Here is a 56,228-nt window from a genome sequence, read left to right as displayed (position 1 = left end):
ACCTGCCACTGCTGCAGAGCCGACATCCTCGTCGGCGACAGACCACCCACCCACCAAGGCAAACACTGGACCCCAGGAGACACACCATGAGCACCACCGAGAATGACCATCGACTCATAGCCGCAGGGAACGCGTTCTACGGCTCCACGGATGGCCTCGCCATTGAGCGCGTGCGCAAGGCACTTGCTGCCGCCGACGCAGCGGACGCCGAGCACGGCATCCAGCGGGTGCGGATTGATGAACCCGTGCTCCTCGCTCGCACCCTTTGCGACCTCAACGACGAGCGCTGGAAACACCTCAGCGAAGGCGTACAGGCCGACTACGTCGAGGACGCACTCGTCGTCATCGAGACCCTCATGGAAGCCACCCGATGAGCGCAAACACTGCACCCTCCCGTAGGGCGACCGGCTCCCCCGATTACCGACCTTCGCGGGTTGGGGTTGCGCAGTCGAGGTTCGAGGAGGCGAAGGCGATCACGGACGCCCTGGTGATCCGCCTGTCGCGGGAGCGTTCGGAGCTGGCTGGGACCCGGGATGAGGACCGGGTGCGGGTGTTGCGGCGGGTGGAGGTGACGCGGATTGCTCTGGTGGATGCGCGGGCGTATGAGGCTCGGGTGTTTCGTGCGTGGGAGTATGAGCGTTCGTTGTTGGTTGGGCGGCCTGTGGCGGGGGTCAGGAGCGACGAAAGTAGGCCGCACGGGTATTTGGGTGTCTCGCCTATTTCTGGGCCCTCTGAGCGCCGTACAAACCCATCACGGGTGGGCATAAAGTCCACTAACAGGAGAATCGCGTGAGCGCCCCGACGCCGAACCTCGCCCGGATGTACGCGGCGATCACCGAGAAGCAGCTGCAGCGCCAGGTCGAGGGCGTCCTCACCGCGTACCGGTGGCGGTGGTACCACGCCCCCGACAACCGCCCCGTGAAGGGCAGGGTCCAGCGGATCAAGCCGGGCTTCCCCGACATCCTCGCCGTCCGCGGCCCCCGCCTGGTCGCGATCGAGTTGAAGACCGAGGCCGACCGGGTTGCACCCGAGCAGCGAGAGTGGCACAAGGACCTCGCGGCCGCCGGCGCCGAGGTGTACCTGTGGCGGCCCAGCGACATCAACACCATCCGCGCCACACTCGCCTAAAACACCCACTACCAAGTGATGCTTTACCCATCATCAGCCGATAGACTGGGCGGACACGCAAAAGCCCCGCACTGCGCGAACAGCCGGGGCACGACCGGAGGTTAGATTCGATATGCCAAGCATAGACACACAGGTCCCCGCCATCGAAGCCTGGGAGACCGAGGACGGCAACATCGTCGTGTGGGGCACCCACGACCCCAAGATCGCCGAAGCCACTTCGTCCGCCTTCTGGGAGCAGAGTGGCCACCCCGCATGGGCGCACCCCTCACTCAGGACCGAGGAGGAGTGGAGCAAGGACCTCCGCGGGACCAGCGAGCAGCCCGGGTGGACCCCCTACCTGGTGTTCTGGGCATGAGCGCCCACCGTCACGTCTGGCACGAGCGGCTCACCCGCCGCCTCCGGACCCTGTACGCCTGCCAGTGCGGCGTGACCCTGATGAGCCGGCCATGAGCGCGCAGCTGCGATTCCACTACCGGCGAGCCGTCGCCGATCGCGAGGGCTACTACGTCACCCGATGGGACCGCGCCGTGCCAGTGAGTGTCGTCGCCGCGACCGAGAAGGAAGCAGACCAGAAGGTGTGGGACATGTCCGGCGAGCCACCCCGTGGCCGCTACTGGACCGCGAAGCTCGACAAGGTCGAAGAGCTCGCGCCCTGCCAGCTTCACGCTGAGGTGCCGGCATGAGCGGCCCGTCGTTCGTGGATGCCTTCGACGCGTACGCCCACGCCATCGCGTGCGGGGCGCCGAGCATCGTCCAGGCGGACCGGCTTGCTGACCTGACCGCCGCCCACCGGACCCGCATGAACGAGCTCGCCACCCTCGAAGGGTTCATCGCCGACGAGGAGGGGCAGCAGCTCGTCGCCGCAATACACGCCAGGAAGGCCACACCAGCATGAGCAAACCAACCATCCAGCAGATCTTCGAAGAACTGCTCATCGCTGAGGAAGTCGCCTGCGAGTACGGGTACCGCATTGATGGCGACAGGATCCTCATGGAGACCTATACGGAGGACGGCAACGTGGACGCCGTCTACCCGCTCACCATCACCGTCGACGACCCTCTGTGAGCGAAAAGACCGTGCCGGCGTTCCGTGGTGGGGGTAGCGGCACCCCCGGGTTCATCACCATCGTCGGCAACGGCACGCCCACCCTGGTCACACCCGCTGCGGAAAAAGTCCTCTTGGACATGGGACGGGCCGCACCGACGCAACTGAGTGCTAGAGACTCGGCTGAAGCAATAAGCTCATCGGATGGGGTACACGACAACCGACTTCTCAACCCGCAGCGTCAGAGCCGAAGCGAAGGCGCAAGCAGGTGAGACGCAACCGATCGGTCTGCCCTACATCTTCTTCTGGGGGTTCATGTTCTCCCTTGCGGTCGTGCTCGTTCTTGTGTGGCTGGCAGCTTCGTACGAAACACAGGAGTTCATCTTTTGGCGAGCAGAGCCACGCATGAACCCCGATACTTTTTTCGGAGTGATTCGAAATGGAGTGACTGCAGCAGCGGCCCTCGGTGTAGGTGTCACCCTGTTCTTTTCCTACCGCCGGCAGCAGACAGCAGAACGCACGCTACTGATCAGCGCAGAGGCTCAAAGGACTGCTGTTGAGACACAAAAGACCGGGGTGCAAGTCCAGAAGACCGCCGCAGCCGCGCAGGCGCTTGCGAATAAGAATTTCAAATTGGTTGCACGGAAGCACGATCTGGAAGTTGTCGCAGCCCTTCGAGCCCGCTATGCCGAAGCCGCCTCGCAGATAGCTTCCGATAAAGTCGCGGTGCGTCTTGCAGGCCTACATGCCCTAGGGTCCCTCGCAGATGAATGGAAAGATCGTTCTGACCGCGATGAGCAGCAGCTTTGCATTGATCTTTTCTGTTCAGTAGTGCGCACGGAACCAGTCGAACCTTTAGAGGGTGAAAAAAATTTCACGAGTTCCCCGTTTCTAGAAGCGGGCTGGCAGATTCTTACAACGAGAATGAGCAGCACTGTCGACGAACGAAAGTCCTGGAAGGATATGACCATAGATCTCCGACGATCAGTCATTCCCGATTTGGAAGAGTGGATCCTCGAGAACGGCGAGCTGCAAATGCCAGGAGTGCTCGCGAGCCCGTACGTCTTCTCGAAGCTCAAGTTGCGCGGAGGCATCTTGGATCTTGATGGCATCCGAAATGCGCAGGGGAAGAACGTCGTCGCATTTTTCAGTTGCCAGTTCACTGGAGGTAATCTGTTCCTAAACAATCTGCATCCTTCAGTAGAGCGGGTTTACTTTCTACGTTGCATCTTCGACGGCGGCCATCTCCTGATGCTGAATGCATTCACTGATCTAAAAATGGATTTTGAAGATTGCACTTTCATAAGAGGACGTGCGCAGGTTATTCAGGGAATAGGACAGCAGGAAGGGTTAACTATGCGCTTCGAGCACTGCACATTCGAAGCACCTGTCATCCAAATCCCTTGCCAAGACACCGATAAAGTTATCTTATCGTTCGATGACCGGTGCACATTCTCGGGCGATGCGGCTGCTATGACACAAGACCCGCGCAGCGCCATGATCACAGCAGCGTCTCATGACTGAGTGTGGTGCGAGAAAACGTGGCGGTGCTGAGTGCGCGGCGCTTGGGCTGACCCATGCACAACTCCGGGCCGACTTCCACGAAACGACGCATAGACGCTACCGCAACCTCTTCCGTTTGCTGGCGACGATCGCACCCAGAAGGAATCGTGCCATGGGTAAGCTGACGAAGTGACCGACGAGAATGAGGACAAGCCTCAGCCCAAGAAAGGCATGCTCTACCGCCGCTATAAAGAGATTGCAGAACTGAAAGATAAAGGGGATCTCAGTTCCGTTTCCCCTGAGGAGCTCGCCGAATTCGAAGCTTTCGACGTTCGCATGCGGGCCACGCTAAATGAGCTAGCAAATGGGATTAGCGCGCAAATTCGAGCAGCCAGTGTGATACCCAAGTTCAACTTCGACTTACCGAAGCTGCAATGGGACTTTCCAACGCTCACCACCCCCCCAAGGGGTCAGGCAGCACCGGCTCCCTCAGACCCACAACCGGAACCAGAGCCAGCCGAGACGACGGGAGAAGGAGAAAAGCCTGGCCGGGAAGAGCTGACTACTCAACCGGCAACAACCCTAGAGCTCGAAAAGATTCCTGACCCCAACGTCGTCATCGCAGCTACCCTGCAGGACTTGGTTGGCCTTCTGACCCAGGCCAACCTGCAGCATGAGGAGAACGCCGACTACCTCAAGCTTATGGCTGACAACCTTACCGAGACCTCCAAGGCTAGGAAATCAGCCGACACAAGGGCTGAGCAACAGGACGGGACCAACAGGCGCCTAACTATCTTTGGAATCACCCTCGCCGCGGTCAGTGCCATCTCGGTAATTCCCGTGCTCATTGAGTTCAAGAGGTGGTTTGTTGAGACCGCACAGGAAGTCATAGCACCGACTCTGATAGGAACTTGGGGCATCATCGGTGGCTAAGTGTGGTGCGAAGAAGCGTGGCGGGGGCGAGTGTGCGGCGCCAGCGATGCGGGGGCAGAAGCGGTGCGCCCGGCACGGGGGTAAGTCGCCCCAGGCGCAGAAGGCGGCAGCGACCCGCATAGCGGAACAGGAAGCACGGGAGACCATGGAGAGAGCGATCGTCACCCTCGGATTGCCGCAGGACGTCGACCCGGCGAAAGCCCTCCTCGACGAGATCAGCCGCACCTACGGGGCCGTGCTCTGGCTGCAGGGGAAGGTCCGGGAGCTCGAGCCCGACCAGCTTGTCTGGGGCACGGTGGAAACTCAGCAGGGCATCGGGCCGCAAGGCCCCGTCGACACGACCACCGAGCGTGCCGAGTTCAACGCCTGGTATCAGCTGTACCTCGGGGAACGGAAGCACCTCGTCGCCGTCACAACGGCAGCGCTCAAGGCCGGCATTGAGGAACGCCGCGTCCGGTTGGCTGAGCAGCAGGGCGACCTCGTCGCGCAGGCCATCCGGTCCATCCTCGACGCCCTCAACCTGACCCCGTCGCAGTGGGAACTCGTGCCGACCGTGGTGCCCGCCGCACTTCGCTCCCTCGGCGAACTCGCGCCTTGAATACCCATCATTCATGGGTGAATTGACCACCCGTAAAGTAGAATGGAACCTATCAGGGCGGGCGCCTTGAGGGGCAAAATGACGGCAACGGCAGAGCAGGACCACAGGCAATCGCAGGCCATGGTGCCATCGACCTTCGAGGACATCTGCCGGCGGGCGTGGCGGAAACTCGACGAAGCCCAGCCCTGGGACGCTATCCCCGAGGAGGCCCGCGAGTCGTACCGTGCCGACGTCCGGTGGATCCTCGACACCGCCGCGGACATCATGCCCATCGAAACCCTGCACGGCGCCGACGGTGCCAGCGTCTGGCTGCGAGGCGACCAGTAGTGGGTCACCAGCAAAAGGGCAAGAGCAAGAAGCGCCCGCGTGGCTGGCATCGCCGAGGCTATGGCCCCGACAAGGCATTCCGCAACGCCATGAGACGTCTGGACCGGGCAGCAGCACTAGCGAAGGCAGGACAAGCATGACCGAGACGCTCACGCCGGTGGAGCGGGCGACCCTGTGCGGTGACGGCCGGTGCGAGGTGCCCCAGTTCGATGGGTTTACCCTCTGCGCGAAGCACACCGACAGCCTCACCCGCGATCTCGCCGCGGTCGGGGACGTGTGGGCGAACCTGCAGGTCACGATCCGCCGGCAGGACGCTACGTCTTCGGCGATCGGCGGCGGTGCCACCGGCTCACGACCGTGCATGAACATCGACGCCCACGACAAGGGCGAGACGCTGGCCTCGGTACTGAATGGGTGGGCGGGCGCCCTGGCTGGTGGATACCAGACCCGCACCGCGACCAGGGCCTCCGCGTTCCTCGCCGAGCACCTACGCATGGTCGTTAAGGAGGACTGGGCGGGTGACCTCGCGCAGGAGCTCGCCGAATCTCTCGCCGACTGCCGGCGGGCCACAGACCGGGCACTTGACGTCATCAGCCTCGGCGTCTGCGGGTTCGGGGACTGCCCCGGCATGGTCACTGCGATCGTCGGCGGGGCCAGCGGGCGATGCCGGGAGTGCGGCGCAGTCTGGGATGTCCTCGAACGGCAGGCGTGGATGATCGGCCAGGCATGGCACACCACAGGGTCCCTGCGCTTCCTCGTGAACGCGCTCAGGGAGGCGAAACACATCACCGTCCGGTACGAGACGCTCAAGAAGTGGGCGCAACGCGGGAAACTGTACGGCCGCTGCGACCTCGCAACCCGGGAGCACATCTACACGGCCGCTGACGTGTGGCACTCATGCCAGTAGCACCCATCGTTACAGGACGTACTATCGCTTGACAGTGGGCACGTGTCCCCATAGTCTTCTCATAGTGCGAGAACTGGCTCCGGAAGCGTTGGGTCCGCGTGGGTCAGCAACGCGATAATCGGTGCATGTCATTAAAAAAGCGCAGCGAGGTCTGGGTGAACGCAGATGGCTCACTGTCGAAGCGAGATGGTGAGCGACGCAAGCTCAAGCTGCTATCGGTCGCTAAACGACGCAGCATCGAACTAAGCGATATCGTCTCGTTCCGGGAACTAGACAGAGACACTCAAGCGATCGTGATGAGCGCATTGCGCGAAGACCGAAGCCGCCGCAGCCCGAAAGGTCTAGGGCACGCCTTTGCCGTTTTGGGACCAACCGCGGCCTTAGCAACGGTTTTGATCGGTTACCTGATCCCCTCTGCGGATCCCATCCGATATGACGAACAGGAACACGCCCTCCAGATGGCCCGACTAGCTCAAGCTGCTGATGCCGCCCGTGCAATTCTTCGCAACATGTCCGGGGAATCTGGACAGCCGATCGAAGCTTTGGACACGAACACCGCGTTCTTCGGCCCATATGAGCAGCTTGGAACTGGTATCGAGATGTTGACATGGATCATCGCTGCTCTCGGTGCTGCCGTTCTTACGTCCGTCCTTCTCTCTCTTTTCCACTTCACGCCAGCAGCCGCTCGAATGGATGCCTGGATCGCGACGTTCGAGGATGTGCAGCGAGAAGTACCCCCACGACGAAGTCGCTGGTGGAAACTGTGAATTGAGGAACCATGAGCGTGTCCTGGCTGGAACGAGCAGCGATGCAGTTCGAGCCGCGCAAACCGAAGTGGAACTCCCCCGGCGCGATGGCGCTCGCCACAAACCCGAAGACCGTGCAGACACCGGCCCTCGACCTGATTGACGCCGCGCTGGTCGAAGCGTTTAACACCCCCGACTCCCGGCTCATCGTGTGCATGGTCCCGCAGGAGGGCAAGAGCGTCCGCGTCGCGAACGACTTCCCCATCTGGTGCCTCACCCAAAACCCTGATCTCCGTATCGTCACAGCCTCCTACGCGCAGAACCTCGCGAACAGGAACGGCCGGGTCATCCGCAACCGGATCACCACCAGCGACGAGATTGACCTCAAGATCGCGTCCGACAACGGCGCCGTGCACGAATGTACCCTCGACGGGTACCCGGGCGGCGTCCTCTCCGTCGGCATCGGCGCCGGTGTGACCGGCCGCCCCGCGGACATGCTGATCATCGACGACCCCATCAAGGATCGCAAGGAAGCGGACTCTGAGACGTACCGGAACAACGTGTGGGACTGGTGGACGGACCCCGCGTCCGCCCGCCTCGCGCCCGGAGCGCCGGTAATCGTCCTCCTCACCCGCTGGCATCAGGACGACCTCGCAGGGCGCCTGTTGGAGCAGGACAAAGAGGCGGGCTGGAAGGTCCTCAATATCCCTGCGCAGGCTGACCACCGGCCCGAAAAGGGCGAGACGGACCCGCTGGGCAGGAAGCCCGGCGAGTTCATGGTGTCCGCCCGCGGCCGCACCCTCAAGCAGTCGCTGCAGCGCAAGGCCACCGCCGGCGCCCGCACCTGGGCCAGCCTCTACCAGGGCCGCCCCTCCCCTGACACGGGCGGCGCTTTTCCACAAGAGTGGGCGCGGTATGGGGAAAAGATGTGGCTCGAGCACCCCGACGGGCGACGCACCGTCCCCGGTGTCGGCCGCGAAGACACCGAGCTCGTCCAGTCATGGAACCTCGCGTTCAAGGACACCAAGTCCAGCGACTACGTCGTCGGCCAGATGTGGCTCAGGATCGGCATGCAGGCCTACCTCCTCGACATGGTGCGTGAGCGACTGAACTTCACCGCCACCTGCAAGGCCATCGAAGCCATGAGCGCAAAGTGGCCGCAGGCGGTCGCGAAGTTCGTCGAAGACAAAGCGAACGGACCCGCCGTCATGAACGCGCTCGGCAAAACGGTCGTGGGGCTCATCCCCATCGAGCCCGAGGGATCCAAGTACGCCCGCGCCAGCGCAATCTCACCGCTGACCGAATCAGGGAACGTCCTACTCCCCCAAGCCGAGCTGCTCCCAAACGTGGAAGAGCTCATCGAGGAAGCTAAGAACTTCCCGAACAGCGCACACGACGACACGATCGACGCCCTGTCGCAGGCCATCAACCGGCTGCTGCTCATGCCGCTCGAGGCGGGCATGTTCGAACCGGTCGAACCGTATGTCGAGGAGTGGTCGGGCATCAGCCCGTACTGATCCTGTACCCACTAACCGCACGTTCGAACAGATGGAGGCCCCGTGGGTAAGATCCTGCAAGCCCTCGGCCTCCAAGAAGCCGCTTCGGTGATGTCAGCGGGCGACAGCACGGTCACTGTCTCGGCGGGCCAGTGGGACACCGTCCTGCACCGCCTCGAGGAATCCATGGCGCAGCTGCAGCTCGCGGCCGAGGACTCCGGGTGGGCGAAGATCAACGCCGACCTCGTCAACGAGTTCTCCCGCGAAGGCCCCAAGCGCATCGCGACCAACGGTCGCCTCATGGCGATCGCGAACCCGCTCATCAAACGGGCCCTCGGCATCCGGCACGCCTATGTGTGGGGTCAGGGTGTGCAGATCAGCGCCCGCGACGAAGCCGTCAACGAGGTTGTGCAGGCGTTCCTCGACCGTGAGGACACGAAAGCCACATTCACCGGCGCTCAGGCCAGGGAACGGCGCACGAACGCGCAGGGCACGGACGGAACATCTTCCGCACCGACTCGACTCTAGGCATTACCGCCGACCTTCACGCCTCACTTTGTGAGCGGGAGCGGGCGCTTTGTGAACAGGAAACAGAAAAGGCCCGGTTTCCCGGGCCTTACACTGTGGAGCTAAGGGGATTCGAACCCCTGACCCCCTGCATGCCATGCAGGTGCGCTACCAGCTGCGCCATAGCCCCGTGCCGTGCTGCTCCAGGAGGCCTTCACCCCGCCGAAGCAACTTGACCAGTCTAGTAAATTCTCGCGACTTCGCCAAATCGGCCGTTCGGGCATCTCAGCCCTCCAGGGGCTCCACGGGAAGCGACCCCAGACCCACGTTGTGCTCGGTCAACTGCCACGAGAACAGCGCTCCGGATCTGCCGACGACCTCGTGCACTTCCGACCAGTGGCAGTTCGAGAGTCCCGCAAGGGCACCCCAGCGCTCCGGGGGCAGCCCCATCAGGGCGGCCAGGGCCGCCCTGATCGCTCCACCGTGGCTGACGACCACGAGGGTCTCCGACGGCGCGATGCTGGCGACGGCATCCGTCACCGCGGCGAGCATGCGCTGTCCCACCTCGATCCGGTTCTCCGCACCACCGGCCCGCACTTCGGGGTCTCCCCCGCGCCAGGCGGCGTTGTCGTCCGCGAACTGCTCGTCGATGGCGGCGAAGGACAGGCCCTGCCACTCGCCGGCGTCGGTCTCACGCAGCCGCACGTCGTAGGAGACGTCCATGCTGCTGAGACCGGCCAGTGCGGCGGCGGTGTCGGCCGCGCGCCGCAGGTCGGACGAGATGATCATCGAGGGCTGCCGCGTGACGAGGACCTCTGCGGCGCGCGCAGCCTGCTCACGACCCGTGTCGTCGAGGTCGATGTCCTCCTGGCCCTGGAACAATCCGGACCGGTTCCACTCCGTGCGGCCGTGGCGCCAGAAGATGATCCGCCGGGCCGCCGGATGGGTGTGGGGGTTCCGCGTCACTCCGCGGCGTCGTCGGCTGCTACGACCTGCGGTGAGGTCTGCAGCTCACCCTCGAGCTGGAGGTCCACGGACGGGCAGTCCTTCCAGAGCCGGTCCAGGGCGTAGAACACCCGGTCCTCCTCGTGCTGGACGTGGACGATCACCTCGGCGTAGTCGAGGAGGACCCAGCGGCCCTCACTGCGCCCCTCACGCCGCACGGGCTTCAGGCCCTGCTTGGACAGTTCCTCCTCGATGCCGTCGACGATGGCATTGACCTGCCGCTCACTCGGCGCGGACGCGATGACGAAGACGTCCGTGATCGCCAGCCTGTCGCTGACGTCGAGGGCGACGATATCCTGGGCGATCTTGTCCGCCGCGGCGTGCGCCGCGGTGCGGGCAATGCCGATGGACTGTTCGGTAGCGCTCACTGATCTCCTTGTGTGGTGCCAGCGGTTTCACCCATTGAGGGAGCTGACGGTCATTATTATCCCGGTTGCGAGCGCTGCTGCGCCCACCCCGAGCAACGAATACTGGATATAGCGCAGCCGGCGCAGCCGTCCGAGGCCGGCGGTCATGGCGTCGAGTGGCTCCAGGCCGAACGCGCTCCGGGCCCCGATCGGTTCCGTCGGGCCGCCGTCCGAAGAGCTTGCAGACACGCCCTCGCCCGTGGCGGGGTTCCGCTCGGGACGCGGGATGACCACCGGTATCAGCGAGGTCGACGGCGCCCGCAGGACGGATCGCGTGCCGCCCGGAAGCCGGACGAACTCGGGTGGCGCGACGAACGAGAGGTTGTGTGCCGCGGTCGGATCATGGGGGACCGACGGCTGCGGCGGACCCTGCGCCGCGACCTCCTGGATATTACGGGCGCGGGCGTTGAGGGCAGCCGCCCGCTCGGCCAGCGCCTGCTGGCGTGCCAGCATCGCGGGGTCCACGGAGAACGGGTCGTCGGTGGCCGCGGCCTGCAGGCCGGCCGCGTGCGCGGCGGCGTCCTCGATCAGCGCGTTGCGCCTGGCGAGGGCCTCCTCGATGCTCATGTCCTCGACGCGGCGCGTATCCGTCCCCCGGGAGGCCGTATCGGCGAGGGGTCGCCGCGCGCCGTCGTCCGCCTGTGCCTGCTGCTGCCGACGGCGGTCCCTGCGCCCGCCCGGCAACGGTTCGGTGGAGCGCACGGCCAGGGACGCGCCATAGCCGACGGCAGGGCCCGCCGCGTCCAGCCGGACCGACGGGTCGACGGCGACCGCCGACACGCCGTCGGCGGTGGGGGCGACAGCTTTGCCCTGCGACCGCAGCAGCCTCAATTGCCTGCGGGTCGGTAGTTCGACGCGCACACCCTCGAGCAGGGCGGCCTGGTGCTCGGCCAAGGCGCGCAGGGCCCCCAGCGCTTCCCGGTTCCGTGCGGAGATCTCCGACTCCTGCGCTCCTGGCGCTGGACGGTCGGTTTCCTGCGACCCGACCGTCCGTACGGCGTCCTCTGCCTTGCTCATCGCTGATTCATCCAGTCGGTTGTTTCTCGCCCTCGACGCCAGAGGACGGTGCGCCCTCCTGCCGGATGTCGCGCCGGTAGAGCCGGTGCTTGGCGATGTACTGCACGACGCCGTCGGGCACCAGGTACCAGACCGGCTTGCCCTCGCCCACACGGCGCCTGCAATCGGTGCTGGAGATCGCCATGGCCGGCACTTCCAGGAGGCTCACGTCGCGCCCGCGGCCGTTCAGCTCGTGCCCTGGCCGCGTCACCCCGATGAAGTGCGCCAGGGACCAGAGTTCCTCGGCGTTCTTCCACGTGAGGATCTGGGCCATGGCATCCGCGCCGGTGATGAAGAACAGTTGCGCATCCGGCCGTTCGACCTTCAGGTCGCGCAGCGTGTCGATCGTGAAGGTGGGGCCCGGCCGGTCGATGTCCACGCGGCTCACCGTGAAGCTGGGGTTCGACGCCGTGGCGATCACGGTCATCAGGTACCGGTGCTCGGCCGCCGTGACGTCCTTGTCGGCCTTCTGCCAGGGCTGGCCCGTCGGGACGAAGACCACCTCGTCCAGATCGAAGACCGATGCGACCTCGCTGGCGGCCACGAGGTGACCGTGGTGGATCGGATCGAAGGTGCCGCCCATGACGCCGAGGCGCCACGGCGAACCATCACGATGCCGCTGCCGGAGGCCACCCATGACGTCCCGCTCGATACCCTCTGCCACCAGGACTGCTAGTGCCGGTTCGCTTCGCCGTGATCGTGGTTGTTCGCGTGCTGCTTGTGCGGGTCGATGTGCTCTTCGACGGCCTCGTGGCGGTTGCGCACGTTGGAGAAGGAGATCGTCACGATCATCAGGGTGAGCAGGACACCCATGGCGATCAATCCGTACGCGATCGCCGGCATCGGCAGCTCGGAGTGGGTTTCCATGGCTTCGTTCGCCAGCAGTGCGCTGCCGAGGGAGTAGAGCATCGTGGTTCCTCTGTCGGGTCAGGTTCTGCCGGTGGTTCCGGTCCGGCGTGGGCATTTCCTCCAATGGTACGCGCAACGGGGCACGGGGCTCCGCCGACGGGAGGTCCGTCAGCGCCGGACGTGCCCCTCGCCCTGCACGATCCACTTGGTCGTCGTGAGCTCGGCCAGCCCCATCGGTCCCCTCGCGTGCATCTTCTGCGTGGAGATCCCGACCTCGGCCCCGAGGCCCAGTTCGCCGCCGTCGACGAACCGTGTCGATGCGTTGACCAGCACGGCGGCGGAGTCCACGCCGGCCACGAACTCCTCGGAGGACGCGAGGCTGTTGGTGATGATGGCCTCGCTGTGCCCGGTGCTCCAGCGTCGGATGTGCTGCAGCGCCTCGTCGACGCTGTCCACGGTGCGGACTGCGAGGTCGAGCTGCATGTATTCGCGGTTCCAGTCGTCGTCGGTCGCCGACGGGGCAGCCGTCCCCTCGGGCAGGAACGCACGCGAGCGGTCGTCGACGTGGAGCGTCACCCCGGCGCGCGAGAGGGCGGCGAGGACTGCAGGAGCGGCTCCGGAGCGGCTGTGCACGAGGAGGGTCTCGACCGTGTTGCAGACGCTGGGGCGCTGCGTCTTGGCATTGAGCAGGATGTCGACGGCCATCTCCTCGTCGGCGCTCTCGTCGAGGAGGATGTGCACGTTGCCCTCGCCGGTCTCGATCACGGGGACCCGGGCGTTCGTGACGACGGACTGGATGAGCTCGCGTCCGCCGCGCGGGATCAGCACGTCCACGCGTCCGCGGGCCTCCATGAGCACGCGGGCGCCCTCCCGCCCGAACTCGTCGATGGTGAGGACGGCGTCATCGGGCAGCCCGTGGTCCTCGAGGGTGTCCCGGATGATGCCAACGAGCGCCGCGTTCGTGGCGGCGGCCGCGCTGCCCCCGCGGAGGATCACGGCATTCCCGCTCTTCAGGGCCAGGCCGGCGATGTCGACCGTGACATTCGGGCGGGCCTCGTAGATCGCCGCGACCACGCCGAGGGGCACCCGGACCTGCCGCATCCGGAGCCCGTTGGGCAGGGTCTCCGCACGCACGGCGGTCCCGACGGGATCAGGAAGGGCGGCCAGCTGGGCGAGTGCATCCGCGAGCCGGCCGATGCGCTCCGGGTCCAGGCTCAGCCGGTCCAGCAGGTAGTCGGAGGTCCCGGCGGCACGGCCGCGCTCGACGTCGGCCCGGTTGGCGGCCAGCACGAGGTCCCGCCGGGCGACCAACGCGTCGGCGATCGCCAGCAGCACGCGGTCCTTGCGGGCGCGGTTTGCCCGGCCGAGGATCCTCGAGGCGGTCCTGGCCCGGTCCGTGATCGCGTGGACCGCCGCGGTGAGCTGTTCCGGGGTGAGCGACGGCGTGTCGTCGGTCCGGGCGGTCGTGGGCTCAGCCTGCAGATCGGTCATCCCAGCAGTCTAGCGAGGAGCCGGTTCGGAGGACGCCCGGAGGTCGGGTTATGACGCGGCGGCAGGCCGCAGCACCACGAGGTCGTTCACGTGCACCACGGAACGCTCGTACTCGGCGCCCAGCTCCTCCGCGAGATCATGCGTGGAGCGTCCGAGCATGCGCGGCAGCTCGGACGAGCTGTAGTTGACGAGTCCGCGCGCCACCACGGTCCCGTCGCTGCTCACGAGCTGCACGGGGTCACCGGCCTCGAAGACGCCGGAGACGCCGACCACTCCCGCGGGGAGGAGGGACCGCCGCCGCTCCCCCACGGCGCGGACGGCACCGTCGTCGAGCACGAGGGTGCCGAGGACCCTCGCGAGGTGGGCCAGCCAGAGCAGGCGGATGGGCTGCCGCTTGCCGGTCGCCGTGAACCAGGTGCCCACGTCCTCGCCGCGCAGCGCAGCGGCGGCATTCGCGGTGGACGTCACGAGCGCGGGGATGCCGGAGGCCGCCGCGATGGTGGCGGCCTCGACCTTCGTGACCATGCCGCCCGTGCCGACGCCCGCCTTGCCTGCACGCCCGATCGTGACACCGTCCAGGTCGGCCGGCGACTCCACGAGCGGGATGCGCAGGGCACCCTCGCTCGGTGGGCCGTCGTAGAGCGCATCGACGTCGCTGAGGAGCACCAGCGCCTCCGCCTTGACGAGGTGGGCGACGAGGGCGGCCAGGCGGTCGTTGTCCCCGAAGCGGATCTCATGGCTGGCCACGGTGTCGTTCTCGTTGACGATCGGCACGACGCCGAAGTTCAGGAGCCGCTCCATCGCCCGGTGCGCGTTGGCGTAGTGGGACCGCCGGACCAGGTCGTCCGCGGTCAGCAGGATCTGGCTCACGGTCACGCCGTGCGCGGCGAAGGCCTGCGAGTACTGCGCCATCAGCAGGCCCTGGCCGACGCTCGCTGCGGCCTGCTGCGTGGACAGCTGCGCGGGACGCCGGGCGAGACCCAGCGGCGCCAGACCTGCCGCGATCGCACCGGAGGACACGAGGATCACCTCGGTCCCCGCGGTGCGCCGCGCGGCGAGGACATCGGCGAGGCCCACGAGTGCCTCGCCGGAGATGCCGCCCGAGACGGACGTCAGGGACGACGAACCGACCTTGACGACGATCCTCCGCGCGGACGGTAGTCCCGCCCGGGAGGCCAGCGGATGCAGTGACGTGTCCAGGCCCATGGCTAGCCCTCGGACTCGCCGTCCGCTTCTTGCCGCGTAGGGGCAGGCCGCATCCGCTTCTGCACCGATTCGGTCCAGATGCCGGCCTTGCGGTCCGCCTCGAGATCGGCCCGGGCGGCAGCCTTCGCCTCCTTGCGCTCCTGGTACTCCTCACGCTTCTGCTCGCGCGTCGGCCGGACGTACTCGGCCAGGCGCAGGTCGGAACCGCGCGGTCCGGCGAGCAGCTCGGCGCCGCCCATCATCGTGGGCTCCCAGTCGAAGACGACGCCGTCGCCCTCGCCGATCACCACGGTGTCGCCGGGCTTGGCGCCGACCTTGAACAGCTCCTCCTCGACACCGACCTTGGCCAGGCGGTCCGCGAGGTAGCCGACGGCCTCGTCGTTGGTGAAGTCGGTCTGCTTGACCCAGCGTTCGGGCTTCTCGCCGAGCACGCGGAAGAGGGGAAGGGCGTCCTTCTCCTCGAGGCGGATCCGGAACGGTGCGGCGTTGACGCCTCGGGGGCGCAGCACGGGCGGCGCGACCTTCGGAGGTGCGGCGGCAACGGTCCTGCGCGCGTTCTCGACGATCTCCGCCATCGCGAACCCGAGCTGGCGCAGTCCCTCGTGGCTCGACGCGGACACCTCGAAGACGCGGTAGCCGCGCTCCTCGAGCTCGGGACGGACGAAGTCCGCCATGTCCCGTCCGTCCGGCACATCCACCTTGTTGAGGGCGACGAGGCGCGGGCGCTCGTTGAGGGGGACGACGTCGCCGTCGGGCCCTGCGTAGCTCATGTCCACCGAGTACTTCTCGAGCTCACGCTCGATGATGCCGAGGTCCTTCAGCGGATCGCGGTCCGTCTCGAGGGCGGCGCAGTCCAGCACGTGCACGAGGGCGGCGCAGCGCTCCACGTGGCGCAGGAAGTGGTGGCCGAGGCCCTTTCCCTCGCTCGCACCCTCGATCAGGCCGGGGACGTCCGCGATGGTGAAGCGCGTGGAACCCGCTTCGACGACGCCCAGGTTCGGCACGAGCGTGGTGAAGGGGTAGTCGGCGATCTTCGGGCGGGCCGCCGACATCGCGGCGATCAGGCTGGACTTTCCGGCGGAGGGGAAGCCCACGAGGGCGATGTCCGCGATGGACTTGAGCTCGAGGACGACATCCCGCTCGTCACCGGGGATGCCGAGCAGCGCGAACCCCGGTGCCTTGCGCTTCTGCGAGGACAGCGCGGCATTGCCGAGGCCGCCCTGGCCGCCGGCCGCCGCGACGAACTCGGTGCCTTCACCGACGAGGTCGGCGAGGACCTCGCCGTCCTTCGACTTGACCACGGTGCCGTCCGGCACCGGCAGGACGAGAGTCTCCCCGTTCTTGCCGCCGCGCCAGTCACCCATCCCGTTGCCGCCGTTCGTGGCATGCCGGTGGGGGGCGTGATGGTAGTCGAGGAGCGTGGTGGTCTGGTGGTCGACGCGGAGGATGACGTTACCGCCGTCGCCGCCGTTACCGCCGTCGGGCCCACCGAGGGGCTTGAACTTCTCGCGGTGGACAGAGACGCAGCCGTGGCCGCCGGTGCCTCCGGATACGTGCAGGACTACGCGGTCAACGAAACTCGCCACGTCGGTCTCCTTCTACAAATGCTTCACTGTGCCGAGTCGGGTCGGCTTAAAAGAAGGTGGGGCGAGCCATAGAGGCTCACCCCACCCGAATGCTTGGTGCACCGTGCGCTGGCAGAGACTACTCTGCTGCCGCGCCCACGATGTTGACGACCTTGCGTCCACGACGGGTACCGAATTCCACGGCACCTGCCTCGAGTGCGAACAGGGTGTCGTCGCCGCCGCGGCCGACATTGGCGCCCGGGTGGAAGTGGGTGCCGCGCTGGCGGACGATGATCTCGCCGGCCTTGACGACCTGGCCGCCGAAGCGCTTGACGCCGAGGAACTGTGCGTTCGAGTCGCGGCCGTTGCGAGTGGAGCTTGCGCCCTTCTTATGTGCCATGAGTTATGCCTGCCTTCGCTGAAGTGTCTACGTGACCGATCGGTAGCCCGAAGGGACTACGCGATGCCTGTGATTTTGACGCGGGTCAGTTCCGAACGGTGACCCTGGCGCTTCTTGTAGCCGGTCTTGTTCTTGAACTTCTGGATGACAATCTTCGGTCCACGAAGATTCTCGACGATCTCGGCAGTGACGGTGACCTTCGCGAGGTCCTCCGCTGCGGAGGTGATCTTGGCGCCGTCTACCAGAAGGAGGGCGGGAAGCTTGAACGTGCTTCCTGCCTGACCGGTGACGCGGTCAAGGGTAACGAGGTCTCCTACAGAAACCTTTTCTTGGCGGCCGCCTGCGCGGACAATCGCGTACACCACTTGGGAACTCACTTCTCTCGACAATCTTGACTTCTGATGAAAAAACCTGGGTGCGCCTCGGCGGCAATCCTGGGGTTGCTCGTCGTGCGGGACCCGCACTGGTGCCTTCGACGTCGCCGCCCGGAGGCCGCTCGTGTCTGCTGGACATCCCAGTCTGCGAATCCTGCGCAGTTGCCGCCGGACATGCCGGTTGACAGGCAAGTGCACCGAGGGTTCAGATTACGCCAGTACAGCGCCCTCCCGCAAATCAGCGGGCGCTCGGCGCGCGGCAGCGCGGGCCCTCGGGGCGTCGAAGAAGTCCCGTTCATAGGCGGCGGACCAGCGGAAGGCCGCAAGCATCGCCGTGCGTTCGACCGGGGACGCCCGTCGGTGCGCGCCGTCGGCGATCTGCTTGGCGCGCGCGGTGGCCTCCGCGAAGCCGGGGTCGGCGTAGGTCGCGATCCATGCGGCGTAGGGATGCGGACCGGACGGGCCGTGGCCTCCGGGTCCTCCCTGCGGTCTCTCCTGCACCCTCTCCTGCACGTGGTCGCCGACCGCTGCGTAGAGCCAGAAGCACGGCAGGACGGCGGCGACGAGTTCCGCGTACGATCCCCGCCCGGCGACGGCCCGGAGGTGGTCGCAGTAGGCGCGGGTGACGGGACCCGCATCGCCCTCCCCTGCCCGGATGCCGGTCTTCCCCGACAGCCAGGTCCGGTGCAGCTCCGCCTCGGTCTGCAGGCACGACGTCGCCGCGGACAGCCAGAACAGCTGCTCGTCCTCGGCCGGCGCCATGGCGGCGGCACGGGCCAGGACGGCGGAGTAGTCGCGGAGGTACAGCGCGTCCTGCTGCAGGTAGTAGGCGAAGTCGGTCGCGGGAAGGTCCCCCTCCATCAGCGCGGTGAGGAAGGGCAGCTCCAGGAGGTTCCTGCGCAGTTCCCCGATGTCGCGCCAGGCGAGCTCCGTGAAGCGCTGGTGCGCGCGAGGATCAGGTCCGGCGTGGAAGTGGTGCACCGGTCCGCTGCCTGCTCCCACGTCCAGCAGGTCGGCGCCCTGCAGTGCCCCTTCGAGCCAGGACTTTGCCTCCCGCACCGCCGTGGGCCAGTCGCCGGTCACGGCGAACCGCGTGGCGATCGCGGACGACAGCGAGCAGCCCGTACCGTGCGTGTTCTCGGTCGGCACCCGGCAGCCGTCGAGGACCACGGTGTCCGGGCCGCCCGTTGCGTCCTGCGGGGCGGGAATGAGGGCGTCCGGGCATCGTTCGCCGGGCAGGTGCCCGCCCTTCACCAGCACCCGGGTGCCGAGCCGGACCGCGAGGACCCTCCCCTGCTCGAGCGCTGCGGACCAGGAGGCGGCAGGATCCGCTCCGACGAGGACGGCGAGCTCCGCGATGTTCGGGGTCACCAGCGACGCACGCCGGGCGAGGTCGACGACGGCGCGTACCGCGTCGTCGTCGAGCAGCCGCGCACCGCTGGTGGCGACCATGACCGGATCGAGCACGACGACCGGCGGGCGGGCGTGGTCGAGCCATGCGCCGACGCAGCGCGCCACGGCGGCGGACCCGAGCATCCCGATCTTCACGGCGTCGATGCGCACGTCCTCGGCGATGGCGTCGAGTTGCTGCCGGAGGAAGTCCGTGGGCGGGGTGTGCACCGCGGTCACGCCGCGGGTGTTCTGCGCCGTCAAGGCGGTCACCACGGCCATCGCGTACCCGCCCGTGGCGCTGATGCTCTTGATGTCCGCCTGGATCCCGGCGCCGCCGCTCGGATCCGAGCCGGCGATGCTCAGGATGTTGGGGATCCCGGAGATCGGATCGCACGCTGTTCGGGCAGTGTCCATGACTGACATCCCTCCGCTAGGCACGGGCGCGAGGCCCACTAGATCAGGTTCGACGGGTGTGATCTCAGCCCTGCATCCGGCAGGGCACCCCGTGTCACCGACCAGCCTATAGCAGCCGGGCGCCCATGGACGGGACACGCGAAGGCCGGAGCCCCTGGGGACTCCGGCCTTCGCGTGCCTGCCGATCCGTCGTACGTGGAGCTGCTACAGCTCCGACGCCGGCACGCCGACGCCGAAGATCAGCGGCTCCGCACCGGACGGCTCCGGCTTCCGCGCGATCGGCCCGGCCTTGGCGACGTGCCGCGTCCCGGAGGGCTCGGCGGCGCTCTCGGCACCCTGGGTCTCGATGGCGGTGTCCGCAGCGCCCTGCGCGCTGCGGGCGACCCGGCGTCGCGGCCTGGACCGGCGCACCGGCGCCTCGGGCGCGGGAACGACGACGGGAGGCGCGGCGCTGGTCGCGGGGACCGCCCGGACGTCGGCGGCCTCCTCGCGATCGCCGTCTGCCGCGGCGCCGTCGCCAGCGGCCGCGACGTCGACGGCCGGGACATCGTCCACATCGGCGGGCCGGCGGTTGAAGGCCTCGCTCAGGCTGTCCAGCGTCAGGCGCGTCGCGGGCGCCTCCTGGGCCTCCTCGACGGCCGGCCGACGGCTCTCCGCCCGTGGCAGGGTCACTGTCTCGCCGTTGATCGTCAGCACGGCTTCCGTGACCTGGACGTCGGCGTCGGCAGGGGTCTGCTCCGCGTGCTCCTCGTGGGCGTGGTGCGTGGCGGCCGCGATGCTGGCGAGGGCAGCCCGGGCCGCTTCGGCCTTCGCCGCGCGGTCAGGGGTCTCGGCCACGGGGGCCGGGGGCAGTGCGATGCCCTCGTCCTGCTGGTTGCCGCGTCCCCGGTTGCGCTTGCGCTCGCTCCGGGAAGGCTTGTCCTGGCGCAGCTGCTGCTGGTTGTCGGGCGCAGGCACGGAACGGCGGTGCTCCACGGGCTCCATGTGGGTGACGACGCCGCGGCCCGCACAGTGCTCGCAGTCCTCGCCGAAGACCTCGAGCAGGCCCGTGCCCATGCGCTTGCGCGTCATCTGGACGAGCCCCAGCGAGGTCACCTCGGCGACCTGGTGCTTGGTCCTGTCACGGCCGAGGCATTCGACGAGACGGCGCAGCACGAGGTCGCGGTTCGCCTCGAGCACCATGTCGATGAAGTCGATCACGATGATCCCGCCGATGTCGCGGAGCCGCAGCTGGCGCACGACCTCCTCGGCCGCCTCGAGGTTGTTCTTCGTGACGGTCTCCTCGAGGTTGCCGCCGCTGCCGGTGAACTTGCCCGTGTTGACGTCGACCACGGTCATCGCCTCGGTCCGGTCGATCACGAGCGAGCCGCCCGACGCCAGGAACACCTTGCGCTCCAGGGCCTTCGAGATCTGCTCGTCGATGCGCGAGGCGGCGAAGATGTCCTCGTCGCCCGTCCACTTCTCGAGCCTGCCGACGAGGTCCGGCGCCACGTACATGACGTAGGCCTCGATGGTGTCCCAGGCCTCCTCGCCGGAGACGACGAGCTTGGAGAAGTCCTCGTTGAAGACGTCGCGGACCACCTTGATGGTGAGGTCAGGCTCACCGTAGAGGAGTTCGGGCGCCAGGGTCTTGGTCGACCCGGCCTTGCGCTCGATCTCCTCCCACTGGGCACGGAGGCGGTTGATGTCGTGCGTCAGCTCCTCCTCGCTGGCACCCTCCGCCGCCGTCCGGACGATCACGCCGGCGTTCTCGGGCAGGCGGTCCTTGAGGATCCGCTTGAGGCGGTTGCGCTCGACGTCGGGCAGCTTGCGGGAGATACCGGTCATGGAGCCGCCGGGCACGTACACGAGGTAGCGGCCGGGCAGGGAGATCTGGCTCGTGAGCCTCGCACCCTTGTGGCCCACCGGGTCCTTCGTGACCTGCACGAGGACGGGATCGCCCGACTTCAGCGCGAGTTCGATGCGGCGCGGCTGGCCGTCGAGGCCGGCCGCGTCCCAGTTGACCTCTCCGGCGTACAGGACGGCGTTGCGGCCGCGTCCGATGTCGACGAACGCCGCCTCCATGCTCGGCAGCACGTTCTGCACCTTGCCGACGTACACGTTGCCGATCAGCGAGTCCTGCTGCGTCCTGGACACGAAGTGCTCCGCGAGGATGCCGTCCTCGAGGACGCCGATCTGGATCCTGTCATCGCGCTGGCGGACGATCATCTGGCGGTCCACGGATTCGCGGCGGGCGAGGAACTCGGCCTCGGTGATGACCTGGCGGCGGCGGCCCGTGTCACGGGACTCGCGGCGGCGCTGCTTCTTGGCCTCCAGCCGGGTGGAGCCGCGGACGCTGGTCACACGGTCCGAGACGGGCTCGCTGGACTGGCGGGGAGCCCGCACGCGCGTGACGGTGTTGGGCGGATCGTCGTCCTCGCCGCCGGTCAGCTCGAGGTCCTGGTCTCCACGGCGGCGACGACGACGACGGCGCGACGTGACGCCCGCGCCCTCCTCGGGGCCGTTCGCCGGGGACCGTCCGTCGGTGTCCTCAGGACCCTCTGTCTGGCCGTCGTCGGTTCCGGCGTCGGCCTGGCCGGCATCGCTGCGGCTGCGCGTGCGACTCCGACGGCTGCGACGCGAGCGACGACCGGACTCGTCCGACTCCTCCTCGTCCGTGTCCTCCTGCGGCGGCGCCACCTTCACGGACGGCACGGTGACGGTGCTGAGATCGGGTGCGTGGAACAGCAGCGACAGCGGCGACTCGGGGACCGCGAAGGGATCGAACCGGTTCTCGTCCGACGGCGTGTCCTCCTGGCCGGCATCGACCTGCGTGACGTCGCCCTGCGTGGCTCCGTCCTGGGGCTGCGCGGACTGCCGGGACTCCGACGCGGCGTCCGGGCGCCCTGCGGGAGTGTCGGCTGCTGCGGGAGTGCCGTCTGCTACGGGTTCCGCCACTGCGGCGTCGTCCGACTGCGCGGGCTCCGACGCCCTGCGGCTGCGGGTCCTCGTCGAGGTACGGCGCGCCCGTGCGGGCTTCTCCTCGGCTGGAACGGCGGGAATCGAGACGGCGTCCGCTCCGACTGCGTCGGGCGCGTCGGCGGGTGAGGCAGCGGTTGCGGCGTCGGCTGCGGGTGAGGCTGGAGGTGCAGCATCGGCTGCGGGCTGCTCGACGGGACGGGCTGGGCCGGCTTCAGCGGTCGCGGCGCGTCGGCGGGTGCGGGGGGCCCGGGTGGTGGCCGTCGCTGCAGGGGCGTCGGAGGCCGGCGATGCTGCTCCGTCGCCGGCGGGTACGGCCACGGCGTCCGCCTCGGTCTCGTCCGTCACCACGACGGGCTTCCGCGCCCGGGTGGCGCGTTTGCGGACGGGGGCGGCGGCTTCCTCCTCGGGGGACGCCTCCGGTGCCTTGGGTGGTGCTCCCTCGGGGGCACTCGCGGTGCGGCGCTTCCGCGGCGCCTTCGCCGGTGCGGCCTGCTCCTGGGATTCCGGCGCGGTAGCGGGTGCTTCCGTCACTGCCTGTTCGTTTCCCTGCTGCTCTGACTGATCCATGCGTGCTCGCTCCAAACCCCTGCGGCACCGTCCACATTCCAGCGCCCTCCAGGGCGGTATGTCGGCCGGCCGCGGGCCCTTCGCCCGGCGGCTGACCGGAAGTCGTTGTCATGCCGTCCGAGGTCACACCGTCATGGGGGTGCGGAATCACTCGGAGGCCAGTGGCGCTTTTCCAACTCAGCCGCCCGTGTGGACGGTGGGTCCCGCCAGCGGATTCCGCCTACGTCCACCGATGGGGCGGAGTCGATAGGACGGAAGCATCGCTCACGGAACGGAAGCCTGTCACCGGACCGGCGTGGGAATGTGGTTCCCCCACCAGCCATCGCCATTGTCTCACACCGGTTCCGGAAAGGAACCGATGGTGCGCGCTGCACTCGCGGACAGGAGCCGGTCCATCGTGCTCCGGGCGAGCGGTTCGGCGTTCCCGGGCCGTTCATCGGCGTCCGCCGTCGTCGGATGCCGGCCGTGTCCGCCGTCGTCGCGTTCGCGGACGCCTCCCCCGCGGAGTTCGGGCGGTGGCGTGCTGCGGGAAGCGGCGATCCACCGCTTCCCGCAGGGATCAGTGCTTCGGGAACTGCCCGGTGACCGGCGATGCGTCGTCGGCGAGCGGCCTCGCGACCGGCACCTTCGTGCCCAGGACCTGCGCGACGACGTCGTGCGTGATCTGCTGGGCGGTGAGGCCGACGCGCTCGAGGACCTGGTTCCGGGAGCCGTGGTCGAGGAACTCGACCGGGAGTCCCACCTCGTTGAGCGCGGTGTCCACGCCCGCGGACCGCATCTCCTGGCGGATCCTCGATCCCACGCCACCCGCACGGACACCGTCCTCGATGACGATCACGATGCGGTGCTCGGCTGCGAGGTCGATCACCGAGCGGCGCACCGGCAGGAGCCAGCGGGGATCGATCACGGTGGAGCTGATGCCCTGCGCGCCGAGCCTGTTCGACACGTCGAGCGCGAGCTCGCTCATGGCCCCGACGCTGACGATCAGGACGTCGTTGGCGCGGGAGCCGGCGGGCCGGCGGGACAGCACGTCGACGCCGTCGTGCAAGCGTTCGATCGCCTCCACCTCCGCGCCGACGGATCCCTTCGAGTAGCGGACCACGCTCGGGGCGTCCGAGATGGCGACGGCCTCGCGCAGTTCCTCGCGCAGCCGCGTGGCATCGCGGGGGGCGGCGAGGTGCAGGCCCGGGACGGCCTGGAGCAGGGCGAGATCCCACATCCCGTGATGGCTCGCGCCGTCGGGTCCCGTAACGCCCGAGCGGTCCAGGACGATCGTCACCCCGGCCCGATGCAGGGCCACGTCCATCAGGAGCTGGTCGAACGCGCGGTTCAGGAAGGTCGCGTAGAGGGCGATGACAGGGTGCAGGCCGCCGAAGGCCATCCCGGCCGCGCTGGCCACGGCGTGCTGCTCGGCGATGCCGACGTCGAACACGCGGTCCGGGTGCCGGGCGGCGAAACGGTGCAGTCCGACGGGGATGAGCATGGCGCCGGTGATGCCGACGATGTCCGGCCGCTCGTCGGCGATGTCGGCGATCTCGTTCGCGAAGACCGAGGTCCAGGACTGCTGGCCCGCGGCGTCCACCGGTTCGCCCGTCTCGGGGTCGATGATGCCGACGGCGTGGAACTGGTCGGCCTCGTGGGCCCGGGCCGGGGCGTACCCGTGGCCCTTCTCCGTGATGGCGTGCACGATCACGGGCCCCTCGTAGTTCTTCGCGAGGTGCAGTGCCTGTTCGACGGCGGCCTGGTCGTGGCCGTCCACGGGGCCGACGTACTTCATGCCGAGGTCCTCGAACAGGCCCTGGGGTGCCCACCAGTCCTTGATGCCCTTCTTCATGGCGTGGAGGCTCTTGTAGCTGAACGCGCCGACCGTGCCGCCGTTCTGCATGCGGGTCTTCACCCAGTCGAGGGTGCGCTCGTAGACGCGGTGGGTGCGCACGGAATCGAGGGTGGGACGCAGCGAGGCGAGATAGTCGGCCACACCGCCGATGGTGGGCGCGTAGGAACGGCCGTTGTCGTTGACGACGATCACGACCCTGCGCCGCTTGTCCGCGGCGATGTTGTTGATCGCCTCCCAGGCCATGCCGCCGGTGAGCGCACCGTCGCCCACGAGGACGACGGCGTAGCGGTCGCCCTCGCCGTTGAGGACCCGGGCCCGGGAGATGCCGTCGGCCCAGGAGAGCGAGGACGAGGCATGGGAGCTCTCGACGACGTCGTGCACGGACTCCGCGCGCGACGGGTAACCGGACAGGCCGCCCTGCTGGCGCAGGGTGCTGAAATCCTGCCGCCCGGTCACGAGCTTGTGCACGTAGGACTGGTGGCCGGTGTCGAAGATGATGCTGTCCCGCGGTGAGTCGAAGACGCGGTGGATGCCGAGGGTCAGCTCGACGACCCCGAGGTTGGGCCCCAGGTGTCCTCCGGTCCGCGAGACGTTGCTGACCAAAAAGGTACGGATCTCCTCGGCGAGCGCTGACAGTTGCGCGTCGCTGAGCTTGCTCAGGTCCTGTGGGCCGTGGATCGTCTCCAAGAGTCCCATCGGCGCCTCCTCGGTTCGTTCGGCGTGGCGAGGGATCGCCCTCGATTGACCTTAACTCTAACGTCCGGGTGTCCGGCGGGGTGCCTCGATCGTCCGCCCGGCTCGCCCGAGCCCTCCGTCGTCAGGCCGGTGGCGGCAGGAGCCGCGCGAAGGATTCCATGTGGTGCGTGTGCGGGTAGAGGTCGAAGACGCGCAGGGAGTCGAGCGACCAGCCCGCGGCGAGGAAGTAGCCGAGGTCGCGGGCGAACGACGCCGGGTCGCAGGACACGTAGCCGACGACGCGCGGGCGGGCCTGCACGATCTGCCGGACCACCTTCCTGCCGGCCCCTGCCCGGGGCGGGTCGAGCAGGACGGCGTCGAGCGGCTCGCTCCAGCGGCCGAGCACGGCGTCCACCCGCCCCTGCACGATCGACACGTGGTCCTGGCCGTGCAGGTTGCGCCGCGCATCGCGGCTCGTCCCGGGCGCACCCTCGACCGACAGCACCGAACCCTCCGGCCCGACGGCGCGAGCGAGTGGCACGGTGAACAGACCCGCGCCCGCGTAGAGGTCGGCGATGCGTTCACCCGGCGCCGGCTGCAGCCCGTCGAGCACCGCGGACACGAGCGCCTCGGGAGCGCCCCGGTGGATCTGCCAGAAACCGGCTCCCGTGACCCGGTAGTCGATGCCGAGGACGCTCTCCTGCAGCCACGTCCTCCCCTTCAGCCGCTCGACCTGCCCCGACGCGGGATCGAGGACGCCCACGGAGGCGCCGTGGACGGACGAGGCCACCGAGGCGACGCGCCGCGGGGACGTGCCCGCCGCGGGGACGAGCAGCACGAGCGGCTCACCCCCGCCTGACGGGACAGCGACGTCCACCCTCCCGATGCCGCTGAGGTCCAGCGCCCACAGCCGCAGGTCGTTGACGGCCGCGACGGCCAGCGGCATCTCCCGGACGGGGACGACGCCGTGGGAACGGTGCAGGTGCATGGCGAGACGGCCGGCCGAATCCACGGCGAAAGCCGCGCGCGTGCGCCAGGCCAGGCCGTCGGGTGCCTCCCCCGGCGCTGCCTCGACCGTCACCGCCCGGTCGGTCTTCGCGAGGCGGGCCAGCTGCTCCTCGACGATGGCACCCTTGAGCCGGCGCTGCTCGTCGAGGGCGATATGGCCGAATTCGGCGCCACCGACGGCGGAGCGTCCCTTCGCGGCGGCCGTGAGGGCGTCCGCCAGGGGCCAGGGATGGGTCACGCGGTGCGGGGAGGGCTCGATCACCTCGACGACATCCGCCCGCCAGAAGCTCGCGGCCTCGTCGGTGTCGGTGAACCGCACGCGGACCACTTCCCCCGGCAGGGCGTGGCGGACGAAGACCACGCGGCCTTCGTGCCGGGCCACGAAGTGCCCGCCGTGGGCGGGCCGTTCGATGGTCAGCTCGGCCGTGCCGGCGGCGGAGCCTGCTGCCCGGTCCAGGTTCTCGGTGGGGTCGGCGGCTGGTACGGCGTCGGTCATGGTGTCTTCCTACTTCAGGTCCTGGTAGATCTGGGCCGCGTCGGAGGACGCGAGCTGCCACGGCACGCTGGCGACCATCACGCCGGGCACGAAGTGCAGCCGTGCCTTGATGCGGAGGGCGGTCTGGTTGTGGACCAGCTGCTCCCACCACTTTCCCACCACGTACTCGGGGATGTAGACCACGATCAGGTCGCGGGGCGAGTCCCGGCGCATCGTCCTGATGTACTCGAGGATCGGTGTGATGGTGTCCCGGTAGGGCGAGGCGAGGACGGTGATCGGCACCGGGATCTCGTACTTCGCCCAGTCGGCGAGGGTTCGGCGGGTCTGCTCGGGATCGACGTCGACCGTGATGGCATCCAGGCGCGACGGACGCGAGGCCCGGGCGAAGGCGAGGGCGCGCAGCACCGGCTTCCGGACGTGTGAGACGAGGATCACGGCGTGCACGCGTGAGGGCAGGGCCCGCAGGCGGACCGCGTCGTCGATCGCGAGTTCCTCGGCGACGGCGTCGTAGTGCTTCTTGATGCTGCGCATCACCGCGAACAGGATCGCCATGGCGAGCACCGCGATCCATGCGCCGTACTCGAACTTGGTGACGAGGATGACGGCGAGGACCGCGGCGGTGAGCCCGAAGCCGAGGGAGTTGATGGCACGGGACTTGTGGATCCTCCACCGCTCCTGCTTGCCCACCGTGCTGCGGAGGGTCCTGTTCCAGTGCCGGATGAGGCCCAGCTGGCCACCCGTGAAGGAGACGAACACCCCCACGATGTACAGCTGCACCAGCGCCGTGACGTCGGCCCGGAACACGAGGATCAGGACGATGGCCCCCAGCCCGAGGGCGAGGATCCCGTTGCTGAACGTCAGCCTGTCCCCGCGGGTGCGCAGCTGGCGCGGCAGGTAGCCGTCCGTCGCGAGGATGGACGCGAGGACGGGGAATGCGTTGAAGGCGGCGTGGGCCGCGAGGAGCAGGATCAGGGCGGTCGCCGCCACGACCGCGTAGAAGGCGGGAGACCCGGCGTCGAAGACGGTCCTCGCCAGCTGGCTGACCACGGGCGCCTGGATGTAGTCGTCCGGGACGGGCGCGCCGTCGAACAGCAGCTGGGCCTGCGGGTCCTGGACCACGTGCACGCGTGTGGCGTTCGCGAGGTAGAGGACGCCGGCGAGCATCGCCGAGGCGACGACGCCGAGGATCACGAGCGTCGTCGCCGCGTTGCGGCTGTGCGGAGCCTCGAAGCGCGGCACGTTGGCACCCGGCCCTTCGAGGCCCGTGAGGGCCGCAGCACCTGCGGAGAACGCCCGGAGGATCAGGAGCGCGCCGGCCAGCCCCACGAGGCCGGCGTCGAGGGCGGCATCCGGGACGATCTCGAACCGCGCGCTGGGCGCCTGCGCGAGCGTCCCCGTGACCGCCTGGCCGATGCCGGTGGCACACAGCGCGAGGATCCCGGCGAGGAAGGCATAGGTGATGACGGCGCGGGCGCGGATACCGCGCGTGATGCCCCGCAGGTTCAGCAGCACGAGCACCGCGACGCCGACGACGGCGAGGACCACGCGTCCACCCTCGAGGCCGGGCGCGAGGGAGACGACGTACTGTGCGGCGGCGGAGACCGAGACGGCCACGGTGAGCAGGTAGTCGATCATCAGCGCGGACGCCACGGTGGTGCCGGCGCGGGGTCCGATGTTCCGCTTGGCGATCTCGTAGTCGCCGCCGCCCGAGGGATATGCGTGCACCGCCTGGCGGTAGGAGGCGACGACGACGAGCAGGACGGCGATGACGGCCAGGCCGACCCACGGCGAGACGGCCACGGACGCCACACCCGCGAGCGCGAGCGTCAGCAGGATCTCGTCCGGGGCGTAGGCCACCGAGGACAGCGCACTCGCCGAGAAGACGGGCATGGCGAGGCGCTTCGGCAGGCTCCTGTTCCTCAGCCTGTCGCTGGCGAAGGGCTTGCCCACCAGCACCCGCTTGACGGCCTCGAGAAAAGTCAGCACAGCCCACAGACTAGCGCGTCGGCGCCGGGACCAAGCCACTAGGCTTGATGCTGGTACAGCAGGGAACGGCAGGATCTACACCAAGAATCAGGGGTGCCCCCGGTGGCTCATTTTGTGATCATGGGATGCGGCAGGGTAGGCGTCAGCCTCGCCCATACGCTCGACGAATCCGGTCACTCGGTGGCGATCATCGACCAGGACGACCGCGCCTTCCGCCGCCTGCGGTCGTCCTTCGGCGGGCGCAAGGTCACGGGTGTCGGGTTCGACCGGGAGACCCTCAAGTACGCGGAGATCGAGGATGCCTACGCCTTCGCCGCCGTCTCGAGCGGCGACAACTCCAACATCCTCGCGACCCGGGTCGCCAGGGAGACGTTCCACGTGCCCCACGTCGTCGCCCGTATCTACGACCCGGGGCGCGCCGAGATCTACCAGCGGCTCGGGATCCCCACGGTCGCCGCGGTGCGCTGGAGCGCCGACCAGGTGCTGCGTCGCATCCTGCCGGAACAGACCATCAACGGCGATTTCCGGGAGACCTCCGGCCGGCTGATCCTCGCCGAGCTCGCGTTGAGCGATGCCTGGCTGGGCCGGTCCCTGCGCAGTATCGAGTCCGCGAGCGGAGTCCGGGTCGCGTACCTCACCCGATTCGGGGAGGGGATCCTGCCGACCGCCGAGACCAACTACCAGCAAGGGGATATCCTGCACGCCATGATGCAGACGACGGCGACGGACGAGATCGGTCGCATCCTCGCGGCCGCACCGCAGGAGGATCTCTCATGAGGGTCGTCATCGCCGGGGCCGGGAGTGTCGGCTCGTCCATCGCACGGGAGCTGCTGGGCAACAAGCACGAGATCCTGCTCATCGACGAGAAGCCGGAGGTGATCGGCCGCAGCGGGCTCAAGGGAGCCAAGTGGCTGATCGGTGATGCGTGTGAACTGACGACGCTCAAGGATGCCCGCCTGGAGGAGGCCGATGTCGTGGTGTCCGCCACCGGTGACGACAAGGTCAACCTCGTGGTGTCGCTGCTCGCGAAGAGCGAATTCGGTGTGGGCCGCACCGTGGGGCGCGTGAACAACCCGAAGAACGACTGGATGTTCGACGACTCGTGGGGTGTGGACGTCGCCGTCAACACCCCGCGCCTCATGACGGCCCTCGTGGAGGAAGCCGTCGAGATCGGCGATCTGGTCCGCCTGCTGACGCTCCAGACCGGTGTGTCGTCGATCGTCGAGTTCACAGTCCCTCAGGACTCCCCGCTCGTCGGCGGGACGGTCGGCTCCATCGAGCTGCCGGCGGACTGCGCCGTGGTGGCCCTGCTGCGGGACGACTCCCCCATCACCCCGAGTCCCGACGACGTCGTCGAGGGCGGCGACGAGATGTTCTTCCTCGCGGCGATCGCGGCGGAGGACGAACTGCGCGTCGCGCTCTCGGCGCGGAGCGACGGGGCCGGGAGCTAGCTGCGCGGGCCCGCCGGGGGAAGATCTCCACGATCGCGTCGAGGTCCGCACACGTGCCGTGCGGGGTGGGACTCACCACCAGGGCGGCGGGAGCTGCCGCAGGTCGGGAAGAACGCCTGGTCCGCCCCGACTCGGCCCTGCCGGTGCGCGGGCGGCGTGTAGCCGTACCGATCTGGTTCCTGGTGCTCGGCGTCGATCGTCACGACTCCTGGCTGCTGCTGAGCAGGGCCGAGGGGGCCGGATCCTGCAGCGGGGTGGGCGGCAAGGGGGCGGCCACCCCCACATCCGCGACGACGCCCCCCCAAATCCCAGCCCCCCCGTAGGCGGTCCGCTGACGGGCGGCACCGGTCCCCCGCGCCAGGAGCTGGAACAGCAGGAACTCCACGGTGCCGAGTTCGCCCTGGTCCTCCAGGACCGGCTGGAGGTGGTCGAGCAGGGCCATGACCACCTCGAACGCGCCGCGCGGCTCGCCGGACAGCGGGTGCATCAGCCGGTCGTCGAGCCCGAACCTGCTGGCCTGCCAGCAGGCGAGCCGGAGCTGCACGGCGGGGGCCGGTACGGGTGCCACGCCGGCGCGCCACTGCCGCGCTGCCGTCTCCACGAGGCCCCGCACCAGGGCCGCGAGGAGAACGGCGTCGTCGGCCTGCAGGCAGACGTCGCCCACCCGGACCTCCACCGTGGGATGGCGGTGGCTCAGCCGGGCGTCGAAGTAGATCTGCCCCTCGTCGAGGGGGACCCCGGACCGGAGGATCTCCCGCACCTGGGCGCGATAGGCCTGGGCGGACCCGAAGATCTCGCAGGGACCGACGGTGGGCCAGCGGTTCCAGGCCTGGGAGCGGTAGCTCGCATAGCCGGTGTCCGTGGCGTTCCAGAAGGGGGAATTGGACGTGATGGCGGCCAGCACCGGGAGCCAGATCCGGATCCGGTCGAGGACGGCGACGCCCTCCTCGTCCGACACCACTTCCACGTGGACATGGCAACCACAGGTCAGCTGCTCCACCGCGGTGAGGCCGAACCGCTCCACCATCCGCTGGTAGCGCAGGCCCGGTGTCGTCGTGCTCGTCGCCGGAAGTGGTGATGTGGCGAGGGCGACGGCCCGGGCACCGACCGAGCGGGCCGTGGCGTCCGCTCGAATGCGCTGTGCGGTGATGTCACGGGACAGTTCGGCGAGGCCGATCCGCGGAGGGGTGCAGGTCTCGATCTGTTCCTGCTTCATCTCACTGCTGAGGCCGTCGGCTCCGCCGAGGCGCTCCACCACGTCGCCCAGCGCGACGGGGTGTCCGTCGACGCCGTCGACGATCAGGAATTCCTCTTCGACACCTGTTCGACGCATCTTCGCGATCCTGTGGCACTGGATGGAGGGCCGGGCGCCGTTCGACCGACCCCCGGAGTGCCAGCATCGTAGGCCTGCCGAATCCGGCTCCGCAAGGAATGCTGCTGGGCCGATCGAACTTGAAAAAGGGGATCCGCGACGGTCGCCGCGAGGACGACGACGAGGGGTGCCCGGCTACGTGCCGGGGACGATGCTCGAGTCGGAGTCGGAGTCGGAGTCGGAGTCGGCCGGGCGCGGACGGGAGACGACCCATGCCAGCCACAGCCCGAGGGCATACAGCGGCAGGCCCATGGCAACGCGCATGGAACCCAGCGCCGCCACGTTCTCCGTCAGGTAGAGCGGCACCTGCACCACGAGGCGCAGCGCCAGCACCGAGACGATGATCCAGGTGGCAAGGGAGTACGCGCGGACGCGGACGGGATCCTTCCGCCACTCGATGCCCTCGTTGCGGAGGAGACCGAACAGGAGTCCTGCGAACGGCCAGCGGAGGACCACCGACGCGGCCATCGCGAGGATGTAGGCACCGTTGATGAAGAACCCGGGGAGGAAGAAGTCCTCCGCGTTGCCCGTGCGCAGGGCGACGAAGGCGCAGAAGGCGACGCCCACGAGTCCGGCGAGGGCCTGCGTGACGGGCGTGCGCGAGACGAGCCGGATCCCGGTGAAGACGGCGGAGACCGCCAGCGCCGCGACGAGCGAGACCGGGAGGTCGGTGGTGATCGTGAAGAGGACGGTGAAGACCAGGCCCGGCGCGATGCTCTCGGCGAGTCCCTGCACGCCACCGATCGAGGACAGGACGTCGATCTGGCCGGAGTGGTTGCGCTTCACCCCGGACCTGGCTGCGTACTGCGTGGCCAGGTCGGCCGCCGTGGGCCCGGCCTGCTGCGGGTCGGGGCGGGAGGCCGGGCGTCCATCGGCGCCGGAAGGCTCCGAGGACGCGCCGGGCTCGTTCGTGGGGTGGCTCATTCAGGACTCCTCGGGGCGGCCGATGATCTCGTAGCGGGGGTTGTACACGGTGGGCAGGCCGTCGACCCGGCTCAGCATGCCCTCGAAGCGCAACGCTACCCCTGCCTCCATGCCGGGGATGCGGCGCTGGCCCATCCAGACGATGCGCACGTCCTCCCGGGCGCCGTTCCAGTCGATCCGCGCCAGGACGGTGAACGACGGCGATGCGGTCACCGGCGCGATGGTGATCCGGTCGATCACGCCTCGTGCCTTGATCCTGCCGCGTTCCGGCAGCGCTGCGGGCACACCGGACGTACCCGCGGGCCCGCCCGTCGGCATGGACGAACCGGCCGGGCCTGGTGAGTACTGCCGGGAGGGCACGTCGGCTAGCGGGTCTCGGTGATCTCGGGCCCGCGCTCCAGCGGGTTCAGGTCCGGGCGGGCGGCAGCCGGAGCAGCCGGCGGGCCGGCTGCGGCGTCCTTCGGCAGCCGGAGCTGCAACAGCTCCCGGGGCGGCAGGGGGTGGTCGCCACGGACCACGACGACGCTGCGGAACAGCTTCTCGATGGGCGCCGCGGCGCTCGGGTTCAGGGCCGCGGGGCCGCCGAAGACACCGCGGAGGAACCAGCGGGGTCCGTTGATCCCCACGAAGCGGGCGACGCGGACGCCGGCCTGCCCGTCGGGCGTCTGTGCCGGCAGCTTGGCGAGCAGCTCCGTGCCGAGGCGTCCCGGGCGCTCCTCGACGGTTCCGCCCTGGGAGCCGACGGAGGTCCCGATCTGCTCCCTGATCTCGTCCCAGAGCCCCTCCGTCTTGGGCGCGGCGAAAGCCTGGAGCTGCAGGGTGGATCCGGCCAGGTCCAGCGTCACCGCGATGACCCGCTTGCTCCGCTCCTCCACCTCGAGGCGCAGCTGGAGTCCTTCGGCGGCATTGATGCGAAGTGCACCGAGGTCGATGTAGCCGTGGTCGGTGTCCTGCTCGGAGGCGTCGAACGGACCCTGGGCGGCGCGGTCGTAGTCGGCACTCGCCACGTGGCCGGCGGGTGCGGCCGGTTCGAGGGGGGCTCCGGCCTCGTCCGGGGCTGCTGCCGGCGTGTCCGCCGGTACCGGCGCGTCGTCGACGGCGTCCGCCGCCGGCTCCTGCGTCAGCGGCGCGTCGGCGGCGTCGTCCTGCTTCTTCTTCCTGAGGCGCCCAAAAGCCATGTCCGGGGTCCTTTCCTGATGAGGTTCTCGTGGGGGTGCGATATTCCGTGCGACGCGGCGGACGCCTGCGGGAGGCGTCAGCCGCCGGCCGCGGAGCGGAGGTCCGCGGGTGTCGCGTCAAGGGCACCGAAGCCGCCGGTGGACCCGAAACCGCCCGTGCCCCGCACGCTGTCGGGCAACTCGTCGACCACGGCGAAGACCGCGTGCTCGACCCGCTGGATGACCAGCTGCGCGATCCGGTCACCGCGGGAAAGCCGCACCGCCTCGGACCGGTCCGTGTTGAGCAGGCAGACCTTGATCTCCCCGCGGTAGCCCGCATCGATGGTGCCCGGCGCGTTGACGATGGTCAGGCCGTGGCGTACAGCGAGTCCGGACCGCGGATGGACGAGCCCGGCGTACCCGCGGGGAAGCGCCAGGGCCACTCCCGTGGGGACGAGCGCCCGCGCACCGGGCTCGAGGACGACGTCGACGGCGGTGCGCAGGTCCGCGCCCGCATCGCCGTCGGTGGCGTAGGCGGGCGGCTCGAGGCCGTCGTCGAGCATCAAGATCTGGACCCGGAGGTCCTGCTGTGTACCCATTGACCGCATCTCCCACGCAAGCTATCCGGTTACCAGCGTCCCACTTTAGCGCCTTTGCCGGTGCCCTACCCGACAGGCCCGGGCCACACCGACGGTGACTCCTCCCGGACGAGGGCGGGGACGTCCCGGCCCCCGTCCGGGAGGGAGGGACCGTGCCCCACCCGCCGCTCCTGCGGCCCGGCCGGGATGAGACCGCCGCCAAATGATGGAATGCTGGTTCCATGTCCAGCGCGCCAGGGGAAGCACCCCGCAACACATCCGACGAGGCCGTCCTGTACGAGGAGCGCCTCTGGCCCTCACCCTGGATCTGGCTGATCGCCGCGGGATTCTCCTCGGCCGTGATCGTGATGTTCGCTCCCATCTCGATGGGATTCGGCTACGGTGCGGCGCTCGTCGTCGCCGTCATCGTGTTCACCCTGCTGATCCTGTCGACACCGCGTATCGCCGTCACCGGGACGACGCTGACCGTCGGGCGCGCGAGCATCGAGCGGAAGTACCTGGGCTCGGTGGAGTGGTTCGGCGGCGACGACGCGACCCACCAGCGGGGCCCGGGCCTGAACGGGCTCGCGTACCTCTGCATCAGGGGGTGGATCTCCCCCGTGGTGCGCATCGAGGTCACGGACCCCGAGGACCGCACACCCTACTGGCTGACCTCGTCCCGCACCCCGGAACGCCTCGTGGCCGCGCTCGCGGCCTGATCCGGCGCCCGCGCCCGGTCGGGACGGGGAACGACGCCGTCGGTCGACGCCGTCGGTCGACGCCGTCGGTCGACGCCGTCGGTCGACGACCGACCGTGCCACACCTGCTGCGGTTGTGTCAGCCCTCGCAGTCCATGCAGTACAGCTGCCCGCCCCTGTCGAGTGCGATCTGCGACCGGTGACGGACGAGGAAGCACGAGGCGCAGGTGAACTCGTCGGCCTGCGCGGCGAGGATCTGCACGGAGATCTCCTCGCTGGAGAGGTCAGCTCCCGGCAGATCGTAGGAATCCGCCGCTTCGAGTTCGTCATCGTCGACCGGTGCGATCATCTGCGCGGTCTGCCCCGCCGGCCGATGCCCCGCGCGAACGTCCGTGCGGGTGTTCGAGTCGTCGTCGTCGACCGCCGTGCGCGGCGCGTCGTAGTCTGTCGTCATACCTGTCTTCCGCTCCATACTCTCTGGCCAACGCCGGGGTCTGCCCCTCCGGCTCCAACAACGCCGAAAGGCCGGGATTTGTGCCCGCTCCCGGTGTGCCGGCCGCCACGCCTCACCGCGTAGTAGGAAAGGCCGACATTCAATGGCAAAGTTTCACGTAGCAATTATTGTCGGCTGGAGGAATTGATGCAGGAGTTACGCCTGGTGGGTGTCCATGAGGATGGCGAACATCTGCTGTTGAGCGGCGGGGACGGCACGTCCTACCGCCTTCCCATCGACGATGCGCTGCGGGCCGCGAGCGACCGGATCCCGGACGCACCCCTGGCAGCATCACCGGAGGCTCCGGAGCCGGTCCGTCCGAAGCCCGCGAAACCCCCGAAGCCGCCGAAGCCGCCGGTGCATCTGACCCCCCGGGACATCCAGTCGCGTATCCGCTCGGGCGCCACGGCCGAACAGGTCGCCGCCGAATCCGGACTCGATCTCGCGCACGTCGAGCGGTACGAGGGACCGGTGCGTGCCGAGCGCGACTACGTGGCCTATCTGGCCCAGCGGGTGGAGGTCGCCACGCCGCTGCCCAGCCACGACGGCTACCGATCGGCCTTCGGGGACGACCCCGCACTGCTCGGGGACATGGTCGCCTTCCGTGTCCAGAGTTACGGGATCGACCCCGTGTCGCTCGAATGGGACTCCTGGCGCCGTCCGGACGGCTCCTGGCACGTCGAGGCGTCCTTCGACCTGCCGGACGATTCGACGGTGGACCTCGGCGAACAGCCTCCCGCCCAGTGGACGTACAACCCCACACGCAAGACCGTCGCCAACGCCAACCGCTGGGCGCAGGTGCTCAGCGAACTGGAGCCGCTCGACGGCCCGCTCCCCTCACGCCGGCTCAGCGCCGTGGCGGACCGTGTGTTCGACTTCGAGGCGGAGAAGGAGGACGAGGCTCCGACGCCGGACCAGGACGGTCTGCTCGATGTGCTCCGCTCCCGTCGCGGCCAGCGCCTCGGCGCCGACGAGGAAGGCGACGACGCCCTCGCCGAGCTGCTGACACGCGGGAGCATCCCCGCCGCGCATCCCCGTGACGAGGACGCGGACCAGGAGACGCCGGAGGGCGAGGAGTTCCCCATGCCGGGGCTGTCCCTCGCTCCTCGGTCCGGGGTCGCCGCCGACACGGAGACGGACACCGGTCAGGACGACGGCAGCGACACCGACGACGGCACGGACGAGGAGTCCGCCGACGAGGGATCCGCCGACGACGGTCCGGGCGGCGACGTCCTCGGGAGCGCGGCCGCCGATCCCACCCACCACGAGGACGGCACGCCCCGGCTGTACGAGGGCGTCAGCACGGACACGCGCGAGATCAGCATCTTCGCGCGACCGACCCGCAGGCTCCAACCGCCGGCAGCGGCGCAGCAGGGGACGGGGTCGCCGGCGGCACGCGCCGGCGGCCGCGGCGCGGCGGCAGCGAAGGGCCCGGACAAGGATCCCGCCGAGCAGACGGTCAAGAATGCGGGCAAGGACCCCATCAAGGATCAGGGCAAGGACGCAGCGGAGGCCACCCCCGAGCGGCGCGTCAAACCGAAACGCTCCAGCGTCCCCAGCTGGGACGACATCGTGTTCGGACGCAAGGGCGACTGACCCGCGCTGCGTGCCTCCGCGCTGTCGGTGGCGGCGCCGTTCTGCGGTGCGCCCGGCTCAGGAGCCGCTGGTACCCGGTTCCGCGTCCTGCAGGGTCGGGGTACCTCCGCTGCGCGGCGGGACCGCCCTCTCCTCGAAGGGCAGCGGCATCTCGTTGGAAAAGAGGGACGGCGACGTGCGGGACGTCTGCCGCCGCATGTGGTGCCGACGGCAGAGCGTCTCGTAGCCCACCACCGGCACGCGGACGGACGTGACCGGGTCCGCGGCTGCCCCGGCAGCCGGTGCCGCAGGCGAGTCCTCGTCGCCGGGCTGGTCGACGTCTCCCACCACCATCTGGTCGCCCTCGACCACCATGACACCGTCGACCGTGCGCGCGTTGTGCGTGGCCCGCTTGCCGCACCAGCACAGGGCCTCGACCTGCAGGACCTGGACGCGGTCCGCGAGCTCGATGAGGCGCTGCGACCCGGGAAACAGCCGTGTCCGGAAATCGGAGGTGATGCCGAAGCTGAACACGTCGATGTCCATCTCGTCCACGATGCGGGCCAGCTGGTCGATCTGGTCGACGGTGTAGAACTGCGCCTCGTCGCAGATGACGTAGTCGATGCGTGCGCCCATGGTCTGCCGCAGCGTCAGTTCGACCCAGAAGTCGGTCTCGGGGAAGACCTCGACCGCCGGTACCTGCAGGCCGAGCCTGCTCGAGATCATGGATTCGCCGGCGCGGTCGTGGGAGCTGAAGAGCAGCCCGCGACGCCCGCGTGCCTTGTGGTTGTGGTCCATCTGGAGCGCGAGCGTCGACTTGCCGCAGTCCATGGTGCCGGAGAAGAACAACAGCTCAGCCACGGCCGGCACCCTTGCCGCTCCCCCGTCGGGAACCGCCGGCGGGGGGTTTGCCCAGGACCAGCAGCGGGATCTCCCGCTCGGCCCGCGTCAGCGAGCCGTGCTGCCCGACGACGTCGAACGCGGCCGGCTGGACGCGCCGCCCGTCGAGGAGGGCGATGCCTTCCCGTGCGAGGACCAGGAGGTCCCCGATACGTGGCAGCACCGTGTCCGAGACCGGTCCGAAGTAGCCTGCGGCCACGGCCTCGTCCCGCGGGAGGATCCACGCCCGGGTACCGAACGCCTCGTGCCAGCGCAGGGCGAGCGACTCGCGGTCGCGGACGGCGAGATCCTGCTCGAGGTACAGGTGGAGCATGCGCGGCTCGCCCCCCGTGTGGGCCACTCCGTCGACGAGATCGGCGCGCTCGGAGTAGTCGATGCGCTGCGACGGCGGGATGTCCACCATGCCGTGGTCGGCGGTGAGGAGCAGGAGAGTGTCGGGCGGGACCCTCCGGGCCAGGAGCCTGAGCGCGGCGTCCAGGTCCTCCAGGGTCCGCAGCCACTCCGCGGAGTCGACGCCGTACCGGTGTCCGGCCTTGTCGAGGTCGTTGAGGTAGAAGTACACGAGCATGCGCGGGGCGCTCGCCAGCTGCTCGGCCGCCGCGTCGATGCGGGCGTGGATGGTCTGCGCGCCGACGAAGGCGCCGCCCCGCAGGGCCGCCCGCGTCATGGGCGAGTCGGCGAAGCGGGGCTGGCTCACGGTGACGACCGGAAGGTGCTGGGACACGCGCTCGAAGACCGTCGGGTGCGGTTGCCAGGCGAGCGGGTCGACGCCGGCGTCCCAGCGGCCCAGCATGTTGACCACGCGTCCCTGCGCAGGATCGAGGACGTCGTAGCCGACCATGCCGTGCAGGCCGGGTGCGAGGCCCGTACCGAGGCCGGCGAGGGACGCGGCCGTGGTGGACGGGAAAGCCGAGGACAGCGCTCGGGCCGCATCGAGGCTCTCCCGGAGGTACGGAGCGTGGGCCGCGTACTTCCTGAGCAGCGACAGGCCGAGGCCGTCCACCATGACCACGGCGATCCGGCGGGAGGCCGGCAGGGCGAGGGCGTTGCCGAAGCCTTCGACGCCCAGGGCCGCGGCCGAACTGGTGAGGACCTCGGCGACGGTGGCGGTCCCGTAGGCGGGCGCGGGCGGGAGGCGCTCCAGGTGCTGGAAGGGCATCAACCGCTACCGCTGGTGATGGGGGCGGTTGAAGCGCCCGCCGAAGCCGGGTTGGCGGCGCGGGGCCACGTCGGATCCGACGTACCCGCCCGACGCGGGGCTCGCCGTGTTCACCTTCCTCAGGGCACGGGCGAAGGCCTTGGCGTTCTGCACCGCCTGGGCGCCGTCGGCCTCGGCACTGACACGCAGCACGATGTCCTCCTGCGCCACCGTGCCCGTGAAACCGTGGTCGGCGTCGCACTGCGGGTCGCCGCAGCTCGCGGGGCCGATGTCGAGGCGCTGGCCGCCCGACCAGGCGATCGCGAGCGTCATCTCGCGGACCTGGTCGCTGGGCTTGTAGTCCTGCGGCTGCGCGTAGAGGTAGCTGAGGACCACCGAGCGGATCTGGCTCACCGGGACGGATTCGGTGGAGATCTGCGCCATCACCTGCTCGCCCGCGTCGTCGAGCTGCTGGTCGTCCACGTGCGTGATGACCAGCATGTCCTCGGTGAGGACGAGCACCGTGATGTGCCGGTGCACCTCGGTGCGCTCGAAGTGCGTCTCGAGGTGGGCCACGTGGGACAGCGGCTCGCGGCCGTCGAGGGCGTCGTGGACGACGTCGGCCACGAGACGCGGGTAGAAGCCGGCCCGCTCGAGCGATGCATCGAGGTCACGCCGCTGGGCGGAAAGCGATGGGGTCATACCCCCAGTTTCCCCCACCGGGCCGGGTTGTGCCTAACCAGCGGGCGTCAGTCCCGCATGGCGCGGCGGGCGCTGTCCGTGCGCCGCTGGGGGTTCCCGACGTCGATCGCGGCGCTCAGGACCGCAAGGCCCGACGTCGCGACGAGGACCGGATTGAAGTCGAGGCGGGCGATCTCGGGGTGGTTGTCCTTCAGGAGCGCCACGCGGGCCACGAGGTCCTCGAGCGCCGGAACGTCCGCGGCAGGGAGCCCCTGGTAGCCGAAGAGCTTGCGGGAGGCGCGCGGTGCCCGCACGAGATCGGCGAGGTCCCCGGTGCTCAGGGGCGGGACGGCGTGCGCCCAGTCATCGAGCAGGTTGACGGCGTCACCCGCGAGGCCGAACGAGACCACGGGCCCCATGAGGGGATCCTCGATGGCGCGGATGCTGCAGGCCTGGCCGGAGGGGGCCATGGACTGCACTTCCATGCCGAAGCTGCCGAAGGGCGCCAGGACGTGCGCCATCTGCGTGATGTTGCGTCGCAGCGATTCGGCGTCGTCGATGTTGAGCCGCACGCCGCCGAGGTCCAGGCGGTGGCGGAGGTGCTCGTCCATGGTCTTGAGGGCAACCGGCCAGCCGAGGCGCTCGGCCGCCTCGACCGCTTCGTCGGCCGAGGCGAACCGCACCGACGGCAGGAGCCGGATCCCGTACGCCTCCATGAGTGCCCCGCACTCCTCGGGGGCGAGCCGGGTCAGCTCGACATCCGTGACGCGCGCCCGGACGCCGGCGAGGACGCGGACGGCCTCGTCGACGTCCACGCCGTCGGGGTCGAGGAACTCGCCGTGGTCCCGCGTGCGCCACAGTGCGTAGCGCACCACGGCGCCCAGGGCGGCCAGGGCGGCGCCGGGACTCGGGAAGCAGGGTATGCCACGCTGCAGGGGCAGGACCGTGTCCGCGGCCTGCGGTTCCGGGGCCGCACCGGCGAGGGGGGCCCGGACCGTTCCGGGGCCGCCCGCCGCCACCTCCGCCGGGGACCCCGGTGACAGCCGATCGGACGACAGCGCCGCCGTCCTCCGAGGGTCCGTCACCCGGGGATCCGGCGACGGCGCGGAGGCGACGAGGCCGTCGAGTTGGAGGCGTGTGTCCAGGGTGCCGGTGAACGAGGCGATGACGGGCTTGCCGGCCTCCTCGGCGCATTGCTGGAGGCAGGCCGCGATGGTCTCGGCCGGGAGTCCCCGGGCGGGCAGCGTCGTGACCACGGCGGCGTGGACCGCATCATCCCGCAGTGCATCCGCGACCACCGACCTGAGGGCGGGAAGCGCCACGGACTGCCCGGTGTCGAGCTCGAGCCCGGCCTCCAGCCGCGCGACGGTCATGCCCTGCGAGGCCACGCCGTCGGCGACCACCTTGCCGAGGGCCGAGGAGTTGCTGAAGACGGCGACGCCCGGTCCCTGCGGCAGCGGCTGGCTCGCGACGATCTGCGCGATGTCCATCAGCTGCTCCGTCGTCTCGACCCTCATGACGCCGGACTGCCGGAGCATCGAGTCGAGCGCTCCCGGCGGTGCCTGGGTGGTGCGGACCGCGTGTCCCGGCGGCAGCTGCAGGCCCGTGACATCGGACTTCGCCACGATGACGGGCTTGGTCAGGGCGAGGCGGCGGGCGATGCGCGAGAACTTCCTCGGGTTGCCGATCGACTCGAAGTAGAGACCCACGGCGCGCGTGCTCGGATCGTCCTCCCAGAACTGCATGGCATCGTTGCCGGACACGTCGGCCCGGTTGCCGGCGGAGATCACCGAGGACACCCCGAGCCCGCGCCGCCGCGCGCTGGCGTAGAGGAGGACACCGAGGCCGGCAGACTGGCTGAACAGGGAGAGCGCTCCCCGTTCGGGCAGGCCGGGCGCCATCGAGGCGTTCAGCCGGACCGCGGGGTCGGTGTTGACGAGGCCCAGGGATGCCGGGCCCACCACGCGCATGCCGTGCGCCCTGGCCTTGTGCACGAGGGCGCGCTGGCGCGCCAGCCCGTCGCCGCCGTCATCGGCATAGCCTGCGGTGGCCACGAGGAGTCCCCTGACGCCTGCACGGGCACACTCGTCCACGACGGCGTCCACCTGCTCGTGCGGCACGGCGATGACGGCGAGGTCCACCTGCTCGGGTACCTCCGTGAGGGAGGCGTGGGACATGATGCCGTGCAGTTCGAAGGCCTCGGGGTTGACGGCGTACACCGTGCCCGTGAAGCCACCGTCGATCAGGTGCTCGAGGAGAGCATGGCCCACCGTCCCCCATTCGCGGCTCGCGCCGATCACGGCCACGGACGACGGCGTCAGGAGCTCCGCCATGCTCCTGGCCTCGGCGCGGTGCTCCCTCGACTCCATGACGGCCTGCGACCGGCGGGTGGGATCAATGTCGAAGCCCAGCATCACGACCCCGTCGTCGAAGTGCCGATCGACCTCGTAGCCGGCCTCGGCGAAGACGGTGATCATCTTGCGGTTCTCGGGAAGGACCTCGGCCGAGAACCGGCGGATGCCGTTCTCGCGGGCGGCCGCGGCGAGGTGCTCGAGCAGGATGGAGCCGACCCCGCGTCCCTGGTGGTGGTCCGAGACGTTGAAGGCGACCTCGGCCTCGAGCGGATCGTCGAGGCGGTCGTAGCGGCCGATGCCGATGATGTCCGTGCCGCGCGTGATGACGAAGGCCACGCGGTCCCGGTGGTCCACTTCCGTGAAGCGCTTGAGCTCCTTCGCGCTGAGCGTGGCCTTGTACGTGAAGAAGCGGAGGTAGATCGAATTCTGCGACTGGCGCACGTGGAAGGCCTGCACCGCGTCCGCGTCGAGGGGCGAGATGGGCCGCAGGTGCGCCGTCCCGCCGTCGCGCAGGACGACATCAGCCTCCCAATATTCCGGGTATTGTCCGTCCGCCACCATAGACTCAGGGTAGTCGGCATCCCCTCGACCGTGGGTCGGTCCGCTGCCGGAACCGCCCGCGGACCGCGGATGCCCGCCGACCACCCGATCTGCCCACCCGAGTTGTTGAGGAACCGCACCGCACATGGCCAGGCGCCAGAACTCCGCACCGCCGGAGGATTTCACCGAGAAGATCATCGACATCGATGTCGAGACCGAGATGGAGGAGTCCTTCCTGGAGTACGCGTACTCCGTGATCTACTCGCGCGCCCTGCCGGATGCGCGCGACGGCCTCAAGCCCGTCCAGCGGCGCATCCTGTACATGATGACGGACATGGGCCTGCGCCCCGACCGCGGGCACGTGAAGTCCGCACGCGTGGTCGGTGAGGTCATGGGCAAGCTGCACCCGCACGGTGACAGCGCCATCTACGACGCCATGGTGCGCATGGCGCAGGACTTCTCGCTGAGGCTGCCCCTCATCGACGGCCACGGCAACTTCGGCTCGCTCGACGACGGTCCGGCGGCCGCCCGGTACACGGAGGCGCGCCTCGCGGCGGCCGCCCTGACGCTGACCGACCACCTCGACGAGGACGTCGTCGACTTCGTCCCCAACTACGACAACCAGCTCACGCAGCCGGAGGTCCTCCCCGCGGCGTTCCCCAACCTGCTCGTCAACGGTGCCAGCGGGATCGCCGTCGGCATGGCCACGAACATGCCGCCGCACAACCTCGGCGAGGTGGTCGCTGCGGCACGCCATCTCATCGCGAATCCGGATGCCTCGCTCGAGGACGTGATGCGCTTCGTCCCCGGGCCCGACCTCCCGAGCGGTGGCAGGATCGTGGGGCTCGACGGCGTACGCGACGCCTACGCGACGGGCCGCGGGTCCTTCAAGACCCGCGCGAAGGTCACCGTGGAGCAGCTCTCGGCGCGGCGCACGGGCCTCGTGGTCACCGAGCTCCCCTACACCGTGGGCCCCGAGAAGGTGATCGAGCGGATCAAGGACGCGGTCACGTCGAAGAAGCTGCAGGGCATCTCGGACATCGTGGACCTCACCGATCGCACGCACGGCCTGCGCCTCGTGATCGAGCTCAAGAACGGCTTCAACCCGAACGCCGTCCTCGCGCAGCTGTACCGCTTCACGCCGATGGAGGACTCGTTCGGCATCAACAACGTGGCCCTCGTCGACGGTCAGCCCCGCACCCTCGGGCTCGTGGAGCTGCTCCGGGTGTACATCGCCCACCGCATCCTGGTGGTGCGCCGTCGCACCTCCTACCGGCTGCAGCGCAAGCGCGACCGCCTGCACCTCGTGGAGGGGCTGCTCATCGCGATCGTCGACATCGACGAGGTGATCCAGATCATCCGGTCCTCGGACGAGGCGTCCGCGGCGCGCGAGCGCCTGATGTCCATCTACGACCTGTCCGAGACGCAGGCGAACTACATCCTCGAGCTCCGGCTGCGGCAGCTGACCCGGTACTCGCGGATCGAGCTGGAGAAGGAACAGGACCAGCTCCGCCGCGAGATCGCCGAACTCGAGGCGATCCTCGGCTCCGAGGAGCGCCTGAGGACCCTCGTCTCCGACGAACTCGCCGGACTCGCCGACCAGTTCGCCACGCCGCGGCGCACGGTGCTCCTCGAGTCGGAGGCCTCGGCGCCGCTCAAGGGGACCCTGCCCGCCGCTCCTGCCGGCAAGGGCGCCAAGGCGGTCCTCCCGCTGGAGATCGCCGACGACCCCTGCTGGGTCCTCCTGTCGGCCTCGGGGCAGCTCGCCCGCACGTCCGACCGTCAGCCGCTCGGTGACGGCCAGCGCATCAAGCACGACGCCTTCCGGTCCGTGCTGCCCTCGACGGCCCGGGGCGAGGTGGGAGCCGTGACGTCCGGGGGACGCATGATCCGCCTCCAGGTGATGGACATGCCGGCCCTGCCGCCCACCGCCGGCGTGCCGAACCTGGCGGGCGGAGTGCCGTCGTCGGAGTTCATCACGCTCGAGCGCGGCGAGTCCCTCGTGGGACTGGCACCGCTGAGCGGCGTCGTCGCCCTGGGTACCGCGCAGGGCGTGGTGAAACGCGTGCAGCCCGACTACCCGCTGAACCGTGACGACTGGGAGGTCATCTCCCTCAAGCCGAAGGACAGGGTCGTCGGTGTCGCGACGGCCGGCGACGAGGACGACCTCGTGTTCATCACCCGCCTCGCACAGTTGCTGCGTTTCCCGGCGTCGGCGGTACGGCCGCAGGGCCGGACGGCCGGCGGCATGGCGGGCATCAAGCTCGCGGCCGGGGACGCCGTCCTGCACTTCGGCGCGATCGCCCGGGGTGACGAGCAGGGCGTGGTGGTCACGGTCTCCGCCGCGGACGACGCGCTGCCCGGCACGACGGCCGGTTCGGCGAAGGTCACCGAGTTCTCCGAGTACCCCCCGAAGGGCCGGGCGACGGCGGGGGTCAGGGCCCACCGTTTCCTCCGCGGCGAGGAAGCCCTGTCGCTGGCGTGGGCGGGCCACGGGCCCGCGCGCGCGGCGTCCGCCAACGGTGTGGCCCGGGCGCTGCCCACCGAACACGGGCGGCGCGACGGTTCGGGTGTCCCCCTCACCCAGCAGATCGACGCCGTCGGGCCGAGCCTGCTCGGTCTCATCGAGGCGTCCCGCCCCGTCGCTCCCGTCGCCGGCGTGCGCCTGGTGGACGGGTCGGCGCCGGATTCCGCCGTGCACGGAGGACCGGCGGCCGGAGCGGACGACGAGGGACAGGGCACCCTGCTCTAGCCGGTGGGTGCCCGCGGGGTGCCTCAGCCCGTGCGGGCGGGAAGCGGGAGGTCGAACACGATCGAGCGCTGCGTCGGCACGTAGCCCATGCGTTCGTAGAGGCCCAGCGCACCGGACGGATTCTCGGTGTCCACGCCGAGCCCGGCGTTGTCGATGCCCGCCGCACGGTACCGCCGCATCGCCTCCGCGAGCAGAGCCGGAGCGAGTCCGCGTCCGCGCCACGTCCTGCGGACGCCCAGCAGGTCCGTGTAGCCCTCCGTGTGGCCGAGCAGCTCCTTCGAGTCGGGGTCGTAGCTGGCGAGCTGGTATGCCGCCACCTCGCCCCTCGCAGGGTCGAGCAGTGCCAGGCTCCAGTCGGCGCGGAACTCGGGGTGGGTGACCGTGAACTGCCAGGATTCCTGGTCGCGGGGTTCGCTGCCCCAGTGGTCCTGGAAGGCGTCGTTGTGGGCGAGGCGGACGAGTTCGCTGATGTTCCTGTCGGATCCCTCGGCGAAACTGACGAGTTCCAGCTCCGGAGGGATCGGCAGGTCCGGGATCGGCTGGTCCAGCGGCCTCGTCATCTCGGTGAAGTACCGGACGATGCTGCTCCCGCTCGCCCGCAGCAGCGCAAGGTGCGAGGGGTTGCGTTCCTCGACGTAGTTCCGGAAGATCCCCTCCTCCTGTCCGGTCTCCAGCAGGCGCATCCCGGCCCGCCACGCCTGCCAGGCGAAGACGGCACGGCCCATCCCGCGCCCGCGCCACGCGGGGTCCACGCCGCCCGCGCCGTGCACCAGGGAGGAGCCGGTATTCATGGAGAGGCGTCCGAACGCGCGCGGCACGCCGTCCCCGTCGAAGCCGGCGATCGTGTCACGACGCGAATCGTTCTTCGACGCCCGCAGCGCCTGCTCGAGGTCGGCGCGTTGCTCCACCCAGTCCGGCTGGTCCTCCTCCGCGATGCGCCTGACCAGCTCGAGCCAGGGGTCGATGTCGGCGTAGGCGAGTGGTCGCCACTGCAGCAGGGCGGGGAGGTCCGGAGCCTCGGCGTCCCGGGCGCGCGTGGTACGGGCATCCGGGGTGTCTGCGGTACTCATGACCCCAGCGTATTGCAGGGCGGGGACGCGCGCCCGGCAGGCGCGGCGCCTAGCCCCGCTCGGCGCCCGTGCGGGCTCCCAGCGCCATGACCCCGTCGCAGAGCGCCGCTTCGTCCCGATCGTGCGTGACGAGGAGGACGGCCGTGTCCGGGAGCCCGCGCCGCAGGTCCGCGAGCAGCGAGCGGGCACCCTCGGCGTCGAGGTGCGCCGTGGGCTCGTCCAGGAGGACGACGCCGGAGCGGGTCAGCAGGGCGCGGGCGACGGCGAGCCGCTGCCGCTGGCCGCCCGAGAGCCGGGATCCGCCGGGACCCACCGGAGCGTCGAGACCCTGCTCGAGGCCGGCGACCAGCCCGGCGAGCCCCACGGCCTGCAGTGCCGCCTTCAGCTCCGCCGGGGTGGCGGGGTCGTCGGGAGTGCGTGCGAGCTGCAGGTTCGCGCGCAGGCTCGAGTTGAACAGATGGCTCTCCTGCGGGCACCAGGCGATGCGCGGCACCTCGCCCGCCGTCACCGGCCGGCCGTCCACCAGCAGCCTGCCGTCCTCGAGGGGCAGGAAACCCAGGAGGGCTCCGATGACGGTCGACTTGCCGCTGCCGGAGGGTCCGGTGAGCCCTGTCCAGCGTCCCGGACGGAGGTCGAGATCGACGTCCTGCACCACGGGATGTCCGGGCTCGTAGCCGATGGCTGCCCGGTCCAGGGCCACCGTCCGCACCGGCAGGCCGGCCCCGGGGCCCCGATGGCCCTCCGCGCCCGTGGTGGATGCACTGAGCGAGGGCTGGATGCGCCGTGTGGCGGCCGCCAGCGGACCCCAGTGCTGCACCGCCGAGCTCCCGGCGACGAACGGCTCCACCAGGGCGAGTTGCATGAGGACCAGGACGGCGGTGAGGTCGGCGGGCAGGCCGGTGGCCGTCGTGAGGATGCCGAGGGACGCGGCGCAGCAGGCCGCCACGATCACCGCCGTCGAGGTCCCGGCCGCCGCCGCCGACCGGCGGGCGGCTGCTGCGGCGCGGCGGTCGAGTCGCCGGGTGGAGCCCAGCGCCGCGTGGTGCGCGCCGTTCACCCGCAGGTCCGGCGCTGCCCTCAGCAGGCCGGTGACGCGCTGGAGCGCGTCGGCGCGGACCTGCACGGCGGCTGCTCCGGCGGCCCGCTCCCGGACCACGGCGATCAGCGGGGCGACGACGAGGGCGGCGCCGACGGACAGGGCCTGCCAGCCGAGGGACGCGGGATGCAGCGCGGCGGTGGCGGCCAGCGCGGCGACCCCCGTGAGGACCGCGGTCGCGAAGGGCAGCAGGGCACGCGAGGACAGGTCCCGCAGTTCGTCGATGTCACCGACGAGACGTTCGATCCCGCCCGAGCCGCGGGCGAGCAGCCGCCAGGCGCGGCCCGCCCCGAGGAGCCCGGTCCACAGGCGCAGCCGGGTCTCGTCGGCGCGGTGGAAGACGGCACGGTGCAGCCAGAGGCGCTCCTCGTAGCGCAGGAGGGAGCGCCCGATGCCGAAGAACCGGACGCCGACGATCGCGGTGAGGAGATGGAGGATGGGCGGCTGCTCGGCGGCGCGGACGATCAGCCAGCCGCTGAGCGCCGTCAGTGCGACGGCGAAGACCGAGGCGCCGAGCCCCAGCCCCGCGGCCGCCAGGAACCGGCGGTTCCACGGCCGGACCAGGACCAGCACGTCGCGCGCGCCGGCGAACCACGACGTGCCGGGACCGGCGGCGCGAGCGCCCGGGAGGACGTCCGGTCCCGGGGCCTGCGGCCTGTCCGTACCAGGCGTGCCGGCCGGTGCCGGACGGGCGGCTCCGAGGGTCGCATCCCGCCGTCCCCCCACGCCGAGCCGCACCTCGGCCGATGCGATGGCGGCCGTCTCGTCGTCGTGCGCGATCAGGAGGACGGCCAGCCCTGGCCGGCGCCCCTCGATGGCGGTGCGGATGGCACGCGATGCTGCGGGATCCACGTGCGCCGTGGGCTCGTCGAGCAGCAGGAGCCGGACCGACGGATCCTGCGCCCGCAGCAGCGCGCGTGCGACGGCGACCCGCCGCAGTTCACCGGGGCTCAGCTCCCCCGTGTGCCGCCCAGCGAGGTCCGCGGCGCCGACGGCGGCGAGCCCGGTCCGGAGGGCGGGGTCGTCCTCGGACAACCCGGCGTACAGCGCGAGTTCGGCGCGGACCGTGTCCATCACGAGTTCGGGATGCTGCGGGACCCAGGCGATGCCGCCGTCCACCGGCCCTGCGATGCTCCCCTGCAGCCGGAGCCCGGCCGGTGCCGCCGCTCCCCCGGCCAGCGCCCGCATCAGGGTGGACTTGCCCGAGCCGCTCGGGCCCCGCAGCGCCGTGATGGAGCCCGATCCGAGGACGAACGACACGTCCTCGAAGACCGGCTCCCGGACGCCGTCGTACCCGGCCGTCAGCCGATCGACGCGGAGGAGGACTCCGGTCTCCTCCCGCACTGCGGGAGCGGAGGCGGACGACAGCCCGGAACGGGAGGGAGCCACCGGGGCGTCGACGACCGCCCGGACCCGGGCTCCGGCCTCCTCGCCGTCCTCGCTGGCGTGGTGGGCCGCACCGACGTCGCGCAGGGGTCCGTAGCACTCGGGCGCGAGGATCAGCGCGATGAGGGCCGTCTCCAGGCCGAGGTCCCCGTGGATGAGGCGCACACCGGCGAAGACCGCGACGACGGCGACGGAGATCGTGCTGATGAGCTCGAGCGCGAGGGACGAGAGGAAGACCGTGCGCAGCGTGGTCATGGTGCGGGACGTGTAGGTGCCGGCGATGTCGCGCAGGGCACGCGTCTGCTCGGCGGCACGCCCCAGGCCCACGAGGACGGGCAGGCCCCTGGCGAGTTCGAGGAGGTGGTCGGACAGTCTCCCCAGCGCGTCCGCGGCCTGCCGCGTCCGCTCCTGGGTGTGGAGGCCGATGAGTGCCATGAAGACGGGCACGAGCGGGACGGTGAGGACGATGATGAGGGCGCTCACCCAGTCGGCGGCGAGGATCCGTGCGCCGACGATCAGCGGCACCACGGCGCAGGTGATGAGCGCGGGGAGGTACTGCGCGTAGTACTTGTCCAGGCCGTCGAGTCCGCGGGTGAGCAGTACCGCGAGGGAGCCCTGCCCGCTGCCGGCAGGAGCGGCCTGCGTGGTGCCGCCGTCGTCCAGCACGCGCACCAGGGCGGCCTCGCGCAGGCGCTCGCGCACGCCGAGGGCGAGGCGGGCTGCCGTGGCGTCCTGGCCCCACGCCGCGATCGTACGTAGCGCGGCACCGAGGACGCCTTGCAGCAGGACGGCCCGGACGTCCGGCGACCCGCTCGCGACGGACGCGATGCCGAGCGCGAGGGCCTGGGCCATGAGGACCAGCCCTGCGGCCCGGGTCGCGGCGAGGACGCCGAGAAGGTAGACGGCCGACGTCGAACCGGCCGCCCCCGCCGGCCCGCCGGACCTGAGCACGGCCATCGGGGACGGGCGGCGGGGCGCCTGCCCGTCCCCGCCCGCGCCGGTCCCCGCGGCGGCCGGTGGGGTGCTATACGGCCGCATGGCCGTCCTGGTGGCTCCGCTCACAGGGCTGTCACCGCGTGGGCGGCCGGGATGCTCGCCTCCGACACGCGCCGCCGGAAGACCCAGTACGTCCAGGCCTGGTAGGCGAGGACGAGCGGTACGCCGAAGCAGGCCACCACGCTCATCAGTCCCAGCGTGTAGGGCGAGGACGAGGCATTCTGCACCGTGAGGTCGAACGCGGGGTCGAGTGTGGAGGGCAGGACGACGGGGTAGACCGCGCCGAAGATCGATCCCACAAGGGCCAGCATCCCGCCGCCGAGCGCCGCGAACGCCCGCCCGTCCCGGCCTCCCACGGCGGAGCGGTACGACGCGGTGAGGCACGCCACCGCGAGCACGACGGCGAGCCAGGTGACCACCGAGCCGGTGCGCACCTGCACGAGGACCGTCCAGCCCAGGAACGGGATCAGCGCGAACGGCAGGAGGCGGCGGAACAGGCGATCGGCCTGGCCCCGCACGCCCCCCTCGGTCTTGAGCGCCACGAACGCCGCGGCGTGCACGAGGCAGAACAGGACGACGGCGGCCGCGCCGAGGAGCGCCGGCGGGGTGGCCCACGCGAAAGCGCCTCCCACGCGGTCACCGTTCGCATCGAGCGGCAGTCCCGTCGTCGTCAGCGCGAGCGCGGCACCGATACCCGCCGCAGCGGTGAAGGAGCCGACGGCGATGGCCCAGTCCCAGCGGTTGCGCCAGGAGTCGCCGTCCTGCTTGCCGCGCCACTCGAAGGCGACCGCACGGAAGATCAGGCCGAGCAGCACCAGCAGGAACGGCAGGTAGAGCGCCGACAGCAGGGAGGCGTACCAGTGCGGGAAGGCTGCGAAGGTCGCACCGATGGCGGTGACGAGCCACACCTCGTTGCCGTCCCAGACGGGGCCGACGGTGTTGAGCAGGACGCGCCGCTGGGTGTCGTTGCGGGCCAGGAGCTTCATGAGCATCCCCACCCCGAGGTCGAATCCCTCGAGGAAGAGGTAGCCGGCCCAGAGCACGGCGATCAGCACGAACCAGAGGGTGGGCAGTGCCTCGGTCATCGGGGAGCCTTCCATGGGTCAGGGTGATTCGTCGTCGCGGGGGTGATGTCGACGCCGGTGGCGGAGCTGGTGGAGGGGGTGTCAGTAGGCGAAGGCCAGGACATCGCCGTCGTCCTTCCTGCCGCCGTGCGGGCGTGCCGCGTCGTCGTCCTCGTCCTCGTCCTCGGCGGCGTGTGCGAGCTCCGGCATGGCGGACGCGGTTCCGCCGCGGACGTAGGTGACGAGGAGCCGCACCTCGACCACGAGGAGGACCGCGTACACCGAGGTGAGCACCACGAGGGAGGCGATCAGCTCGGCCAGGGAGACACCGGGCGAGACGGCGGCGGCGGTGAACATGAACACGCTGTCGATCCCCGACGGGTCCGGGTTGGGCGCGACGACGAAGGGCTGCCGTCCCATCTCGGTGAAGATCCAGCCGGCCGAGTTGGCCCCGAAGGGCGCGAGGATCCCGAACACGGCGAGTCTCATGAGCCAGCGGGACTCCGGGACGGTTCCCCTGCGCAGGACCCAGAGGGCCGCGGCGGCGGCCGCCGCGGCGATCGCGCCGAAGCCGATCATGATGCGGAAGCCCCAGTAGGTGACCTCCATGACCGGCAGATAGTCGATCTCGGTGCCGGCGCGCTCGCCGTACATGGGGTCGTCGGGCAGGGTGGTGCCGTACTTCTCCTGGTACTCGGGCAGCAGGGTGTTGACGCCCTTGACCTCGGTGGTGAAGTCGCCGTTGGCGAGGAAGGACAGCACACCGGGGACCTCGATCACCGCCGTGATGTCGTCGCAGCTCTGCGCCCCGAGGTTGCCGACGGACAGGATCGAGAAGCCCGTGCCGTCATGGCACGCTGCTTCGGCGGCGGCCATCTTCATGGGCTGCTGGTCGAACATGAGCTTGCCCTGCAGGTCACCGGTGATCCCGGTGCCGGCGAACGCGATCATCGCGACGACGGCGCCGGCCCGGGCCGAGCGGAGCCATACGGCGTGGTCGACGGCGTCCCGGGCGCCGCGCGGGTTCCCGACGACGAGGCTGCCGTCCGGACCGAGGCTGTCCAGGCCGTCGCGGCGCCGCTTCCACAGGTGGTACCAGCTGATGCCGAGGAGGAAGGCCCCGGCGACGGCGAGGGCACCGAAGACGGTGTGCGGGAAGGCGACGAGGGCCGTGTTGTTCGTGAAGACCGCCCAGGCGTCCACCATGACCGGCCGGCCGTCGACCATCTCGACACCCACGGGGTGCTGCATCCAGGAGTTCGCCACGAGGATGAAGTACGCGGAGAACACCGAGGCCAGGACGGCGGCCCACAGGCTCAGGAGGTGGATGAGGCGAGGGAGGCGTCCCCACCCGAAGATCCAGAGGCCGAGAAAGGTGGACTCGACGAAGAAGGCGAGGAGCGCCTCCATGGCCAGCGGCGCTCCGAAGACGTCGCCCACGAAGCGGCTGTACTCGCTCCAGGCCATGCCGAACTGGAACTCCTGCACCAGCCCGGTCGCCACGCCCATGATGAAGTTGATGAGGAAGAGCTTCCCCCAGAACTTCGTCATGCGGAGGTAGTGGTCCTTGCCGGTGCGGTGCCACAGGGTCTGCATGCCGGCGACCAGCAGCCCCAGCCCGATGGTGAGGGGGACCATGAGGAAGTGGTAGACAGTGGTGATCCCGAATTGCCACCTGGCAATTTCCAAGGCTTCCATGGGGCCCTTTCAGCAGCGCCTGGCGTCGGCGACGACGGAACTTCTACAACCCGTAGAAAAAGTTCTTCTACACATCGTAGAACAAATCCGCACCAATTTCTACGCGGAGTAGAAATGTCTGCGCGGACGCTGTACTTTAGAGGCATCACGCTTGATCGCTCCCTGCGGGGAGCGGATCCGGGTTCGAGGCGGACCGGGATCGCGCAGAAATTGAAGGAAGAACATGGCAACGCTCGGAGACCTCGAACGCACGGTGATGGACCTGCTGTGGACAACGCCGGAAGCGATGACCGCGAACGAACTACGGGACGCCATCGCAGAGGCGCCCTCGGGTGAGGTGGGACGCGAACTCGCCGTGACGACGGTGCTCACCGTCCTCTCGCGCCTGGAGAAGAAGGGCCTGGTCGAGCGGGAGCGCGACAGCCGCCCCCACCGGTACAGGTCGGTGACGAGCCGCGAGGACCACACGGCCGAACTCATGCACGAGGTGCTCGTGACGGCGCCGGACCGTGAAGCCGTGCTCGCCAGGTTCATCGGCAGCGTCTCCGAGGCCGAGGCCGAGACCCTCCGCAAGCTGCTCGGCGGCAGCTGACCCGCCCGTGTTCTGGGCCTCGTACCTGCTCGCTGCTCTCGCGATCATCCTTGCGTGGCCTGCGCCCATCGCGCTGTCACGGGCCTCCTGGCCCGCACGCGCGCCCTTCACGGCCATGGTGCTCTGGCAGTCGATAGCACTCGCCGGTGGCCTGTCCATGATCGGGGCCATGCTCGTCTGGGGCCTCGAGCCGCTGGGTGACAACCTCGTGTCGGCGTCGGCCGGATTCTTCACCATCCTGCTCGACGACGAATCGGCGCAGACGCTCGGCGTGGTCCACGTCTTCGCCATCAGCGCGGCGACCCTCCTGTTCGCGCACCTCCTCTTCACCCTCGCGCTGACATTCATCCGGATCCGGCGACAGCGTCGGCGCCACCGCGACATGCTCACGCTGCTCAGCTCACCCGCCGCCGACCAGCCCTCGACCCTCGTGATCAACCACCCGGCGCCCGTGGCCTACTGCCTGCCCGGCGGGGCCCGCTCCGTCACCGTCATGTCCGACGGCCTCATGGACCTCCTGTCGCGCGCCGAGCTCGACGCCGTCCTGACCCATGAGAACGCGCACCTGCACCAGCGCCATCACCTGCTGCTCTGGGCATTCGCCGCCTGGCGTTCCGCCCTGCCGTGGCTGCCGACATCGCAACTCGCGCAGCGGGCCGTCAGTGAACTGATCGAGATGCTGGCCGACGACGAGGCGCTCCGCCACGTGGACGAGCCCACGCTCGTCCGGGCGATCGCCATCGTCGGATCCGGCGCCCTGCCCTCGTCGCCGGACGCCCTCGACGATCCCCTCGCCGAAACGGGCCGGAGCGGTGGGGCGGTCCGAGCGGACGTGACCGGCGGTACCGCCGACGTGCAGTCGACGGCCCACCGGCTGCGCCGCCTGCTCACTCCCCTGCCACCCCTCAGCCGGCTCCAGCAGGGGGCAGCGCTCTCCGCGGCCGGTCTGCTGCTGGTGGTCCCTCCGGCACTCCTGGTGGCACCCGAGCTGCTCGGCTGAACCCGACCTCCCGGAAGGATGGGTGCCGCCTCCTCCTCGCCACCGGTCGATCGTCTGTGGCTCGAGCGGCCGGAAGACCGGTGACTCCTCCTCTTCCGCCTGTTCCGGGCCGTGAGTAGACTTCGCGGCACGGGCCTCAGCAGGCTCGGAGGGAGCAGACCTGCGCTGGGCAGTGTCGCGGTTTGCAACCACTACCGCGCGCATGCGTCGGCGCCCTGGAAGTTGGAGCACTTCTAGAGATCGAGGCACGTCATGCGCAAGACATTCCTACTCGGCGCCGCAGCCTGCGCCCTGGCACTGACCGGTATGGGCTCGTCCCCGGCCTTCGGGGCGGGCCCTGTGGAAAGAGGCCCTGATAAGGACCGGGTCAACTATGAGAAGGGCACGGAGCACGCCAATTCCATCTGTGCGTTCTCGGGGCAGAACGACGACCCCGAGGAGGCCTATCCGTTCGGCGGCCGGGTGCAGTCCTACGGACAGCTGGTGAGGCTCGGGCTCAAGGGTGACTTCCCGAGCCCGGGTGAGGTGTGCAGCCTGCCCTACACCCCCGGGACAGAGGCCCCCTGACGGACGGCCGGGCCGGCCCCCGGTCTCGGGGCCGGCACCGGCACTGCACTGCACTGCACTGTGCGGCACTGCACTGTGCAGCACATCCGAAGAAGGCACACCCACGACGGTTCCGGGAGTTCCGTGCGGCTCCTCCCGGAGCGGGCGGCGCCGGTCAGGCGTCGATACGGTCCCGATCGAGCGACGAAGCGCCCGCGACGATGAAGTCCTTGCGCGGTGCGACGTCGCTTCCCATGAGCAGGCCGAAGACACGCTCGGCCGACTCGGCCTCCTGGATGCGCACGCGGCGCAGGGTGCGGTGCCGCGGGTCCATGGTGGTCTCCGCGAGCTGGCCCGCGTCCATCTCCCCCAGGCCCTTGTAACGCTGGATGGGCGACTTGTACCGCTTACCCTGCTTCTCCATGGCCGCCAGCAGCCGCGTCAGCTCCGCCTCCGAGTAGGTGTAGATCATCTCGTTGGCCTTCGACCCGCCGTTGATCACCTCGACACGGTGCAGCGGTGGGACGGCGGCGTAGACGCGGCCGGCCTCCACCAGCGGGCGCATGTACCGGAAGAACAGCGTCAGCAGCAGCGTCCGGATATGGGCTCCGTCGACATCGGCGTCGGTCATCAGGATGATCTTGCCGTAGCGCCGGGCGTCCAGCTGGAAGCTCCGCCCCGAACCCGCCCCGATGACCTGGATGAGGGCGGCACACTCCGCGTTGGAGAGCATGTCCCCGACCGAGGCCTTCTGCACGTTGAGGATCTTGCCACGGATGGGCAGGAGCGCCTGGTAGTCGGAGGACCGCGCCAGCTTGGCGGTCCCGAGGGCGCTGTCGCCCTCGACGATGAACAGTTCGGAGCGCTCCTGGTCATCGATGCGGCAGTCGGCGAGCTTGACGGGCATGCTCGACGTCTCGAGGGCGTTCTTGCGCCGCTGGGTCTCCTTGTGGACCCGGGCCGAGATCCGCGACTTCATCTCGGCGACGACCTTCTCGAGCAGCAGCGCCGACTGCGCCTTGTCGTTGCGGGCGGAGGAGGACAGGCGTGCCTGCAGTTCCTTCTCCACCACCTTCGCGACGATGGCCTTGACGGCCGACGTCCCGAGGATCTCCTTGGTCTGCCCCTCGAACTGCGGCTCGGCGAGGCGCACCGTGAGGACGGCCGTCAGCCCGGCGAAGACGTCGTCCTTCTCGATCTTGTCGCTGCCCGCCTTCAGCTTGCGGGCGTTGGCCTCGATGATTTTCCGGAAGGTCTTCAGCAGCGCCTGCTCGAACCCGCTCTGGTGG

General features: G+C 69.7%; 53 protein-coding genes, 1 tRNA gene, 1 pseudogene and 1 riboswitch (2 of these 56 cut by a window edge). Of the genes and pseudogenes, 24 read left to right on the top strand and 31 right to left on the bottom strand.

What is annotated here, in order from left to right; genetic code table 11:
* The 16 genes and pseudogenes from ACX80U_RS05785 to ACX80U_RS05710 all read left to right on the top strand — a co-directional run.
* Nucleotides 1–90: the final stretch of a hypothetical protein gene (locus ACX80U_RS05785; RefSeq protein ID WP_459267726.1), read on the top strand. Its footprint begins 279 nt before the window's first position; only the last 90 of its 369 coding nucleotides appear in the window; its start codon lies off the left edge, out of view; it ends in the stop codon at nt 88–90.
* Nucleotides 87–374 (top strand): hypothetical protein, encoded by a 288-nt coding sequence (locus ACX80U_RS05780; RefSeq protein WP_459267725.1) that lies wholly within the window; start codon nt 87–89, stop codon nt 372–374. The genes ACX80U_RS05785 and ACX80U_RS05780 overlap by 4 nt, the downstream gene beginning before the upstream one ends.
* Nucleotides 375–789: 415 nt before the next feature.
* A complete protein-coding gene (locus ACX80U_RS05775; RefSeq protein WP_459267724.1) occupies nt 790–1,128 on the top strand; it encodes a VRR-NUC domain-containing protein in 339 nt (112 codons plus the stop codon).
* A 112-nt stretch (nt 1,129–1,240) separates the two neighbouring features.
* On the top strand, nt 1,241–1,483 hold the full coding sequence (locus tag ACX80U_RS05770) for a hypothetical protein (protein ID WP_459267723.1): 243 nt from the start codon (nt 1,241–1,243) through the stop codon (nt 1,481–1,483).
* A 91-nt stretch (nt 1,484–1,574) separates the two neighbouring features.
* Complete coding sequence (locus ACX80U_RS05765; protein ID WP_459267722.1) at nt 1,575–1,811, top strand: hypothetical protein; 237 nt, start codon at nt 1,575–1,577, stop codon at nt 1,809–1,811.
* Nucleotides 1,808–2,023, top strand: a complete 216-nt coding sequence (locus tag ACX80U_RS05760; protein WP_459267721.1) for a hypothetical protein — start codon at nt 1,808–1,810, stop codon at nt 2,021–2,023. Before ACX80U_RS05765 ends, ACX80U_RS05760 begins: the two co-directional genes overlap by 4 nt.
* Nucleotides 2,020–2,193 carry a hypothetical protein gene (locus ACX80U_RS05755; RefSeq protein ID WP_459267720.1) on the top strand — a complete coding sequence of 58 codons (174 nt, stop codon included), beginning with the start codon at nt 2,020–2,022 and terminating at the stop codon, nt 2,191–2,193. Before ACX80U_RS05760 ends, ACX80U_RS05755 begins: the two co-directional genes overlap by 4 nt.
* Nucleotides 2,194–2,376: 183 nt before the next feature.
* The gene (locus ACX80U_RS05750; protein WP_459267719.1) at nt 2,377–3,696 is read left to right on the top strand and encodes a hypothetical protein; all 1,320 of its coding nucleotides are present in this window, start codon (nt 2,377–2,379) and stop codon (nt 3,694–3,696) included.
* Between the two features lie 168 nt (nt 3,697–3,864).
* A complete protein-coding gene (locus ACX80U_RS05745) occupies nt 3,865–4,608 on the top strand; it encodes a hypothetical protein (protein ID WP_459267718.1) in 744 nt (247 codons plus the stop codon).
* A pseudogene (locus ACX80U_RS05740) lies at nt 4,601–4,693 on the top strand (HGGxSTG domain-containing protein); the annotation flags it as partial. The gene ACX80U_RS05745 and the pseudogene ACX80U_RS05740, both read left to right, overlap by 8 nt.
* A gap of 60 nt (nt 4,694–4,753) precedes the next feature.
* Nucleotides 4,754–5,206 (top strand): hypothetical protein, encoded by a 453-nt coding sequence (locus ACX80U_RS05735; protein ID WP_459267888.1) that lies wholly within the window; start codon nt 4,754–4,756, stop codon nt 5,204–5,206.
* A 78-nt stretch (nt 5,207–5,284) separates the two neighbouring features.
* The gene (locus ACX80U_RS05730) at nt 5,285–5,533 is read left to right on the top strand and encodes a hypothetical protein (RefSeq protein ID WP_459267717.1); all 249 of its coding nucleotides are present in this window, start codon (nt 5,285–5,287) and stop codon (nt 5,531–5,533) included.
* Nucleotides 5,534–5,669: 136 nt separating this feature from the next.
* Nucleotides 5,670–6,440 carry a hypothetical protein gene (locus ACX80U_RS05725; protein ID WP_459267716.1) on the top strand — a complete coding sequence of 257 codons (771 nt, stop codon included), beginning with the start codon at nt 5,670–5,672 and terminating at the stop codon, nt 6,438–6,440.
* Nucleotides 6,441–6,565: 125 nt separating this feature from the next.
* On the top strand, nt 6,566–7,207 hold the full coding sequence (locus ACX80U_RS05720; RefSeq protein ID WP_459267715.1) for a hypothetical protein: 642 nt from the start codon (nt 6,566–6,568) through the stop codon (nt 7,205–7,207).
* Between the two features lie 11 nt (nt 7,208–7,218).
* Nucleotides 7,219–8,703: a phage terminase large subunit gene (gene terL / locus ACX80U_RS05715; RefSeq protein ID WP_459267714.1), complete on the top strand. Its 1,485-nt coding sequence runs from the start codon at nt 7,219–7,221 to the stop codon at nt 8,701–8,703.
* A 42-nt stretch (nt 8,704–8,745) separates the two neighbouring features.
* Nucleotides 8,746–9,210 (top strand): hypothetical protein, encoded by a 465-nt coding sequence (locus ACX80U_RS05710; RefSeq protein WP_459267713.1) that lies wholly within the window; start codon nt 8,746–8,748, stop codon nt 9,208–9,210.
* Nucleotides 9,211–9,306: 96 nt separating this feature from the next.
* Here ACX80U_RS05710 and ACX80U_RS05705 read toward each other — a convergent pair.
* From ACX80U_RS05705 to ACX80U_RS05630, 16 genes are all read right to left on the bottom strand, one after another.
* A tRNA-Ala gene (locus ACX80U_RS05705) sits at nt 9,307–9,379 on the bottom strand.
* 95 nt (nt 9,380–9,474) lie between these two features.
* Nucleotides 9,475–10,155: a histidine phosphatase family protein gene (locus tag ACX80U_RS05700; protein WP_208741277.1), complete on the bottom strand. Its 681-nt coding sequence runs from the start codon at nt 10,153–10,155 to the stop codon at nt 9,475–9,477.
* Nucleotides 10,152–10,562 (bottom strand): ribosome silencing factor, encoded by a 411-nt coding sequence (gene rsfS / locus ACX80U_RS05695; RefSeq protein ID WP_133081723.1) that lies wholly within the window; start codon nt 10,560–10,562, stop codon nt 10,152–10,154. The genes ACX80U_RS05700 and rsfS overlap by 4 nt, the downstream gene beginning before the upstream one ends.
* Nucleotides 10,563–10,589: 27 nt before the next feature.
* A complete protein-coding gene (locus ACX80U_RS05690; protein WP_459267712.1) occupies nt 10,590–11,618 on the bottom strand; it encodes a hypothetical protein in 1,029 nt (342 codons plus the stop codon).
* Between the two features lie 7 nt (nt 11,619–11,625).
* Nucleotides 11,626–12,294 carry a nicotinate-nucleotide adenylyltransferase gene (gene nadD / locus ACX80U_RS05685; protein ID WP_279628611.1) on the bottom strand — a complete coding sequence of 223 codons (669 nt, stop codon included), beginning with the start codon at nt 12,292–12,294 and terminating at the stop codon, nt 11,626–11,628.
* Between the two features lie 35 nt (nt 12,295–12,329).
* The gene (locus ACX80U_RS05680; RefSeq protein WP_459267711.1) at nt 12,330–12,566 is read right to left on the bottom strand and encodes a hypothetical protein; all 237 of its coding nucleotides are present in this window, start codon (nt 12,564–12,566) and stop codon (nt 12,330–12,332) included.
* A gap of 108 nt (nt 12,567–12,674) precedes the next feature.
* Nucleotides 12,675–13,997, bottom strand: a complete 1,323-nt coding sequence (locus tag ACX80U_RS05675; protein WP_208741283.1) for a glutamate-5-semialdehyde dehydrogenase — start codon at nt 13,995–13,997, stop codon at nt 12,675–12,677.
* Between the two features lie 48 nt (nt 13,998–14,045).
* Complete coding sequence (gene proB, locus ACX80U_RS05670; RefSeq protein ID WP_208741285.1) at nt 14,046–15,203, bottom strand: glutamate 5-kinase; 1,158 nt, start codon at nt 15,201–15,203, stop codon at nt 14,046–14,048.
* Nucleotides 15,204–15,205: 2 nt separating this feature from the next.
* Entirely contained in the window at nt 15,206–16,789 is a 1,584-nt protein-coding gene (gene obgE, locus ACX80U_RS05665) for a GTPase ObgE (RefSeq protein ID WP_208741287.1), read from the bottom strand.
* A gap of 118 nt (nt 16,790–16,907) precedes the next feature.
* Nucleotides 16,908–17,168, bottom strand: coding sequence for a 50S ribosomal protein L27 (rpmA, locus tag ACX80U_RS05660; protein WP_087073579.1), 261 nt, complete (start codon nt 17,166–17,168; stop codon nt 16,908–16,910).
* Nucleotides 17,169–17,224: 56 nt separating this feature from the next.
* A complete protein-coding gene (rplU, locus tag ACX80U_RS05655) occupies nt 17,225–17,533 on the bottom strand; it encodes a 50S ribosomal protein L21 (protein ID WP_087073581.1) in 309 nt (102 codons plus the stop codon).
* A gap of 219 nt (nt 17,534–17,752) precedes the next feature.
* On the bottom strand, nt 17,753–19,348 hold the full coding sequence (gene thiD / locus ACX80U_RS05650) for a bifunctional hydroxymethylpyrimidine kinase/phosphomethylpyrimidine kinase (RefSeq protein ID WP_459267710.1): 1,596 nt from the start codon (nt 19,346–19,348) through the stop codon (nt 17,753–17,755).
* Nucleotides 19,340–19,450, bottom strand: a riboswitch (TPP riboswitch). Its footprint overlaps the gene before it by 9 nt.
* Before the next feature lie 102 nt (nt 19,451–19,552).
* Complete coding sequence (locus ACX80U_RS05645) at nt 19,553–22,876, bottom strand: Rne/Rng family ribonuclease (protein ID WP_459267709.1); 3,324 nt, start codon at nt 22,874–22,876, stop codon at nt 19,553–19,555.
* 559 nt (nt 22,877–23,435) lie between these two features.
* Entirely contained in the window at nt 23,436–25,409 is a 1,974-nt protein-coding gene (dxs, locus tag ACX80U_RS05640; protein ID WP_133081716.1) for a 1-deoxy-D-xylulose-5-phosphate synthase, read from the bottom strand.
* Nucleotides 25,410–25,530: 121 nt separating this feature from the next.
* Nucleotides 25,531–26,892, bottom strand: a complete 1,362-nt coding sequence (locus ACX80U_RS05635; RefSeq protein ID WP_459267708.1) for a class I SAM-dependent RNA methyltransferase — start codon at nt 26,890–26,892, stop codon at nt 25,531–25,533.
* Between the two features lie 9 nt (nt 26,893–26,901).
* Nucleotides 26,902–28,878, bottom strand: coding sequence for an APC family permease (locus ACX80U_RS05630; protein ID WP_459267707.1), 1,977 nt, complete (start codon nt 28,876–28,878; stop codon nt 26,902–26,904).
* Nucleotides 28,879–28,980: 102 nt separating this feature from the next.
* Here ACX80U_RS05630 and ACX80U_RS05625 point away from each other — a divergent pair, with 102 nt between their 5' ends.
* Nucleotides 28,981–29,655, top strand: coding sequence for a potassium channel family protein (locus ACX80U_RS05625; RefSeq protein WP_133081714.1), 675 nt, complete (start codon nt 28,981–28,983; stop codon nt 29,653–29,655).
* The gene (locus ACX80U_RS05620) at nt 29,652–30,329 is read left to right on the top strand and encodes a potassium channel family protein (protein WP_133081713.1); all 678 of its coding nucleotides are present in this window, start codon (nt 29,652–29,654) and stop codon (nt 30,327–30,329) included. The genes ACX80U_RS05625 and ACX80U_RS05620 overlap by 4 nt, the downstream gene beginning before the upstream one ends.
* Before the next feature lie 199 nt (nt 30,330–30,528).
* Here ACX80U_RS05620 and ACX80U_RS05615 read toward each other — a convergent pair whose 3' ends face one another.
* The 5 genes from ACX80U_RS05615 to dut all read right to left on the bottom strand — a co-directional run bounded on the left by ACX80U_RS05615 (nt 30,529) and on the right by dut (nt 34,390).
* Entirely contained in the window at nt 30,529–31,662 is a 1,134-nt protein-coding gene (locus ACX80U_RS05615; protein ID WP_459267706.1) for a glutamate--cysteine ligase, read from the bottom strand.
* Between the two features lie 174 nt (nt 31,663–31,836).
* Nucleotides 31,837–32,625 (bottom strand): DUF3159 domain-containing protein, encoded by a 789-nt coding sequence (locus tag ACX80U_RS05610; RefSeq protein ID WP_459267705.1) that lies wholly within the window; start codon nt 32,623–32,625, stop codon nt 31,837–31,839.
* Nucleotides 32,626–32,865: a hypothetical protein gene (locus tag ACX80U_RS05605; RefSeq protein ID WP_244186211.1), complete on the bottom strand. Its 240-nt coding sequence runs from the start codon at nt 32,863–32,865 to the stop codon at nt 32,626–32,628. It lies immediately after the preceding gene.
* A 125-nt stretch (nt 32,866–32,990) separates the two neighbouring features.
* Complete coding sequence (locus ACX80U_RS05600; protein WP_208740975.1) at nt 32,991–33,803, bottom strand: DUF3710 domain-containing protein; 813 nt, start codon at nt 33,801–33,803, stop codon at nt 32,991–32,993.
* A gap of 77 nt (nt 33,804–33,880) precedes the next feature.
* Nucleotides 33,881–34,390, bottom strand: coding sequence for a dUTP diphosphatase (gene dut / locus ACX80U_RS05595; protein WP_459267704.1), 510 nt, complete (start codon nt 34,388–34,390; stop codon nt 33,881–33,883).
* A gap of 212 nt (nt 34,391–34,602) precedes the next feature.
* Between dut and ACX80U_RS05590 the strand changes: the two genes are divergently transcribed.
* On the top strand, nt 34,603–35,079 hold the full coding sequence (locus ACX80U_RS05590; protein ID WP_133081707.1) for a DUF3093 domain-containing protein: 477 nt from the start codon (nt 34,603–34,605) through the stop codon (nt 35,077–35,079).
* Nucleotides 35,080–35,197: 118 nt separating this feature from the next.
* On the opposite strand, the gene ACX80U_RS05585 is transcribed toward ACX80U_RS05590, so the two are convergent.
* A complete protein-coding gene (locus tag ACX80U_RS05585) occupies nt 35,198–35,512 on the bottom strand; it encodes a DUF4193 domain-containing protein (RefSeq protein ID WP_459267703.1) in 315 nt (104 codons plus the stop codon).
* A gap of 186 nt (nt 35,513–35,698) precedes the next feature.
* On the opposite strand from ACX80U_RS05585, the gene sepH reads away from it, so the two are divergent.
* Nucleotides 35,699–37,147 (top strand): septation protein SepH, encoded by a 1,449-nt coding sequence (gene sepH, locus ACX80U_RS05580; protein WP_459267702.1) that lies wholly within the window; start codon nt 35,699–35,701, stop codon nt 37,145–37,147.
* 57 nt (nt 37,148–37,204) lie between these two features.
* Here sepH and ACX80U_RS05575 read toward each other — a convergent pair whose 3' ends face one another.
* From ACX80U_RS05575 to ACX80U_RS05560, 4 genes are read right to left on the bottom strand one after another with little or no spacing between them, the layout of a single operon-like run.
* Entirely contained in the window at nt 37,205–37,987 is a 783-nt protein-coding gene (locus tag ACX80U_RS05575) for a thymidine kinase (RefSeq protein ID WP_459267701.1), read from the bottom strand.
* Nucleotides 37,980–39,185 carry an alkaline phosphatase family protein gene (locus ACX80U_RS05570; RefSeq protein ID WP_459267700.1) on the bottom strand — a complete coding sequence of 402 codons (1,206 nt, stop codon included), beginning with the start codon at nt 39,183–39,185 and terminating at the stop codon, nt 37,980–37,982. The genes ACX80U_RS05575 and ACX80U_RS05570 overlap by 8 nt, the downstream gene beginning before the upstream one ends.
* Nucleotides 39,186–39,191: 6 nt before the next feature.
* On the bottom strand, nt 39,192–39,866 hold the full coding sequence (locus tag ACX80U_RS05565; protein ID WP_133081702.1) for a DUF5998 family protein: 675 nt from the start codon (nt 39,864–39,866) through the stop codon (nt 39,192–39,194).
* A gap of 47 nt (nt 39,867–39,913) precedes the next feature.
* Complete coding sequence (locus ACX80U_RS05560; protein ID WP_459267699.1) at nt 39,914–42,760, bottom strand: bifunctional acetate--CoA ligase family protein/GNAT family N-acetyltransferase; 2,847 nt, start codon at nt 42,758–42,760, stop codon at nt 39,914–39,916.
* Nucleotides 42,761–42,884: 124 nt separating this feature from the next.
* Here ACX80U_RS05560 and ACX80U_RS05555 point away from each other — a divergent pair, with 124 nt between their 5' ends.
* Nucleotides 42,885–45,491, top strand: coding sequence for a DNA gyrase/topoisomerase IV subunit A (locus ACX80U_RS05555; RefSeq protein ID WP_459267698.1), 2,607 nt, complete (start codon nt 42,885–42,887; stop codon nt 45,489–45,491).
* Nucleotides 45,492–45,514: 23 nt separating this feature from the next.
* On the opposite strand, the gene ACX80U_RS05550 is transcribed toward ACX80U_RS05555, so the two are convergent.
* The 4 genes from ACX80U_RS05550 to ACX80U_RS05535 all read right to left on the bottom strand — a co-directional run bounded on the left by ACX80U_RS05550 (nt 45,515) and on the right by ACX80U_RS05535 (nt 52,801).
* Nucleotides 45,515–46,561, bottom strand: coding sequence for a GNAT family N-acetyltransferase (locus ACX80U_RS05550; RefSeq protein ID WP_459267697.1), 1,047 nt, complete (start codon nt 46,559–46,561; stop codon nt 45,515–45,517).
* Between the two features lie 49 nt (nt 46,562–46,610).
* Nucleotides 46,611–50,081 (bottom strand): thiol reductant ABC exporter subunit CydC, encoded by a 3,471-nt coding sequence (gene cydC / locus ACX80U_RS05545; RefSeq protein ID WP_459267696.1) that lies wholly within the window; start codon nt 50,079–50,081, stop codon nt 46,611–46,613.
* 20 nt (nt 50,082–50,101) lie between these two features.
* On the bottom strand, nt 50,102–51,124 hold the full coding sequence (gene cydB / locus ACX80U_RS05540) for a cytochrome d ubiquinol oxidase subunit II (RefSeq protein WP_459267695.1): 1,023 nt from the start codon (nt 51,122–51,124) through the stop codon (nt 50,102–50,104).
* Nucleotides 51,125–51,205: 81 nt separating this feature from the next.
* Nucleotides 51,206–52,801: a cytochrome ubiquinol oxidase subunit I gene (locus ACX80U_RS05535; RefSeq protein WP_459267694.1), complete on the bottom strand. Its 1,596-nt coding sequence runs from the start codon at nt 52,799–52,801 to the stop codon at nt 51,206–51,208.
* A gap of 223 nt (nt 52,802–53,024) precedes the next feature.
* Here ACX80U_RS05535 and ACX80U_RS05530 point away from each other — a divergent pair, with 223 nt between their 5' ends.
* The 3 genes from ACX80U_RS05530 (at nt 53,025) to ACX80U_RS05520 (ending at nt 54,960) form a co-directional block, all read left to right on the top strand.
* Nucleotides 53,025–53,393: a BlaI/MecI/CopY family transcriptional regulator gene (locus ACX80U_RS05530; RefSeq protein WP_133081698.1), complete on the top strand. Its 369-nt coding sequence runs from the start codon at nt 53,025–53,027 to the stop codon at nt 53,391–53,393.
* A gap of 7 nt (nt 53,394–53,400) precedes the next feature.
* Nucleotides 53,401–54,393 carry a M48 family metalloprotease gene (locus tag ACX80U_RS05525; protein WP_133081697.1) on the top strand — a complete coding sequence of 331 codons (993 nt, stop codon included), beginning with the start codon at nt 53,401–53,403 and terminating at the stop codon, nt 54,391–54,393.
* A 252-nt stretch (nt 54,394–54,645) separates the two neighbouring features.
* Entirely contained in the window at nt 54,646–54,960 is a 315-nt protein-coding gene (locus ACX80U_RS05520; RefSeq protein WP_133081696.1) for a hypothetical protein, read from the top strand.
* 154 nt (nt 54,961–55,114) lie between these two features.
* On the opposite strand, the gene ACX80U_RS05515 is transcribed toward ACX80U_RS05520, so the two are convergent.
* Nucleotides 55,115–56,228 carry the 3' portion of a DNA gyrase/topoisomerase IV subunit B gene (locus ACX80U_RS05515; protein ID WP_459267693.1) on the bottom strand. 995 nt of this gene lie beyond the right edge of the window, so 1,114 of the gene's 2,109 nt are visible here — the last part of the coding sequence; its start codon lies off the right edge, out of view; its stop codon occupies nt 55,115–55,117.

It is taken from the genome of Arthrobacter sp. TmT3-37, from assembly GCF_054510835.1.
Note: the sequence above shows the minus strand (reverse complement) of the source record. Positions and strands in the feature narration are given on the sequence as shown.

Excerpts from the sequence above, each read along its gene's own strand:
- ACX80U_RS05780 (WP_459267725.1), top strand. The coding sequence starts at position 87 with ATGAGCACCACCGAGAATGACCATCGACTCATAGCCGCAGGGAACGCG.
- ACX80U_RS05770 (WP_459267723.1), top strand. The coding sequence starts at position 1,241 with ATGCCAAGCATAGACACACAGGTCCCCGCCATCGAAGCCTGGGAGACC.
- ACX80U_RS05765 (WP_459267722.1), top strand. The coding sequence starts at position 1,575 with ATGAGCGCGCAGCTGCGATTCCACTACCGGCGAGCCGTCGCCGATCGC.
- ACX80U_RS05760 (WP_459267721.1), top strand. The coding sequence starts at position 1,808 with ATGAGCGGCCCGTCGTTCGTGGATGCCTTCGACGCGTACGCCCACGCC.
- ACX80U_RS05755 (WP_459267720.1), top strand. The coding sequence starts at position 2,020 with ATGAGCAAACCAACCATCCAGCAGATCTTCGAAGAACTGCTCATCGCT.
- ACX80U_RS05750 (WP_459267719.1), top strand. The coding sequence starts at position 2,377 with ATGGGGTACACGACAACCGACTTCTCAACCCGCAGCGTCAGAGCCGAA.
- ACX80U_RS05735 (WP_459267888.1), top strand. The coding sequence starts at position 4,754 with ATGGAGAGAGCGATCGTCACCCTCGGATTGCCGCAGGACGTCGACCCG.
- ACX80U_RS05730 (WP_459267717.1), top strand. The coding sequence starts at position 5,285 with ATGACGGCAACGGCAGAGCAGGACCACAGGCAATCGCAGGCCATGGTG.
- ACX80U_RS05725 (WP_459267716.1), top strand. The coding sequence starts at position 5,670 with ATGACCGAGACGCTCACGCCGGTGGAGCGGGCGACCCTGTGCGGTGAC.
- ACX80U_RS05720 (WP_459267715.1), top strand. The coding sequence starts at position 6,566 with ATGTCATTAAAAAAGCGCAGCGAGGTCTGGGTGAACGCAGATGGCTCA.
- terL (WP_459267714.1), top strand. The coding sequence starts at position 7,219 with ATGAGCGTGTCCTGGCTGGAACGAGCAGCGATGCAGTTCGAGCCGCGC.
- ACX80U_RS05690 (WP_459267712.1), bottom strand. The coding sequence starts at position 11,618 with ATGAGCAAGGCAGAGGACGCCGTACGGACGGTCGGGTCGCAGGAAACC.
- nadD (WP_279628611.1), bottom strand. The coding sequence starts at position 12,294 with ATGGGTGGCCTCCGGCAGCGGCATCGTGATGGTTCGCCGTGGCGCCTC.
- ACX80U_RS05680 (WP_459267711.1), bottom strand. The coding sequence starts at position 12,566 with ATGCTCTACTCCCTCGGCAGCGCACTGCTGGCGAACGAAGCCATGGAA.
- ACX80U_RS05675 (WP_208741283.1), bottom strand. The coding sequence starts at position 13,997 with ATGACCGATCTGCAGGCTGAGCCCACGACCGCCCGGACCGACGACACG.
- proB (WP_208741285.1), bottom strand. The coding sequence starts at position 15,203 with ATGGGCCTGGACACGTCACTGCATCCGCTGGCCTCCCGGGCGGGACTA.
- rpmA (WP_087073579.1), bottom strand. The coding sequence starts at position 17,168 with ATGGCACATAAGAAGGGCGCAAGCTCCACTCGCAACGGCCGCGACTCG.
- thiD (WP_459267710.1), bottom strand. The coding sequence starts at position 19,348 with ATGGACACTGCCCGAACAGCGTGCGATCCGATCTCCGGGATCCCCAAC.
- ACX80U_RS05645 (WP_459267709.1), bottom strand. The coding sequence starts at position 22,876 with ATGGATCAGTCAGAGCAGCAGGGAAACGAACAGGCAGTGACGGAAGCA.
- dxs (WP_133081716.1), bottom strand. The coding sequence starts at position 25,409 with ATGGGACTCTTGGAGACGATCCACGGCCCACAGGACCTGAGCAAGCTC.
- ACX80U_RS05635 (WP_459267708.1), bottom strand. The coding sequence starts at position 26,892 with ATGACCGACGCCGTACCAGCCGCCGACCCCACCGAGAACCTGGACCGG.
- ACX80U_RS05620 (WP_133081713.1), top strand. The coding sequence starts at position 29,652 with ATGAGGGTCGTCATCGCCGGGGCCGGGAGTGTCGGCTCGTCCATCGCA.
- ACX80U_RS05615 (WP_459267706.1), bottom strand. The coding sequence starts at position 31,662 with ATGCGTCGAACAGGTGTCGAAGAGGAATTCCTGATCGTCGACGGCGTC.
- ACX80U_RS05610 (WP_459267705.1), bottom strand. The coding sequence starts at position 32,625 with ATGAGCCACCCCACGAACGAGCCCGGCGCGTCCTCGGAGCCTTCCGGC.
- ACX80U_RS05600 (WP_208740975.1), bottom strand. The coding sequence starts at position 33,803 with ATGGCTTTTGGGCGCCTCAGGAAGAAGAAGCAGGACGACGCCGCCGAC.
- dut (WP_459267704.1), bottom strand. The coding sequence starts at position 34,390 with ATGCGGTCAATGGGTACACAGCAGGACCTCCGGGTCCAGATCTTGATG.
- ACX80U_RS05590 (WP_133081707.1), top strand. The coding sequence starts at position 34,603 with ATGTCCAGCGCGCCAGGGGAAGCACCCCGCAACACATCCGACGAGGCC.
- ACX80U_RS05585 (WP_459267703.1), bottom strand. The coding sequence starts at position 35,512 with ATGACGACAGACTACGACGCGCCGCGCACGGCGGTCGACGACGACGAC.
- sepH (WP_459267702.1), top strand. The coding sequence starts at position 35,699 with ATGCAGGAGTTACGCCTGGTGGGTGTCCATGAGGATGGCGAACATCTG.
- ACX80U_RS05570 (WP_459267700.1), bottom strand. The coding sequence starts at position 39,185 with ATGCCCTTCCAGCACCTGGAGCGCCTCCCGCCCGCGCCCGCCTACGGG.
- ACX80U_RS05565 (WP_133081702.1), bottom strand. The coding sequence starts at position 39,866 with ATGACCCCATCGCTTTCCGCCCAGCGGCGTGACCTCGATGCATCGCTC.
- ACX80U_RS05560 (WP_459267699.1), bottom strand. The coding sequence starts at position 42,760 with ATGGTGGCGGACGGACAATACCCGGAATATTGGGAGGCTGATGTCGTC.
- ACX80U_RS05555 (WP_459267698.1), top strand. The coding sequence starts at position 42,885 with ATGGCCAGGCGCCAGAACTCCGCACCGCCGGAGGATTTCACCGAGAAG.
- ACX80U_RS05550 (WP_459267697.1), bottom strand. The coding sequence starts at position 46,561 with ATGAGTACCGCAGACACCCCGGATGCCCGTACCACGCGCGCCCGGGAC.
- cydC (WP_459267696.1), bottom strand. The coding sequence starts at position 50,081 with ATGCGGCCGTATAGCACCCCACCGGCCGCCGCGGGGACCGGCGCGGGC.
- cydB (WP_459267695.1), bottom strand. The coding sequence starts at position 51,124 with ATGACCGAGGCACTGCCCACCCTCTGGTTCGTGCTGATCGCCGTGCTC.
- ACX80U_RS05535 (WP_459267694.1), bottom strand. The coding sequence starts at position 52,801 with ATGGAAGCCTTGGAAATTGCCAGGTGGCAATTCGGGATCACCACTGTC.
- ACX80U_RS05530 (WP_133081698.1), top strand. The coding sequence starts at position 53,025 with ATGGCAACGCTCGGAGACCTCGAACGCACGGTGATGGACCTGCTGTGG.
- ACX80U_RS05520 (WP_133081696.1), top strand. The coding sequence starts at position 54,646 with ATGCGCAAGACATTCCTACTCGGCGCCGCAGCCTGCGCCCTGGCACTG.